The 57671-nt window shown below is 32.4% G+C and carries 39 protein-coding genes and 2 pseudogenes (1 of these 41 running past the window's edge); 11 read left to right on the top strand and 30 right to left on the bottom strand.

The window, feature by feature from the left end; genetic code table 11:
- Together H3T96_RS15080 and H3T96_RS10385 are read right to left on the bottom strand one after the other, a co-directional pair.
- Positions 1-891, bottom strand: a pseudogene (locus H3T96_RS15080) (DNA cytosine methyltransferase) (it extends 1588 nt beyond the left edge of the window).
- 307 nt (positions 892-1198) lie between these two features.
- Positions 1199-2431, bottom strand: a complete 1233-nt coding sequence (locus H3T96_RS10385; RefSeq protein ID WP_370545732.1) for an RtcB family protein — start codon at positions 2429-2431, stop codon at positions 1199-1201.
- A 398-nt stretch (positions 2432-2829) separates the two neighbouring features.
- Here H3T96_RS10385 and rtcR point away from each other — a divergent pair, with 398 nt between their 5' ends.
- Positions 2830-4449: an RNA repair transcriptional activator RtcR gene (gene rtcR / locus H3T96_RS10380; RefSeq protein ID WP_144092505.1), complete on the top strand. Its 1620-nt coding sequence runs from the start codon at positions 2830-2832 to the stop codon at positions 4447-4449.
- Positions 4450-4595: 146 nt separating this feature from the next.
- Positions 4596-5993 (top strand): RtcB family protein, encoded by a 1398-nt coding sequence (locus H3T96_RS10375; RefSeq protein ID WP_144092507.1) that lies wholly within the window; start codon positions 4596-4598, stop codon positions 5991-5993.
- A gap of 132 nt (positions 5994-6125) precedes the next feature.
- Here the strand turns inward: H3T96_RS10375 and ggt are convergent, their stop codons facing one another.
- A complete protein-coding gene (gene ggt, locus H3T96_RS10370) occupies positions 6126-7871 on the bottom strand; it encodes a gamma-glutamyltransferase (protein WP_186279263.1) in 1746 nt (581 codons plus the stop codon).
- Positions 7872-8309: 438 nt separating this feature from the next.
- On the opposite strand from ggt, the gene H3T96_RS10365 reads away from it, so the two are divergent.
- From H3T96_RS10365 to H3T96_RS10355, 3 genes are all read left to right on the top strand, one after another.
- On the top strand, positions 8310-10334 hold the full coding sequence (locus H3T96_RS10365) for a DEAD/DEAH box helicase (protein ID WP_144092510.1): 2025 nt from the start codon (positions 8310-8312) through the stop codon (positions 10332-10334).
- A gap of 2 nt (positions 10335-10336) precedes the next feature.
- On the top strand, positions 10337-10942 hold the full coding sequence (locus H3T96_RS10360) for a hypothetical protein (RefSeq protein WP_144092512.1): 606 nt from the start codon (positions 10337-10339) through the stop codon (positions 10940-10942).
- An 815-nt stretch (positions 10943-11757) separates the two neighbouring features.
- On the top strand, positions 11758-15780 hold the full coding sequence (locus tag H3T96_RS10355; RefSeq protein WP_144092514.1) for a hypothetical protein: 4023 nt from the start codon (positions 11758-11760) through the stop codon (positions 15778-15780).
- 349 nt (positions 15781-16129) lie between these two features.
- On the opposite strand, the gene H3T96_RS10350 is transcribed toward H3T96_RS10355, so the two are convergent.
- Positions 16130-16969 carry a helix-turn-helix domain-containing protein gene (locus H3T96_RS10350; protein WP_086326721.1) on the bottom strand — a complete coding sequence of 280 codons (840 nt, stop codon included), beginning with the start codon at positions 16967-16969 and terminating at the stop codon, positions 16130-16132.
- Between the two features lie 482 nt (positions 16970-17451).
- Complete coding sequence (locus H3T96_RS10345; RefSeq protein WP_143422812.1) at positions 17452-18228, bottom strand: hypothetical protein; 777 nt, start codon at positions 18226-18228, stop codon at positions 17452-17454.
- A gap of 1362 nt (positions 18229-19590) precedes the next feature.
- On the opposite strand from H3T96_RS10345, the gene H3T96_RS10340 reads away from it, so the two are divergent.
- Positions 19591-20049: a hypothetical protein gene (locus tag H3T96_RS10340; RefSeq protein WP_144092516.1), complete on the top strand. Its 459-nt coding sequence runs from the start codon at positions 19591-19593 to the stop codon at positions 20047-20049.
- A gap of 219 nt (positions 20050-20268) precedes the next feature.
- Here H3T96_RS10340 and H3T96_RS10335 read toward each other — a convergent pair whose 3' ends face one another.
- The 13 genes and pseudogenes from H3T96_RS10335 to H3T96_RS10275 form a co-directional block, all read right to left on the bottom strand.
- On the bottom strand, positions 20269-20736 hold the full coding sequence (locus tag H3T96_RS10335; protein WP_144092518.1) for an STY0301 family protein: 468 nt from the start codon (positions 20734-20736) through the stop codon (positions 20269-20271).
- A 95-nt stretch (positions 20737-20831) separates the two neighbouring features.
- Positions 20832-21692, bottom strand: coding sequence for a pyridoxal kinase PdxY (gene pdxY, locus H3T96_RS10330; protein ID WP_025316694.1), 861 nt, complete (start codon positions 21690-21692; stop codon positions 20832-20834).
- A 13-nt stretch (positions 21693-21705) separates the two neighbouring features.
- The gene (locus tag H3T96_RS10325; protein ID WP_144092522.1) at positions 21706-22986 is read right to left on the bottom strand and encodes an MFS transporter; all 1281 of its coding nucleotides are present in this window, start codon (positions 22984-22986) and stop codon (positions 21706-21708) included.
- 312 nt (positions 22987-23298) lie between these two features.
- Complete coding sequence (locus tag H3T96_RS10320; RefSeq protein WP_144092525.1) at positions 23299-23979, bottom strand: hypothetical protein; 681 nt, start codon at positions 23977-23979, stop codon at positions 23299-23301.
- Between the two features lie 15 nt (positions 23980-23994).
- Positions 23995-24702 carry a hypothetical protein gene (locus H3T96_RS10315; RefSeq protein ID WP_144092527.1) on the bottom strand — a complete coding sequence of 236 codons (708 nt, stop codon included), beginning with the start codon at positions 24700-24702 and terminating at the stop codon, positions 23995-23997.
- A gap of 450 nt (positions 24703-25152) precedes the next feature.
- On the bottom strand, positions 25153-25989 hold the full coding sequence (locus H3T96_RS10310; protein ID WP_144092529.1) for a PRD domain-containing protein: 837 nt from the start codon (positions 25987-25989) through the stop codon (positions 25153-25155).
- A gap of 17 nt (positions 25990-26006) precedes the next feature.
- Positions 26007-27470: a glycoside hydrolase family 1 protein gene (locus H3T96_RS10305; RefSeq protein WP_144092531.1), complete on the bottom strand. Its 1464-nt coding sequence runs from the start codon at positions 27468-27470 to the stop codon at positions 26007-26009.
- A gap of 3 nt (positions 27471-27473) precedes the next feature.
- A complete protein-coding gene (locus H3T96_RS10300) occupies positions 27474-29345 on the bottom strand; it encodes a beta-glucoside-specific PTS transporter subunit IIABC (protein WP_144092533.1) in 1872 nt (623 codons plus the stop codon).
- Positions 29346-29712: 367 nt separating this feature from the next.
- Positions 29713-30438, bottom strand: a complete 726-nt coding sequence (locus tag H3T96_RS10295) for a hypothetical protein (RefSeq protein ID WP_144092535.1) — start codon at positions 30436-30438, stop codon at positions 29713-29715.
- A gap of 43 nt (positions 30439-30481) precedes the next feature.
- Complete coding sequence (locus tag H3T96_RS10290; RefSeq protein ID WP_144092537.1) at positions 30482-31471, bottom strand: hypothetical protein; 990 nt, start codon at positions 31469-31471, stop codon at positions 30482-30484.
- A gap of 122 nt (positions 31472-31593) precedes the next feature.
- Positions 31594-31980 (bottom strand): (deoxy)nucleoside triphosphate pyrophosphohydrolase, encoded by a 387-nt coding sequence (locus H3T96_RS10285; RefSeq protein ID WP_144092539.1) that lies wholly within the window; start codon positions 31978-31980, stop codon positions 31594-31596.
- Positions 31981-32004: 24 nt separating this feature from the next.
- Positions 32005-32112: pseudogene (locus H3T96_RS15075) on the bottom strand (HNH endonuclease); the annotation flags it as partial.
- Between the two features lie 76 nt (positions 32113-32188).
- On the bottom strand, positions 32189-33061 hold the full coding sequence (locus H3T96_RS10275; RefSeq protein WP_144092541.1) for a phosphorothioated DNA-binding restriction endonuclease: 873 nt from the start codon (positions 33059-33061) through the stop codon (positions 32189-32191).
- A gap of 270 nt (positions 33062-33331) precedes the next feature.
- On the opposite strand from H3T96_RS10275, the gene sat reads away from it, so the two are divergent.
- The 5 genes from sat to H3T96_RS10250 all read left to right on the top strand — a co-directional run bounded on the left by sat (position 33332) and on the right by H3T96_RS10250 (position 40239).
- The gene (gene sat, locus H3T96_RS10270; RefSeq protein WP_144092543.1) at positions 33332-34492 is read left to right on the top strand and encodes a sulfate adenylyltransferase; all 1161 of its coding nucleotides are present in this window, start codon (positions 33332-33334) and stop codon (positions 34490-34492) included.
- Between the two features lie 49 nt (positions 34493-34541).
- The gene (locus tag H3T96_RS10265; RefSeq protein ID WP_144092545.1) at positions 34542-35177 is read left to right on the top strand and encodes a phosphoadenosine phosphosulfate reductase family protein; all 636 of its coding nucleotides are present in this window, start codon (positions 34542-34544) and stop codon (positions 35175-35177) included.
- A gap of 139 nt (positions 35178-35316) precedes the next feature.
- On the top strand, positions 35317-37116 hold the full coding sequence (locus H3T96_RS10260) for an assimilatory sulfite reductase (NADPH) flavoprotein subunit (protein ID WP_144092547.1): 1800 nt from the start codon (positions 35317-35319) through the stop codon (positions 37114-37116).
- 38 nt (positions 37117-37154) lie between these two features.
- The gene (gene cysI / locus H3T96_RS10255; protein ID WP_144092549.1) at positions 37155-38921 is read left to right on the top strand and encodes an assimilatory sulfite reductase (NADPH) hemoprotein subunit; all 1767 of its coding nucleotides are present in this window, start codon (positions 37155-37157) and stop codon (positions 38919-38921) included.
- 364 nt (positions 38922-39285) lie between these two features.
- Positions 39286-40239, top strand: coding sequence for a LysR substrate-binding domain-containing protein (locus H3T96_RS10250; protein WP_144092551.1), 954 nt, complete (start codon positions 39286-39288; stop codon positions 40237-40239).
- Positions 40240-40263: 24 nt separating this feature from the next.
- On the opposite strand, the gene H3T96_RS10245 is transcribed toward H3T96_RS10250, so the two are convergent.
- The 12 genes from H3T96_RS10245 to H3T96_RS10190 form a co-directional block, all read right to left on the bottom strand.
- Entirely contained in the window at positions 40264-41343 is a 1080-nt protein-coding gene (locus tag H3T96_RS10245; protein ID WP_144092553.1) for a sulfate/molybdate ABC transporter ATP-binding protein, read from the bottom strand.
- Between the two features lie 9 nt (positions 41344-41352).
- On the bottom strand, positions 41353-42210 hold the full coding sequence (cysW, locus tag H3T96_RS10240; protein ID WP_039127886.1) for a sulfate ABC transporter permease subunit CysW: 858 nt from the start codon (positions 42208-42210) through the stop codon (positions 41353-41355).
- Between the two features lie 14 nt (positions 42211-42224).
- Positions 42225-43058, bottom strand: a complete 834-nt coding sequence (cysT, locus tag H3T96_RS10235) for a sulfate ABC transporter permease subunit CysT (RefSeq protein WP_144092555.1) — start codon at positions 43056-43058, stop codon at positions 42225-42227.
- Positions 43059-43135: 77 nt separating this feature from the next.
- On the bottom strand, positions 43136-44173 hold the full coding sequence (locus H3T96_RS10230) for a sulfate ABC transporter substrate-binding protein (RefSeq protein ID WP_144092557.1): 1038 nt from the start codon (positions 44171-44173) through the stop codon (positions 43136-43138).
- Between the two features lie 649 nt (positions 44174-44822).
- Entirely contained in the window at positions 44823-45665 is an 843-nt protein-coding gene (locus H3T96_RS10225) for a DUF6708 domain-containing protein (protein ID WP_144092559.1), read from the bottom strand.
- Positions 45666-45698: 33 nt separating this feature from the next.
- Positions 45699-46544: a DUF6708 domain-containing protein gene (locus H3T96_RS10220; RefSeq protein ID WP_144092561.1), complete on the bottom strand. Its 846-nt coding sequence runs from the start codon at positions 46542-46544 to the stop codon at positions 45699-45701.
- A 13-nt stretch (positions 46545-46557) separates the two neighbouring features.
- The gene (locus H3T96_RS10215; RefSeq protein ID WP_144092563.1) at positions 46558-50199 is read right to left on the bottom strand and encodes a toxin VasX; all 3642 of its coding nucleotides are present in this window, start codon (positions 50197-50199) and stop codon (positions 46558-46560) included.
- A 35-nt stretch (positions 50200-50234) separates the two neighbouring features.
- Positions 50235-51152, bottom strand: a complete 918-nt coding sequence (locus tag H3T96_RS10210) for a hypothetical protein (RefSeq protein WP_144092565.1) — start codon at positions 51150-51152, stop codon at positions 50235-50237.
- A 792-nt stretch (positions 51153-51944) separates the two neighbouring features.
- Positions 51945-53783, bottom strand: a complete 1839-nt coding sequence (locus H3T96_RS10205; RefSeq protein WP_065738051.1) for a DUF262 domain-containing protein — start codon at positions 53781-53783, stop codon at positions 51945-51947.
- A gap of 457 nt (positions 53784-54240) precedes the next feature.
- The gene (locus H3T96_RS10200; protein ID WP_144092567.1) at positions 54241-54615 is read right to left on the bottom strand and encodes a hypothetical protein; all 375 of its coding nucleotides are present in this window, start codon (positions 54613-54615) and stop codon (positions 54241-54243) included.
- 69 nt (positions 54616-54684) lie between these two features.
- Positions 54685-54906: an Imm31 family immunity protein gene (locus H3T96_RS10195; RefSeq protein ID WP_065738053.1), complete on the bottom strand. Its 222-nt coding sequence runs from the start codon at positions 54904-54906 to the stop codon at positions 54685-54687.
- A gap of 7 nt (positions 54907-54913) precedes the next feature.
- On the bottom strand, positions 54914-57286 hold the full coding sequence (locus tag H3T96_RS10190) for a polymorphic toxin type 17 domain-containing protein (protein ID WP_198248644.1): 2373 nt from the start codon (positions 57284-57286) through the stop codon (positions 54914-54916).
- Between the last annotated feature and the right edge of the window lie 385 nt (positions 57287-57671).

Genomic DNA, 57671 nt, shown 5'->3' with positions numbered 1-57671 from the left:
GTTTCGGGTATGAATACATGGCGCTACTTTACTAAATATTTGTCGAGTATATTTATCCCCATTTTTAGATTTATTTATAATTAATTTGCCATCTATAATTTGATGCGGTTTTTTATAATCATCTTCATTATCAAAAGCACTTTCTCCCTCTTTTAAATCTTTGATCCACTCTCTCATGTGTTCAGAATAAATGCGGAAGCTGTGGAAATAATCATTGGCATCATACTCGCCCCAATTTAAAGGATTCATTTTTCCTATCACATCAAATAAGGGCTTTTCTTCTCTATAGTCAGGATAGAGAACCTTAGGATCTATGCCTATTTCTTTCTTAACGCCAATAACTAATGTTCTTGTTCTTGATGAATTAGAACCATAGTTTTTAAAGTTTAAAATCTTATGTTCTATTTTATAAAACTGAGACAATTCATTTAAAACCATTGTACCTATCGGCTCAATGCTATCATTATAAATACAGCCAGTTTTCCAAAAAGCAGGGACATTTTCTAGAATGAAAAAAGAGGGTTTTACTTTTTTAATAATATCAACACTCTCATTAACTAAACTGTTTCTTTCTATTTCATTTTCTTTTTTCTTATGATTTGCAACACTCATTCCTTGGCATGGAGGCGTTGCAATCACCACATCAACCTCTTGCCCATTCGCTTTCCATTTGTTTATCTCATCAAACAGTTTTTCTTTTATATTATGATCTTTTATGTCGCCTAGAATATATCCAGAATCAAATTTACATTTTTTATTTATTTTTTGGATATTTAATCTTCTTTCAATTAATTCATTGGTTGCAATACATTCGAAATTTTCCATTTTAAAACCATAACAACCAACTCCAGAAGATGAAAAAAGACTTATGTATGTGTGTTTTTTAATCATAATTACTTCGCTAAAATAAAAACCCATTCTAACTTATTCTGATGTTTATTAGAAAGTGTTATATCTTAACCGTTAACAAAAATTGCAGACAATCTTAGCTATGTTTAATAAATTATGTTCAAGCATCTGGCTTACTTTATTTCCTGCTTTTTTCAGCATTAAGAGTATCTAAGTGAAAACATTTCGATTGGCTATAAGTAACATTGAATTGAATTGAATTTATTAGAAACAAGGTAATGATTGATATAATCAATCATTACTCTACTATTTTTATCATGACTATCGAGGATAAACTCCTCGATCGGATTTACCCTTTCACACACACCACTTGTCGTAGTTGATGCATAATTTCAACCAGTTCACTTTGAGCGGTCATCACTGCATCAATATCTTTATAGGCCATTGGGATTTCGTCGATCACATCAGCATCTTTCCGACATTCAACGTGCGCAGTGGCTTTCATTTGGTCTTCAATAGTGAACATTCTTTTGGCTGCAGATCGGCTCATCACTCGCCCTGCCCCATGAGAACAAGAGCAAAAACTCTCTTCATTCCCTAATCCGCGAACAATGTAGCTTTTCGCACCCATCGATCCAGGAATAATCCCTAATTCCCCTTTGCGTGCCGAAACCGCCCCTTTACGCGTTACAAACACATTTTGTCCAAAATGATGCTCTTTTTGCACATAGTTATGATGACAATTTACCGCTTGTATATGACTGGTAAATTCAATATTTAATGTATTTCTAATAGCCATAACAGTGTTATGCATCATAATTTCACGATTTAAACGAGCAAACTCTTGCGCCCAATTTACCGCCATAAGGTAATCATCAAAATGTTCAGTCCCTTCAACAAAGTAAGCTAGATCATTATTTGGTAAATATTTATCGATAAAGTAAGTTTCCATATCTTTTTTGGCTAGTTTAATAAAAAATTCACCGATAGCATTACCGACCCCACGTGAACCACTATGTAACATAATCCACACTTGTTGATTTTCATCTAAACACACTTCGATAAAGTGATTACCCGTTCCTAGTGTCCCTAAATGACAGTAATTATTTGTTTTTAAAAAACACGGATATTTTTCGGTTAATTTCTCAAATCCTGGTAAAAGTTGTTGCCAATATTGATCGACAATTGCTGGCGCATCTTGCCAACTTCCCTGATCTTGACCCATATTTTTAGGCGTTGAACCATGTGGCACGTTTTTTTCAATCGCTAAACGTAAAGGCGCGAGATCATCAGGTAAATCAGACGCAGTTAGTGATGTTTGCACAGCCATCATTCCACAACCAATATCCACCCCAACGGCTGCTGGAATAACAGCGCCCAGAGTAGGAATAACACTCCCGATTGTTGATCCTTTACCCACATGAACATCAGGCATTACGGCAATGTGTTTAAATATAAATGGCAATTGTGCTGTTTTTAGTAATTGTTCTTTGGCTCCTTGCTCGACTGGCACGCCTTTAGTCCACATTTTTACTGGTCTTGAATTTTCATTTTTTATTACTTCATATTGAATCATTTTTATCTTCCTTTTAAATCTGGGTAAAATGCACTCCGCCAGTGGTAATATCTTTATATTGGTTAGATCACACTAAACCATGTAACCGTTTATCCGTTCGTTTATGACCAAAATTCTATTGCTACATTGCGCTATGAGCGCTTTAGTGCTGCTATCTTTTATCACCACAAAGTGACTTAATTATTAAATTTAAACCATCTCAACATATCTGAATATGCTTGCTTAGGTATGATTAATATTGCGAAAAGCGTGCCAATAAATGAAAAACCATAACAGTTATTTTTTAATTATCTGTTTTTAAACAAAATAAATAATTTTTTTAAATAAAGATAAAAATTATCATAGTATTTTTAATACACATTTTTTATAATTTTATATATTGATTTATAAAAATATATAAAACCATGAAAAAGAATGTCGTATTTGGATTTTTAGGGAATGTATTAGATCAACGTGGTAAAGGAAAACGGCGTTGGAAGAATTGGCGACCGACTATTGATTTATGTCATCAATCCGATATGCCTGTTACTCGATTAGAACTGCTCTATTATCCGAACGATTATGATCTACTTTGTACAATCGTTAAAGATATTAAGATTTTATCGCCTCATACTGAAGTAAACCCCATTGAGGTAAACATTAATGATCCATGGGATTTTGAACAAGTTTATACATTCCTTTTTGATATTTCGAAAAACTACACATTTAATTCAGAACAAGAAGAGTATTATTTGCATATTACAACAGGTACCCATGTTGCGCAGATTTGTTGGTTTTTACTGGCAGAATCCCGCTATTTTCCGGCTAAATTATTACAAATGTCTCCTCCGAAAAAAGAGCCACTGACCGAAAATAATGAAATTGAGCAAAACGATCTGATTGCGCTTACCCCTTGCGGGATAATAAGTATTATTGATTTAAATTTAAATCGTTACGATAAAATCCTAACCCGTTTTCAGCAATATGCTCAGCAAGCGACCGAGCTGTTAAAATCGGGCATCGCAACTCGTAACCGACAATTTAATCAGCTTATTGCCGAAATCGAACAAGTGGCGAGCCGTTCTCATGCGCCTATTTTATTATGTGGACCAACGGGCGCGGGTAAATCATTTTTGGCAAAACAGATTTATTTGCTCAAACAAACCAATCATCAAATCAAAGGACAATTTGTTGAAATCAATTGCGCTACTCTACGCGGTGATAGTGCAATGTCAACCTTGTTTGGTCATGTTAAAGGCTCCTTTACGGGAGCAAATCTTGCGCGCACTGGATTACTTAAAAATGCCGATGGTGGCTTACTGTTTTTAGATGAAATTGGCGAACTGGGACTTGATGAGCAAGCGATGTTATTAAAAGCCATTGAAGAAAAACAATTTTACCCGTTTGGTAGCGACAAACCGATACACAGTGATTTTCAATTAATCGCCGGTACCAATAAAGATCTTAAATCAGCGATTACCAATGGTGAATTTCGTGAAGATCTGTTTGCTCGAATCAATTTGTGGAGTTATCAACTGCCGGGCTTAGTGGATAGAAAAGAAGATATTGAACCCAATATTGATTTTGAATTGGCGCGCTATGCCAAAGAATATGGCATTATGCCACGCTTTAATCAACAGTCACGCCAAGCTTATCTTAAATTCGCTACCTCACCACAAGCCTTATGGCAAGGTAACTTTCGTGAATTAAACAGCTCAATTATTCGCATGGCAACCTTAGCGCCGCAAGCGAACATTACCGTTGAACAGGTCGAACAAGAAATTAAACGCCTAAGTCAAAATTGGACTTCTACACAAAATAGTTATGATGACCTGATACCTAATGAAATTGATGAATTTGACCGTTATCAACTGGAAAAAGTGATCGAAATCTGCCAAAAAAGTAGTAGTTTATCAGAAGCAGGCCGACAATTATTTGCCATATCCCGAACCAAAAAACAACGCAGTAACGATGCTGATCGCTTAAAAAAATATTTAGCTAAATTTGGTCTGAGTTGGGAAAGAATACACAGTAAGAACGGATAATCTAATAAAAAATAATTTATCAGTTTACATTTTAATAAACTTTGGTCTAGAATACGCCCACTTTCCTGAATAGTGCTGCTGCAGGAAACAGTAATTATCCTCTCAAATTGAGAGGACGGTATTTTATTGTTTTCTAGGTGGCTATTATGTCTACATTTACCCGTTTACAAAAACGTTTATCCCGATGTGGGATTGAAACTCATTTTAATAATGATATCTATACATTTAATAAACAAGATATTACAGCACAAGTACTGTTACCCAATCCGTTACCTTTAGAAGAAAAAGCGGTTGAACAGTTACTTGATTTTGCATCGGTAACAATGCCCAATAGTGACGGCAAAGTTTGCGCTGCAAGGGCTACACCGGACTTTCATCCCGGTGCGATTGCACCAGTTGGAAGTATCGTTGCCACTACCCCTAATTTAATTATTCCTGCGGCGATAGGCACGGATATTAATTGTGGTATGCGCCTGTTTACTACAGGTTTAAGCCTTAATGAGGTGACTGAACAAAAATCAAAACTCATTGAACAATTAAAACAGGTGTTATTGCATGATGAGCGCGATGTACCGGTTACACCCACATCTTTTCAAGCGCTCTTTGATGAAGGTCTTACCGCTTGGTTGGGAACTTTACCGCAACAAGGTTTATGGAAGAGTGTCAATTTTGATCGGCTAACGTATGAGATTAGTAAAATTTCTGGCAATGATCTTCTTTCAGCCGATAGCCAGTATGCTCCCGAAGCCTTTTTTGAAAAACGAGCGATTATTCGTCCGTCAAGTTTAGGCACAGTCGGTTCAGGTAACCATTTTGTTGAATTACAAATTGTTGATGAAATTATTGATCGCCATGTCGCTTATCAATTAGGTTTAAAGAAAAATGCTATTGTGGTTATGATCCATACCGGATCACGTGATGTCGGTTTTTATATTGGCAAGCGTTGGCAAGATAAAGCCAAAGCATTATGGCCTGCTGATCAAAAATATCCTAAATCAGGTTTATTTGCTTTGACTGACAATCATGCTCAAGAGTATTTGCAAGCGATGGGGGTTGCAGCTCGTTATGCTTGGATAAATCGCATTGTGATCACAGAGCTGGTGCGTAAAACCTTTAACACACTCTTTAAGCAGGATGCGAGTCAATTATTAGTCGATATATCACACAATGTTATTTTTCCTGAAAATGGTATGAATATTCATCGTAAAGGCGCAACACCCGCACACTTAGGTGAAATCGCTTTAATACCCGGATCTATGGGTGATTATTCTTATGTTGCAATCGGAAAAGGTCATCCTGATTGGTTATGGTCTTGCTCGCATGGCGCAGGACGAGCAGAAAAAAGGCAAACGATGCGCAGTAAGAAATTGGCTTCAGATAACTCTTTATTGCCATGGCAATGCGTAACTTTAAAACAAGAGCGACTATTTGAGGAAGCGCCTGCTGCATATAAACCTATTACGCCCGTCATTCAAGCGCAAGAAAACGCTGGATTAATCCAAACCGCCGTTAAACTTAAACCTTGGATAACGTTTAAAGTATGATGTAAAAAAGATTTCAGTTTCTTTAAAAAATTGGAATCTCTATAGAGAGTAAATAAAGATAATGGCTGATGTCATTATCTTTATTATTTTAGTTCTAGCATTTCTGATTTGATCTATTATTTTAATCAATCATTAATAACCCGCAGCTAAACCATCACCACGAGGATCGGTTGCACCCATTAATCGATGATTATCGGCATCAATTAAAATTGCACCTGCATGCCCCATGGTATCGGTATAATCATCAACGACTTTCACATTATGTCCACGCGATTTAAGAGTATCAATAATATTCTTAGCGACTCGTCCTTCTATTTTAAGATCATTGGATGATGCTCCCCAAGTTCGCCCATGTAACCATCTTGGTGCATTAATGGCATCTTGAGGAGACAAATTAAAATCGACAATTCGCGTAACGATGGCAGCTTGAGTTTGTGGCTGCCCTTCTCCTCCCATAGTGCCATAGACCAGATACGGTGCACCCTCTTTAAATAACATGGCTGGATTTAAGGTATGAAAGGTTCGTTTATTCGGCTCTAAACGATTAATATGATTAGGATCGAGTGAAAAAAAGCTCCCTCTGTTTTGCAGTAAAATTCCGGTATCTTTGGCGACAATTCCTGAACCAAAATCATGATAAATACTTTGAATGATAGAAACCGCATTCCCTTGTGCATCAACAACGCCAAACCAAACCGTATCCCCTTTTGGATCTAATGGCTTAATATCGATACGTGCAGTTTGCATATCAATTTGTTTAGCTTGCTGTTGACCATGCTGAGAGGATAATAAAAACTCAAGTGGGATCGGGTTAAAATCAGGATCCGTCAAATATTTATCACGATCGACAAACGCTTGCTTGGTCGCCTCAATGATTAAATGATAATAATCAGCACTGCCTTCGCCTAATGATTTAATATCAAAATTATTTAATATATTAAGAATCTCTAAAGAAGCCATCCCTTGTGTATTAGGAGGCAAATTATAAGCCGTATACTGTCGATAATTAACATGAATAGGAGAAACCCATGTTGCTTTATGGTTAGCAAAATCCTCTAAGGTCAACACTCCGCCATGACGCTTTAAATCATCAACAATTTTGTGAGCAATATTGCCACGATAAAATACCGTTGCACCGTCATTGGCAATAGACTTTAATGAAGTTGCTAAATCAGGTTGTTTGAGAATTTCGCCGATTTGATAGACTTCACCACCTTTTTTTAGAAATACTCTTTTAAACTCATCAAAACGTTTAAGATCGCGAAACTCTTTATCTTTAGTATCAATATTGACTGTAGACCAATAATTTAAACTTGGTGAAACGGCAAATCCATGTTCAGCATAATTGATTGCCGAATCAAACAACTTATTCCACGGTAAAGAATTATTCATGCTTTTTGATGCATACTGATAGGCTTCATCCCAACCAGAAACCACGCCAGGGACGGTATTAGCAGCTAAATAACCACGCGACGGAATTTTATCTAACCCTTGTTGCTTATAAAATGCAATCGTCGCCATACTACCCGATCGCCCGCTGGCGTTTAATCCCTTAATTTCTTTGGTTTTTGAGTTATAAATTATCCAAAAATTATCACCGCCAATAGTATTCATTTGTGGATAAACAACTGCTAATGTCGATGCAACCGCAATAGCAGCATCAACCGCATTACCACCTTGATGTAACACATCAAGACCTGCTTGAGTTGCTAAATAATTTGGCGAAGTCACCATAACATGGGTAGTGATTGGATTAAGACATCGAGAAGGCGTCTCACAATATTTACCTGTTTCTGAAAAAGGCAACGGTTCCGCCTGACACAAACCACTCACGAGCAACATACTTAATAACAGCTTAACTTTATATTTCTTTTCCATTTTAACCATCCCTCATCTATTAATGATAACTAAGGAATGCATTTTTTATGCCAATTTGATATTTTATGGCCAATATTACTGATAATTGCTGCTATTTTTACTATTGAAATAATTAAAAGTTATTAGCGATAATCTATTTGATCAATGAAATGACAAAAATTATTTGGTAATTATATGAAATCAACAATATTTGATTCTGAAATATAATTTAAATTATATGAAGTGTTGTGTTTATATATAAAATATTTTATCAAATATAAATTTATTAATAACTTTAAAAAATCGTGATATAACTCACAAATACAATTGATATATATTTAATAATTCATTTATTTTTATAAGATGTTATTTTCTTATATTTAGTAAAAATATTTATTTATCAAGTTTAATCATTGTCTTTTTTTCGAAATTAAAACATGATAAAAAAAGGAATGTTATATGACTACAAGTTTTTTCTTTTTACAAATTGATAAAAACGATAGTAATGCGAATTTTCTAGATAAATTGGAAAAGTATTCTTTTGATAACAAAAAGCAAGTTTATATTATTAATAAACCATTGGGTGATACAAAGTATAATTACGAATATAAAGAAGCCTTTTTATTATTAGCACCAAATTATAAATTAATATTTGTGCAACTAGGTAAAAATAAATGTGATTTTGACAGATTTGTAGAAGATTTTATTGAAGATTTAGGCTCAATATCAGATAAATATAGGTATAAAGATATTATTGGTCGTCCACGAATATGGAGAAAAGATCTTATCGCTGAAGTTCATATAACAGATTATATAAATAACATTGAGAATCTATTTGATGAAAATAGATTATTGACTGGGGAACTGAAAAAAAAATGTGAACTGCTTATCTCTCTTCTAACTGGTAGTATAAATGATATAGATAAAGTAAAAGGAGATATTCCAGATAATATTTTAGATAAAATTAAACAAAAAATACAATTGTTTGATGGAGATCAAACAAGATTTGTTTATCAAAAAACAGATCAGAAAAGGATTACTATCCAAGGATTGTCAGGAACCGGGAAAACAGAACTTTTATTACATAAACTTAAAGATATCTACACTTCATCACAAGATGCTAAAGTCGCTTTTACTTGCCATAATAAAATATTAGCTGATAGTTTGAGAAAAAGGATACCTGAATTTTTTAATTTTATGAAAGTAGATGAACAGATAGAATGGAATGAACGTTTATTATGTGTTAATGCATGGGGATCCAAATACGATCCATTTTCTGGGATATATCGATATATTTGCGAAAAATACAATTTGAATTTTAATTCTTATAGTTTTCATACTTCATTTGATTTTGTTTGTAAAAAAGCTCTAGAAGAAATAAAAAAATTAGGTGAAGATAATTATATATTTGATTATATGTTAATTGATGAAAGTCAAGATTTTCAAGAATCATTTTTTGAATTAAGTGAATTAGTCACAAAGAACACGGTTTATATCGCTGGTGATATATTTCAAAGTATTTTTGATGATTCAATTATTTCGGAAATACAACCAGACTTTCTATTAAGCAAATGTTATCGAACAGATCCTAAAACTCTAATGTTCGCACATGCATTGGGGATGGGATTATTTGAATCTCCAAAATTAAGATGGCTTGAAGATAATGAATGGAAAGCATGTGGTTATGAATTAAAAAAATTAACAAATGGAGCAGAAAAGTACCAACTTTCAAGAGAACCGTTAAGGCGATTTGAAGATTTAAATCAATTAAATTTTAGTAGTATTGAGTTAGTTCAAACAAGCAAAGCGTTAGAGGAAAATGCCGAAAAAAAAATAGTTGAAATTATTAGAGATATTAAAAGAGAAAATCCTACAGTTATAGCCGATGACATTGGCATAATATTTATGGATGATAATAATAATTCCTATTTATCGATAGATAAACTAAGCGTTTCAATTCCAAGAGAATTTAGTTGGAAAGTTAATAAAGCTCATGAAAGTAAAGAAAAAATAAAAGATACGTTGTTTATAAGTAATAAAAATAATGTTAAAGGATTAGAATTCCCATTTGTTATATGTGTAACTAAAAAGATTCATAATAATCCAAGTTATCGGAACACACTTTATATGGTGCTTACTCGTTCATTTTTAAGATCTTATCTTTTAATATCTCAAGATTGTAATGAAGAATTAGCAAAAACTCTTCAACAAGAATTAAAAAACATTAATGAAACATCAACATTATTAATCACTCCACCTACAGAAGATGAAAAAAAAGCTATTGTTACAGCATTCAACTATGATGAGAAAAAAGTTTCGTTTTATGATTTTGTATATAATATTTTTGACGACCTTGAAGTTATGCCTATTTTCAGACCAGGTTTATTTAAAGTAATAATAACCCTTATAGGGGAAACATTTGATGATAAATTAATTATACAAATAATAAATAAAAATTATGACTTTATAAATAATAAGAAATAATCATGAAAAAGAAAGAATTTATTTTAGATCATTATCAAATAGATGATTTTTTCAAACCAATAAGATCTAAGCGGGATGTAATTATACTTTTAATGAAAAGTATCAAATTAATGCTTATTGGTGATATAACACCAATAAAGGAGCATTCGGGTCACATGTATTTGATTGTATCAAAAATGTCACGTCTTTTTTACGTAAAAAAAGATAAATACTTTACTATTGGTTTCCCATTTAAAGTTATTAATAATGAAAATAGGTTAGAATTCTATTCTAGCTTTAATGAACTAAAAATTGATAATCAAATTACTTCTAATGTATTAGCTCTGTTTCCAAATAAAATATTTGATTTAGAAATCTTTTTTGAAGACTTATATTGTCAATCAGAATCATTGAGAGTTTTAATAACTAGTCTAATTACTTATGAAGACGGTTATATTCGTTATGATTGTGATCCTGAAAGAAAAAATGGAAGATTACATCCTTTAAATCACTATGATTTATTTTATTCCTCTAACACAACTTTTAAACTGGGATTAAATAAATCATTAGATATAGAAAAAATGATAGATTGTTTATCTATAGAAACTGAATGTCATTTTATTGAATAAATTATTAATTAATATGTTTATATAAAAATATTTCATAATAGCTAGATAAAAGAATTTTAAAAAAGTAATTTAAATATGACATTATTAAATTGTATAACTTACTAATTATACCAAAACTCAAAGACGACCAATTGTTTATCTTTAATAATAAATTAACTTAGTCCAAAAAATATCATTTGATATTCTTTTTTAATTTATTATTGCTATAAATAACTTTGATATTTACTTTTTCATCATTACAAGGAATTACTACTCAACAATTTTAGTTTTAATGAAAGATATATTTTTCAATATGTTATTTTTTAAAATTATCTTTTCGAATGTTTATAATATTTCTAATAAACAATTCTAAACTAATGGCATTTTTGTATCACAAAAAACACCCAAGCTCCTCCAAAACTATTCCTCTAAAATTGCAGACAAGCCGATATTTCGAAAAACTTTAATTTTAAACTGTTTTAACAATTTAAAATAAAACGGTATAGACTCCTGAATAATTTTTACAAATTGTGGAGTTTAAATAGTAAAAGAGAGAAGAGTTGAGTTTAAAGATGAAAATTATACTAAACCAAACAAAAGGCTAAATGATTATTGCTAGAACTTATAATAACTAAAAGATGCGTAAATAAAAAATATCAGTAATATTATCGGTTTTGGTTAATCACTGCTCAGTATAAATAAAAATATGTTATATTACTTTTTAAATGATTTTATAAGATGTTAAAGCTAACATAATAAAATATTTCTAAATTAAAATAATAATACGTTTTATAAATGAAATGATTGAATGAAAAAATTATTGCAAGGAATGGAGAATGGTAGATAATCAAAATGGAGCAAAGCAATTAGCTCAAGCACAAGAAAATATCACCTTTGAAAAACTCACGCCAACGACTCTTTCGTCTGATGAAATGATAGGTTATAACGAAGCGCTCGATTTCATATTCAAAGAAGAGGATTTGCTGAACATTGCTATTAGTGGACCTTATGCTTCAGGAAAAAGCAGTGTAATTAAAACTTACGAAGAAAAGCATCATAAAAACCTTAAAGGTATTCATATTTCACTTTCTTATTTTTCACCTAATCTAAAGTCAAAAATAAAAAACAAAAACCCAGATAATGAATTCACTTTTAATGATGAATTAATGTTAGAAAGAAAGATTATTAACCAACTTATTCATCAAATCGAGCCAAAGCAAATTCCATACACAGATTTTAAAGTTAAAGCTGAGCCAAACAACTGGATTAATAAAGTTTGGGCTGGCATTATTGCTTTGTTTTTTTGTTGTTTTATTTTCAAGGGTACAACATTATTTAACAAAATTTTTGTTGAGCATACTTTGATACTTATCGGTTTGTCATTTACACTGTTTACATTTATTTCTTATAAAGCTCTCGATCTTCAAAATAGAAAAAATCTTATTAGAAAACTAAAAATTTTTGAGAGTGAGCTTGATATATCATCAGAATGTGATGTTTCTTACTTTGATAAATATTTGGATGAAATTATTTATATCTTACGTAAATCAAAATTAGATTTTATCGTTTTTGAAGATATCGACCGCTATGATGATAATTTAATACTCAGTAAATTAAGAGAATTAAATTATATTTATAATAAAAGACAAAAAAATAATAAGAAAAAACTATTTAAATTTATTTATAAATCATTTGAATTTATTTGCAAACCATTTAAATTTATTTGTAATAAAATACAGAAAAATCATAAGGAAAAGGAAAAACAAAAGAAAAAGGGGAAACAAATCAAATTTATCTATCTAATTAAAGATGAAATTTTTGATTCAAAGGAACGTACAAAGTTTTTTGATTACATTTTACCTATCGTCCCCGTTATGGATAACTCCAATTCATTAGGAAAAATGGAAGATCTATTTAAAAGTAAAAATATTTATAGTGATTTTTCAATATCTTTTTTAGATACTTTATCATTATATTTAGATGATATTAGGCTCATTAAAAATATTTGTAACGAATATATCATTTATAAGAAAAAATTACCCCATCAAGCCAGTTGGTTTAAAAAAGAAAACCTATTAGCCATTATTGTTTATAAAAATATTTTTCCAGAAGATTATTCTTTAACTCGCTTGGGGTTAGGGCAAGGTGTTGTTCATCGAATTATTGAATCACTAATAAAACAAAGAAATTCTATTTATCAAACTCAAATTGAACAATTAGATAAGGCAATTCAATCCAAAAAAGACATAATCAAAATGAAAGAAACGAATCATTTGGAAAATGTTGATGAGTTAAAGGCTTTATATATTAAATTTCCATCCGAAATTTATTCCGTTAACTATCAATTTGATGATGGGACAAAAATTTCTGTTTTAAATAGAATAGAATTGATTTCTAGTTTGATAAAAAATAACTATAAAATCAATAATTATTATAATGAAATTGATTGCAGACAATATTTTAATGATCTTGAGAAAAATAGTGAATATAAAAACAGGCGAGAAAAACTTGAAATTATTCTAGAAAATGAAAAATCAACACTTTTAGCAGAAATTAGAGAATTAGAAAAAGAAAAATTACAATTAAAATCACCTAATAAAATTTCTGAAGTTATTAAGATTAAGCAAGATAATAATACTACTATAGAAACTTTGTTTAAAGATCATATTTACGACCAGATAACCGATACAGAAGAGAAAATAGAGCATAAACAATATAAATCTGAATATGAAAAATTAGAATCTTCATGTTATTTCCAGCTTTTACGCACACTGATTATTCAAGGCTATATTGATGAAAATTATAATGATTATACGAGCTTCTATGATGAACAAGGGTTACCGCAAAATGATACGCTATTTTTGCGTAATATTAACGAGCGAATACTAAATGACTGGCAGCTTGAATTAAAAAAACCTGAGATAGTACTAAAAAGATTAAATTCCTATAATTCAAGTAAGTTTAACGAGCCGGCTGTGTTAAATTTCTCCTTACTTGATCATATTTTAGCGACTAACAAAACAAGGGATTTATTTCAATTTATCAATTTATTTAAATCAAATCGTGAAGTTGATTTTGTTAATGAATATTTAGCAAGATACTTTACTTTATTGATAAATAATAATATAAAATATAAAACAGAACATTTGTGTTTATTTATAAAAAAATTAAATATTCGATTTGGGAATATATGGTCACTTCTTAATATATTTGACCCAAGACTCTATGTTTATCTTTCGTTTATTCATAATCAACTAATAGAATTAGAAAAAATGCATGGATTGGTTGCTCTAAAAGAGTTTATTGAAGAGCGAAATGATTTTTTATGTATTGATGAAGAATGGAATACGATTTTTCAACTACTTGATGAAACAAAGGATTATTTAAGCAAAATAACCGATGCTCTCGCAATAATGGAAATTAAATTCAAACAAATTGAGCATTCAACCCCAGAACTCTTAGCATTAGTTGAAGCAAACAATCACTATGAATTAAACTATGTTAATGTAAAACATATATTAGAAAACAAATATAATCTAACCAATTTCGATTCTCAAATTATACAAACCCTATTGACATTAGGTGATAATGCGCCAGTTAATACTTATTTTCAAAATAATCCTGCACCACTAGTCTCATCCATTGCTAAATCAGATATCCCAATAATTGATGATAATGAGGATACCGTATTATTTATTCTGAATCATGATGCAATATCTTTATCTGTTAAAATAGCTTATATAGATAAAATTTCATTAACCATTAAATTATTGGAACAAGTAACCGATAAAGGTGTTTGGAATATACTACTTGAAAAGCAAAAAATAGAATATTCAGCAGAGAATATTGTCCACTATTTCTTTAATTATAAATTGGAAAAAGAAAATAATAAGGATAGAAAAATCAATGATCAATTAGCCAATTTTATTAATAGTAGTAATAAAAATATATCGTCACAACAGGCTGATTTAGAAAAATTAATATCAGATGAAGATGATCTAAATTTATTCTTTAGACAAATAATCCTTAATACTAAATTAAATCCTGATAAATACAGTATGTTAATTTCATGGTTTAATGGTAGATATTATCCAAACTTCGATTATAAAGAGCTTAGTAAAGAAAATATATCAATTCTGATTCAGCTTAAAACTATTGGTTTAGGCGAGGAACAAGATTTAGATTTTATAAGAGAAAATTATCCAGATAATATTCAAGAATTGATTATCCATAATTTTAACGACTATATTAACAAGCTAAATAAAGATTCTTCGTTAATAAATGATGAAGAAATCATAAGTCTTCTATCAGAAGAAATAAGCTTAAATAAGAAATTTTCATTATTAGCTTTAACAAAAGAATCAATTTCGATTAATAATAAAAATTATCCGACAAAATTACAAAACTATATTTTAGAAAATAACTTTGATGTTAGTGATCTCACTTATATAACCAATCATCAATTTTATGATTCTACTACTGATGAAATAAAACAAATAATCAAGCAGTTGTGCGTTGAATATCAGGAAGAAATTTTAGAATTTAGAAAAATTTCTTATAGTTTATTAATCGAATTACTAAAAATTACAGAGTTTTCACTAGACGATAAATATAGTTTGTTATGTAACCAAATAAATCAGTTAAATATTGAAGAAACCTATCAAGCATTTAAAATCTTAGAACAAGATCCCACAAATCAAAGTCTTTTTTCAAATCTATTTATATTTAAAAGACCAAGTTTTGATGATACCACCTTAAATCAAAAAATAATGGAAGAACTGAATCTAAAATGGAAATTAAAATATGAAATAAAAGAAGATAAAATTATGGGTTATGGACAGAAGTTAATTGAAATTTAAATTATTAGCAATCTAAATTTATACATAACATACTAACTAATTTAAATTTTTTTATTTATTATTATTTGGATAAATACACTTTGCAATAGCCCACCACTAATACCACAAGGTGGGAAACTTGTTTATTTATGGATTTAGATTAGTTAGTTATAAGATTATTAATAATAGTTAATCAAAAAAGCGGATGTTTGTTGAAACGTATTCTTAAAAAGCTTTCGTTTTAAATTCTTTTAACAATTTAAAATGAAACGGTATAGACTCCTGAATAATTTTTACAAGAATGTAGATTAAAAGATAGATATTTAATGTATGTAATTAGAATCTTATTCTTTTCATCTTAAATAAAGAGTTATCCTAATATTGGTATAATTTTAAACTCTTCTTGAAAGTGATCATTGTTAAAGCAATCTATTGAGGTTATCTCATTACTTTTGTCTTCAGGCATTAACGCCCGTTTAAGTTCTGATGGTCTTAATCCAAAACTTGATAAGCAAGTTCGGCTGAAATGTGCAACGTCGGCAAATCCCTTATCATTAGCCAATGTTGTTAGGTTTGATTTTGACTCAAGATTATTAGTGGCATCTCGTAGCCTTTTCCATAAAAGATAACCCCGAAAATTAATACCTAATTTAGCGCGAAATATGTGTAAAAAATGACTTTCGGAAAGATGAACTTTTGCAGCCAGTTCTTTTGAAGAAATAAGTTTAATCGGTAAGGTGGAAATTATCGATGTCGCCTTAACAATTCGATTATCTTGTTGATAACTGTACTCTGTTTTAGAGCCGTGCAACAAATTAGCAATATGCTGAATATCGAATAAGCACTTATTTTTGACAGAATGAATAAAATATTGTGCAAGAATTAAAGATTGTTTTTTAGATATCAGATAAACAGGGTTAACTTTAGTAAAGTCAGATAATAAATTAAAAAATGGTGCTTCAGGCTCAACTAAAAAATTGATAACGCAAGTTTTGTTGGTATTCAATTTATGAGGAATATTAGATCGAATAATAAAACCAAATCCATGATGATTTTCATCATCGGTTTCAAGGGTGATTAGAATATCATGTAATGATATGGTCAATTGTAAACAAGGATGGCTATGTTTATCAGTTATGGTGTTGTGAAAGAAATACAAATTTGCTGTACTTTGTTCATATAATTTAATCAATGAATTATCAGGTAACAAATTAAATACCCCCTTAAATAACTTGGCTTAAATACTGTTTATAAAAAATTCACTCGTTGTAAATTTGACGTATATTCATCAATATTCTGTATAAATTGCCAACACAATATCAGAAAAAACAGTTTAAGTTAATTTAATTATTTTTAATTGATGAACTTGCAAACCACACAAGCCTGATTAAACATACAAAGATGATACCGTATAACCAAATGCTCGTTGTCATAACTGTGGTTGAATAACTAGCGTGTCAATATGCAGTATAAAGGCCAAACTAATGCAAATTGAAAAAAACATTATAAATAATATAGAAGTGCAGAGATAATTACGGGATATATCTCAATTTTAGGGGATTTAGATTTTTAAATTTGAAAAAGTATTACAAAATATGAAACAAAAATTGCTTTAAATAAGTTATATCGTAGCTATAACCTAAATGCTCGAAAAACGAGTTATATCGATATCTATTTAAGAGTAACCTTTAATCATGTCATACTTAAAGCAATTTCCCTTGTCACCTTACCTTCACCAGCACAGAACTCGCAATCATTAGAGGTTATTCCGCCACATTTTCCGCAAGTAAAAATTTCAAATTCAGATAGGTCTATTTTTTGATTCTCAGGCGTGCTCCCCATATTATGGCATATAGGGCAATCTTGAAAGTTTAAACGTCCAATACCATTACAAAGTTGGCATGTCGTTAATGTTGGGATATCTTCAAGAGAATTAATATACGATAACGTTTTAGATTGAACTTCATCAATAATAGAAATTTTTCTATCAAAAAAACTAAAAATTGCTTTTTCTATTTCAATAAAAGATTCTGTCACAATATCTTTTGTTATCCGTAATAAATTAACATGCTCTTTAATTAATATTTGAATATCTCTTTTTCTATCAGAAAGTAGCCTATCTGGCGTGAAATGAGAAGGATGTCCATCATATTCAATTCCCAATGAGTCTATAAATATTTCCTTATTATTAATAATTCGGTGAATCGTTAATACAAAATCAATAGACCAATCTTGACTTTTAGGATTTATATTTTCAACTTTATAGTGAGGCCTTATATAAACAGCATGACCTTTATAAAAAGTTTTAAACCGAATATCATTCGTAGTGTTTCCTTTTTCCTCAACTAAGCTTATATAGTCAAAAATCGTCATTATACGAACTAAAAAATACACTTCTTCAAATGAAGCTCTCTTCGTTTTTTTTAAGTTAATTACCGCTTCTGTACATCGTCCAGGAATTTTTTTCATAAAAGTATTAAGATACTTTTGTTCGTTATTACTCAAATAGTGTTTAGTCATAAATATCAATCTAAAATTTAATTTATATTGATAATGAAATATACATCGAAAAATCTTAGTTATAAAATGTTAAAAATCAACAACATAAATTGCAGTAAATAATATATAGAAATTAATTATTAATTTCATCTTCTATTGCCATTAAATTTTCGTAAGCTGATTGATTTCTGTTATTTATTTTATTATCAATATAAACGCTAAGTTTTCAGAAAAATTGTAGTGAAGTATCTTATATCACCTATTTCAAGGACAAGGTCATTTTCTATTTGTTTTAATTCCAATTGTTGAAAATGATCCATGATATCTCGCATTTTATTTAATTAACGGATAAATGGTATATAGGTGTTTTTATTAATATCAACATACAATCCTAAGCTTTCAATCTGTTTTTTTATTTATAGATAGCTTGTTGAACGCTGGGTTGTTCAAGTAGTGGAGTTTCTATAAGCAATGCATTATTAATTGCCAATTTATTCTTAACAATATCTAAATCATTTGTTGTTGCAATGGCAACGTCTTACCGTGCATGGTCAATTTCTTCTTGTGAAATCATTTTGTGTGACCAAAGACCTTCTCTACGTTGCAAATCTTGTTTTAGCTAAACAATTATTTGTATAGCTAAAATTATTTTCCGCATCAACAGATTCCAAGTTAGCAATCACATCATTTTACAGAAAAATTTCCAATACCAAATAAATACACATGTTAAAAATAGTAATTTCTTTTGACGTATTGATTGAGAAAAAATCAAATCAAAGACCACAGTATAAAACAAAAAAATAAGAAAGTCTTGAATAAAGTAGCTAAATTAGTGCTAAATATTTTATTTAGCTAATAATATTTAAATAAGTAAAATTTATTAACATCTGTTCTAGGCTTGACGGGGTAAATTATTGAATAATAAGCAGTAAAATAGAATATAAAAATTTTTTGTTTTAAATTCTTTTAACGATTTAAGATGAAACGGCATAGACTCCTGAATAATTTTTACAAAAATCAGAGAAAATCCATCCACTTTAAATATAAGAAAAACATAGTACCCAAAAATCATATTATTTTTATTAATAGATAAATTTCTACTCAAAGAAAATAAAAGTATTAGACATTGTTTTGTAGATGATGACAGGATATATAACTTATATATTAATAAAAAAGTATATTATTTCATTATTCCTTTATGCTATTTTAAAGGATAGGAATTGAATCACTAAATTGTTATTAGATTAATCAATTAGATGACTTTTCCAATCAAACCTTTAAACAATTAGTGTTACAGCGGATTAATGTTTTACCAAAAGAAGATAAATTAATATGGGGCATCATAAAGAACTTATTGATGTAATACTAGGAATGGTAAATAGCTTTAACAGCCGAAATAATGATTTACAGGGATACTGGGCATTAGGTGTATTATATCGATTTGCAAAATATAACAATGTTCAATCATTAAAATTTGATTTATTAAATCAGATTATTGAACCTGAAGAAGCAAATTTTTATCAAATTATATCTGAATATCACTCAAAACTTGACCGCTTATTAAATAAGAAAAAAATGAATTTGAATTGTTTGCAAAGTGCAATAATTACAATTGATTTTGGTCTTTATACAAAGCATCACAAAAAGATTAAATATCCTATTGGTGATCCTTATGTGATTACAGGTAGACTAATTGATGATCGTGGAAAAATATTTGAATCAATAATATACGGAAAATGTAGGTCACATAATCCAACACAAGAACAACAAAGCGGGCGAATTGTTCAATAATAGATTAGAGTTTATGTTATTTATTCACTTAACACATAGATCTAATCGATCAGGTCAACCCAAATTATCGGCTTAATTAACTACAGCTAAATGTTATTAAAATATGCTAAATAATTTTCCGATTTTATAAAACGATAAGATAATTATCAAACTGACTAAGCATAACAAACACTATTGAAGATACTTAAATTCAAAGCATTTAAAATTAAAAAACCAGATTTATTTCACCTTTTGTAATTCACGCGTACTACAGATAAGTTTGGCTTTTATGGCTTGGTTTTTATCATTTGAATAATCCGCCCAGCAGCTTTTCATCGATGAATCGATTTTTTTGACCAATTGGACTTCATCGCCATTATAGCTACAACTAACGTAGTTGCCACCTTCATCATAGACCGAGTTGACTTGCCAAGTGATATCATGTTTTTTGCCATCAATAATTCCAATTTCAGGCTTTAACTGAAATAATTTAACGGGTTCATCAGAATAAACACCAAGACTACTGAGCGCAAGGCTACGATCTTTTTTATCCGAAACTTGCCAGCCCTCAGGAATATTTTCCAGCTCAGGATGATCAAATTTGATGTTGATTTTAGCTGGGCAATCAATTTCGTAGCCATTGGCGGTACTGGCCGCTCCTAACCAAGCGATTGCAATTAAACTTATACTGACTATTTTTCCTTTCATATTATCAACCATTCTTAAATCATAATTAATAAATTCTTTAATTTTCAATTAATTATATTGATAACTTAAATATAATTTTAATTGGAAGTTGTTTTTTATAACATTATTGCACGGTACTGTAAATCGGGCTGTTTAATCCACTCTTGAGCATCAATGATTGCCAGTTCTCGTGCATCTTTTTGTTTTGTCACAGCTAATACATGATTTGCAGCGTTAGCGGCCAATTCAAAGGCGTTTAGTTGTGATTTGCCATTAACTAAATGGGCTGTGAACAAACTGCAAATTAAATCCCCAACACCTAATGGACGATAAGGAAAATCATATAATGGTCGGGCAAGATGATAGCTTTGTGATGGTGTAGCTAAAATCATTTCAAACAATTCTGTAGTTTTGCCTGCATGGACTAAGTTTTTGACTAATATGGCCTGGATTGATTTGTTTTGTAGCTTTTTGATTGCCATTTGTACATCGTCAAACGTCTTAATTTCGATATTCGACAATAACTGCAATTCTAATAAATTGGGTGTGATATAGTCTGCGTGTTTGATAGCCTGCTTAGTAAAAAAATCAATTATATTTTGCGGTAGCGAACTGCCTTTATTAATGTCTCCTCCCATTACGGGATCGCACACATAGATGGCATTTGGGTTATAGTATTTTATTTTTTTTACCGCTTCAAGGATCTCTTCGCCCTGTTCGGCAAGGCCGATATATCCTGATATGATGGCATCAATTGAGTTTAGAACGCCGATTTTTTCTAAGCTGTTTACTATTCGAGTAATTTGCTGAGCACCCAGTACAATACCATCATAATCGGGATAAACCGTATTACTCGATAGTTGCACTGTGTGGATGGGCATGACTTCAACGCCTTGTAATTGCATGGCTAATGTAGCAACTTTGTTACCCGCATAACCATACACGACATTAGATTGAATTGATAAAACGGTTTTCATAGATAGTTGCCTTTTACTCATCATAATAGTGATATTTGCTTAAAAGATAGATACTTATAATCGATAGCAATGCTAAACCACAATAAAATAAGGCGAGTGGTAACCAATAAGTCTTGTAGGTATAAATAATGTATGCCCCTATCATTGGGATTAGACTACCAAATATGGCAGCGCAACCTTGATAGCTCATCGATAGACCAGTATAGCGAATTCTGGCAGGAAAAATTCGGCTTAAATAACCCGCTATCACACCATAAAAGCCACTGTAGCAAATCACATTTAACGAAATACCGACAATAAAGCTGATTTTAGTTCCTGACTGAATAATCGGAAATAACAAAAAGACTGACGCCATGGCCAAAATGGCTGAAACAATTAAAAAGCGCGTTGCTGAAAACTTTTCTGAAAAATAAGAGATAAACGGCTGAGCAATAAAGTGCACGACTGCTATCCAAAATAACGCATCAACGATAGTCTTTTTTTCAACGCCGAGAGCCATAGTTGTATAACCAATCATTAGTGTATTAGAAAATATGCCACTAAATGACAGCACATTGGCACAAATGGCTAATACCAATATTGGAGTTGCTTGTTTAAACACATCAATAATTGGCGCGGATTCTTTTTCTTTTAGGCTTGCTTGTTTTTTGCATGATTCGATAAATACCGGTGATTCCGTTAAGGTAACCCTAGCGATAAGACCAACAATTAACAAAATAAAACTGGCTAAAAACGGAATGCGCCAATAGCTATTATTAATTAGCTGATCAATCGGTAAACCAATAATATAAGAAAAAACCAATAATGCTAAAATATTACCCGCAGGGCTACCCCACTGGGCAAACGATGAAAAAAAGTTTTTTAGCCCTTTTGGCGCATGTTCATTCGCCATTAATACGGCTCCCCCCCATTCACCACCAACAGCAACACCTTGTAAAATTCGTAATGCAACTAACAGTATCGGCGCAATGATTCCCGCTTCTTGATAAGACGGTAATAAACCAACGCACGTTGTCGCAATTCCCATTAACAGTAAAGTAATAATTAACGATTTTTTGCGCCCTAAACGATCACCAATATGACCAAAAAGAATTGCACCTAAAGGGCGTGATAAAAAACCAACTGCAAAGGTGGCAAATGTCCCTAAAACTTGCACAAATTGATTATCAGACGGAAAAAAAAGCTGACCAAAAATTAATACTGATGCTAACGCATAGATATAAAAATCATACCACTCAATTGTGGTACCAATAAAAGCAGCAAAAGCGACTTTTTTAGCAGATGAATTGGGCATAAACAGACCTTGGATAAGTCAATAACTAAAGTAAGTAGGTAGTGACAAAGAAACTAACACAAAACCATCAATATCACAATTTGTTATCAGATAAAGGAGAAAACTTATCTAAAAAAGAGAAGTATTAAGACATAATATAAATCTTATAAAAATATTTCGGTAAAATAGTAATATTTTTTATTTTACTATTCCAAATACAAAAGGGTATTAAACTTTATTAATTACAACTTTTAAGCTAGTTATTAATAGCAATAGCTATGTTTTATTAATTAAAAATTAGCTCATTACTATTAATTTACTTGTTCATTATATTTATTCAATAATAAAGTCTTCTAAAGGTGGATATTTTATAATAACACCATCTAACGCCTTATTGTTACTTAGGATAAGTTGGTTGCTTTCCAATAATTCAATAGCTGGTTTAAATAATATATCTTCAATATTGTCGGAATTGATCCTCATAAGCTCAACACTATAAGTCCAACAATTGATATATTTAAGCTTATCGTAATGAGGAGATAAGACATATTTATTTTCATCATCAATAAAAATAAATTTACCAGAATAGTCTTCAAAATATTCTTTTTTACTTACTGGGTATCTAAAATATGACTCTTTATATACCATATCTTCCCAAAAAATAATATGAATTAATGGAAAAGGCTTTTCATTTATTGCTTTATGAAAAACTGTTTCGCCACTAAAACACAATTGAAAGCTCAAATAGCCATAAGGTTTTGTTCCTGTTTTGGCATTTATCTTTGAAATCGGAACACTTAAGCTAATCCACTCACAAAACCAATCGTTGTTAAACGTTGTAGTTGTGTATTTTGTCGAATCTATTTTGTATTGCTTAGCATTTTTATCAAAATAGGCTTTGATTTTATCTGAAATAGTACTTTTTAACACCTCGACTTCTTCAGTAAATTTTTTGTACTCATTTAATGCATTCGTAATTGCTATACCTTGTGTGCGTGTAATATTATTTTCCATTATTGACCACTCCAATTAAATGTTAGATGAAGATACATCAGTTCCAATATTTCGAAAATGATAATTAATTTTTAAGTCAGGATCTATTTTGAGGTTTAGATGAGTGAAAGAATTAAATGCTCTAAAATCTAAACAATCCAAAAAGCTGATTAAATCAGCTAAATAATGCTTTAATTTTGGATTATGACTTTGATGCTTATTTTCTTTTATTTTATGTAAAAAATTTAACCACGTTAAACTTTTCCAATTCTTATTTTTACTGGCTTTAATAGCATTAAACGTATCAACATAATTAGCTAAATAGATTAAATAAGATGTTCCATCCTCTTTTGTCGATTTAAAAAACTGCCACTCTCTTTCAATTTGATCTTCTGAAAAAGAATAAGCGCCCCATTTTAACTCAAATATATAAATTTCATTTTTGCCATTCACGTCGAAATTGAAGACAATATCAGGTTCACAACTTCTACGTTCATTATTAAAAGTAGCTATTTTAGATGGCCAAAAATCAATGTTAGCTTCAACCTGTAACTTATTATTATCATCTAAATTATTTTCAATGCCGGCGATAGACCTAATAAAGTAGTAAATATCTTGATCTTCAAAATAACGTAGCGGACCAAATATTGTGGAGGTAATGATGTCTTCTCGAGGTATTTTTCTAATATTATTTTGTTTTTTTAGCAGGTAATGGCTTTTTTTCTTAATAACTGCATGTAACACTTTCCAACTCCTTAATATTATCAAACTATCAATAATAGTCTTTCCTTAAATTAGTTAGTAACACCGTTAGATAAATTAATGTTAAATATCAGAGTATTAATAATATCAATTTTAATTAAAACGATTATACATTGTATTATGTAGAATAATAATATCAAAAGATTGATTTGTTTAATTTAGATTTATATAAATGATTTTACAGAGAATTTGAGCAAGGTTTGATCTAACTGTATCCATTACTAATAATGACTTTAGAGGAGTCAATGCATCTTAACTGTTTACATTTTTTAATAACGTTATTTCATAAAGATCACTATATTATTTAGATGGCAATTTATGAATATATCCTGTTTTAAAATCACCTATTCATATCGGTAAAGCTAATAATAGCAAAAGCAACTTTTTAGTAAAAAATTTAGATCTCAACTTTACGTGACTAAGTGATATATATTATTTGGTATTGCGTATTAGTCTGTTAATGTGAATCCCCAAATAGACCACCTCATCATCGGATATTGAGCTATGATAAGTTTGATCGATGTATTGTTTTACTTTCTGCGCAATATGCATCGCGTAAGGATAAAGTGAGGATATTTGTTCATAAAGATCGTTATTATCTTCTTGTAATTGATTATTGGCATAAAATCGTTCTACAAAAAATTTAATATGAGTAATAAAACGGGTATAGTGAATTGATGAGGTATCTATTGGCACACCAACGGAATATTTCACCAAATTCACTATTGAATTTATCATTTTGGCATATTGAAACGTATTAAGATTTTGTGCGGTCGTGGTTTGAGCGTTAATGAGATGAAATGCAATATTACTCGCTTCTTCTTCAGGAAAAGTGAGATTGTATCTTGCGTTGAGTAACTCAATAGCTTGCTTGGCGATATTAAACTCTTGCGGATAATAATTCTTTATTTCCCAATATAATTTATTAGGTATAAACAGACCTTGTTTAACTCGTTCAACCGCAAAGTAAATATGATCTGTCAGTGTTAAATAAATATTATTATTCAGTTTTCTGTTTAAGTTGTTTTCAGCTAATGTGATGATTTCTTTGGTTATCTGAAAAAATTGAAAAGGGACTTCTTTCGCTAAATCGGTGATATAGGAAAGTTTAATATTTTTTTCTAAAAATATTTTATCCACTCGCTCATCATCAATGGTATCTCCTGGTTTTTTACCAAAACCAATGCCTTTCCCTAATACGATTTTTTCGATACCCTCTTCTTCAACTAAAACGACACTAGAGTTTAATACTTTTACCACCAAAATCATTGTTTGTTCTCCAGCTATTAATCGTAAATAGCTTTACCATTGGTTTCAATCACTTTTTTATACCAATAAAATGACTCTTTTTTAAATCTGGCTAAAGTTCCATTCCCTTCATCATCTTGATCTACGTAGATAAAACCATAACGTTTGGACATCTGCGAAGTACTGGCGCTGACTAAATCTATTGGCGCCCAACTGGTATAAGCGATTAAATCCACGCCTTCATCAATGGCTTCTTTCATTTGTTTAAAATGTTCTTTAAAGTATTCAATTCGATAATGGTCATGAACGGTGTCACCCTCTAACTTATCAATTGCGCCAATCCCATTTTCGACAATCATCATTGGAATATTATAGCGGTCATAGAGTTCAATAAGTGAAATTTTTAGTCCTTTTGGATCGATTTGCCAGCCCCATTCAGTGGATTTTAAATAAGGATTTTTAACACCTATAATTGTATTACCGGGTATGCGGTCAGCATCCGGATTGGTAGATTCAGCCTTTGACATATAGTAACTAAAAGATAAGAAATCGACGGTATTTTGTTTAAGTATTTCTCGATCGCCCTCTTCAAACTTAATATCAATTCCTTTTTGTTGTAAATAGGTCAATATAAGTTTTGGATATTCGCCTTTAATTTGCACATCTGTATAAAAGTAATTGTCTAACGTTTTTTGTAACGTCAATTCCACATCCTCAGGCTTACATGTCAATGGATAAGTGGTTAATTTGGTGAGCATACAGCCTATTTTACAATCTGGGATTTTTTCATGGGCGATTTTGGTAACCAGTGCACTTGCTACAAATTGATGATGTAAAGCTTGATAGATATCTTGTTCAAGCTGTCCGTCTTTACATTTATCAGGAATAATTCCAGCCGTTGTAAAAGGATGCCGATAAATACTGTCTATTTCATTAAAGGTTAACCAATATTTTACATAATCCCCAAAATGGTCAAAACAAGCTGTTGAAAAACGGACAAAATCATCAATCACTGAACGTTTTACCCAACCATTATATTTAATACTTAATGCTATCGGCATTTCATAATGCGATAACGTAACGATTGGCTCTATTGAAAGTCGTTTCATCTCTTTAAAGACATTTTTATAAAATTCAACTCCTTTAGGATTAGGCGTAAGTTCCTCGCCAGTAGGAAACAGTCTTGTCCAAGCAATGGATAAGCGTAATGTCTTAAATCCCATTTCAGCAAAGAGCGCTAAATCTTCTTTATAGCGATGATAAAAATCAATGCCTCGTCGTTTGGGGTAATTTTTATCAGAAAGATCGTTTATCGCGGTCATTATACCCTCACTGGTTACCGCCACATGCGCAGCATAATCTTTGACATCAACATTTGGTTTATACGTTGCCATATCCGCAACAGAAAGTCCTTTGCCGTCAATATTCCATGCGCCTTCAATCTGATTAGCGGCAATCGCCCCGCCCCATAAAAAATTATCTGGGAATGCTAAATTTTTCATATGTTACTCTCCTTTGCTTAATATTTTCGGCTTTATTTTTAGAACAATATCATCGTTAGTTACTTGTTTGTTTTCATTAAAAGTAGAAATAGTATAGTCATCAGGATTGGTGACTAAAAAAATTACGGTAGGATCCAATTGATGATTTTTAATATTGTTGATATCGAATTTAATTAAATCATCACCAATATCGACAATATCGCCAACATTAACCAGTGTCTCAAATCCATCACCATCAAGTTTTACTGTATCGATTCCTATATGAAAAAGCAGATCTGCACCATTATTTAATTTAATACTTAGAGCATGTTTAGTATGGAATATCATAGAGATAATCCCTTTACAGGGTGATTTTAAAAATCCCTCGTTAGGAATAATACCTAAGCCTTGACCAACAATTCCTGTTGAAAAAACATTATCGTTAATGTCATGTATCGGTATAGCTTTGCCACTAATTGGGCTTCTAATCTCTAGAGCTTCATCGTTAATGGTATTTTTGGTATTGTTATTTGAGTTTTCATCATCTGCATCAATACTATCTGTGAAAAATATGGCAGAAAGGATAAATGCGACTAAAAAGGATATTCCAAAAGTGACAAAAGCCCAGACTATGTTCATCGCATTGTCTTTATCAATATACATGGTCATACTGGCTAAACCGGGACCAACAAGAACAAATGCTTTTAGTAAAATAATGCCAGCAAAAGCCCCACCAATTAATCCAGCAGTCATCACGCTATAAAGAATTTTTTTATTTACGATTGTCACACCATATAGTGCGGGTTCGGTAATACCAAAAAGAGCCGATATTCCAGCGGATAGAGCAACCGATTTTAATTTACTATTTTTAGTTTTAATACTTACGCCAAAACAAGCCCCTGACTCAGCAATATTGTGTGCCAAAGAAGCCGGCATATATAACATTTCACATCCTGTTTTACCCATTGCATCAATGGCATAAGGAAGCATTGCTTTATGCATGCCCGCCACAACCATAAAAGGAAGTACCGCAGCTAACAATCCTGTTGTAATCCATGAAAAATGGGTATAAAAAAATATAATAAATTTAGAAAATATCACACCTGCATTGTATCCAAGAGGACCAAGTAATAGTAAAGAGACAGGTACGGTAATGACTAAACTCATCATAGGGACAAAAAAGAGACGAATAACTTTAAATGAATATTTAGTAAAAAATTTTTCAACAACAGAATAAAAAAGGATCGTTAAAATCGCAGGAAATATTTGGAATGCATAATTAATATTCTCTAAAGGTAAAAAGAAGAGTGTGCTGTCATTTTTTAGTAGTACCACCATATCAGGGAGGATTAAAGTACTTACGGCAGAAGCTGCAACCAGCGGATTTACTTTTAATTTATTAGCGGTGGTAAATGCGACAAGAATGGGTAAAAAATATAAAGGTGCACTACCAATTAGTTGTAAAATTTTATAATTGGATCCATTCTCATCCATCAATCCAAGCATAGCAAACAATATTACAAAAGATTTCAACAGACCACCGCCAGCAATTGCTGGAATTAACGGTTGAAAAATAGAAACAAGAAAATCGAGTAAAATAGCACTTATTTTTTTCTTGCTATTAGGCTGATTATTAGCACTATTTACGTTAATGTTTCCGATTAATTTAATAATTTCGTTATAAACTTCAAATACATCATTACCAATAATAATTTGGCATTGAACGTTTTGCCGTACGCCTATAACACCCTCGATTTTTTCTAAAGCAGGAAGATTAATTAGATTATCATCTTTTAAGGTGAATCTTAGTCTTGTCGCACAATGCTCTAAATGCGCTATATTACTTTTACCACCGATATTATCTAGAATGGTTACGGCTATTTTTTGATAATCCATTACTATCTCCTATTGCTCTTGTTCGTGGTAAAAAAAAAGCAAGACCTAGATAAACGGTAAAATGCAGCTACGCATATACAATTTATTTAGGTCCTGCCTGCTTTACCAGTCACATGCCTGTTCAATTAACATACAAACATACAATAGATACTGAGTCAATTTTGATTTAGAAGAATTGTGAACTAGATCTCAATCACCATCACAGAATAACTGTTAAGTTAATTAATTGTTTTAATGTATTAAGATATGAAATAAATAAACTCTAAAATAATCAGTTATGAAGTTAAAAATAAAGGACAGAATATTCAAAATAGAATCTGTCCATTTTACGTTTTGATGGAAGTAGAGAATCTTGGTTACTTAGATATTAATATACTGGTTCGGGTAGAGGATATTCAACACCATTATAATGTAATGTATATTTTCTTTTTGCTGATTTAGTTATCTCTTCAATACATTCCCCTTCGCTATTTTTTTTACCAATTTCTTTTTGTTCATTATATGAGACAATCAGATCTTTATAATTATTGGTCGTATTTTTTCCTAATAGTAAAACAGCATTACGGCTATTGTATTCACCATCACAATCATTCCATTCACCACTAAAGTTTTTTAACACCAACTTATTAACAACACGATTCAATTTTTCCTTTTGTTGCACATAAAGATTAATTACTTGTTGAGAAATGGGAACATAAGGAGAACCATTTGCAGAATTGGCACGAACACCAAAAGCCCGAGATTCATTATTAAGTTGATAACGAGCCGTATCGATTTCAAAATTATTTAATTCAATAGCATCACTAACAAACGCATTCTGTTGCCAATTATGAGCAATTAATTCACCACTTTGCGTATCCACAAGCAACACATCAAGATCATAAAAAATTGTCCCTTCGATCTCATGAGGAAACGGTAAAACCACAATTGTTTTACTTTCATCAGCAGGCCAGATCTTACAAATTGCCTTATCACTCTCGCGAGAAGAATGGTATTTTTCAAGTAAATAATCAATCCATTTTTCACAGTCAGCACTACTCACCATAGGAAAGCTAAGCGTGATAAGTAGTAATAATTTTTGGGTGTTTTTCATTGGTGTTTTTACTGGGTTTTGTTTATGTTTTTTTGTATTAAAATCAATCTAACTTAAATAAATATCTTAGTTTTTCCCAAAAGCTCATTGATTCAATTATTTCTATTTTATTTTTTAGTTTGTTATTCGATTCTTCATTTTGTTTTAATAAATTATGTAAATTGTAATTTTCTCTACTTAAATCATTTATCTTAGTTGTAAATTCATTTAATAAACTTTGTTTTTTATCAAGCTCCAATTTATATGATTCATTCGATTCGTTCAATTCTGTGTTAATACTTATAATATTATTTAATTCTATTTGTTTTAATTTTAACTCTTCAACATAATAATTGGCAGGAATAGGATCTGAAAGAATATTGCCGTAAACGTGATCTTTAAATTTTGATTTTAAAAAATCATAGTATTTTTCTAAATCCTCACTATCATAACTTTTGTTTTGAAATTCTTTTAAAAAAATCATTTTTTTTGTGAGAGTAACTTCTATGATAGGGATGTTATGTGCAAAAAAATCTTTTATTTTTGTTTGTTCACATTTATGATTAACAGCAACTTCGATAGCAACTTTTCCATTCCATTTTTCAGCTAAATCACATTTAGAAGAAAAACAACCAATTAGATCCGGATAATAGACATTTCTATTTTCAAATTGTAAGCGAGGTTCTATAAGAAATTCCGTGAATTTTAATTGGTAGCTCTTTTTACCTATAACAAATGTAATCTCACTGAGTTCCGATAAAACTGATATTGCAGTTGAATGAGAAATTGACTCATTATCTCCATCTTCATTATTACCTCCTTTCATATTTTCAATATACCTAAAAAAACCATTTTTTACTGGTGTCATTCTAGCTCTATACTGCTTATCTGCTTGAGTGCTATAAAAAGTTAACTTTTCATACTCCTCTGGCGATTCTTGTTTCATTTTTAACACATTCCAAATATAAAATTTTTTAAGTTGAGATGGTTTATGCTGATTCAAAATATATTCGCCTTGTTTATTTTTAGCATATGCCGATATTTTTTTTGCCATGTATGATTGTCTTTCCTTTACTTATTAACAGATTTAATTCAACTAAAATAATTCAAATTACAGAAACTTATTATTTTTCTTCTATTCTTTGTAAAAATTAATTTATGTTACACATCGTGACACTATTTAGTCAAAAAATAAACAATCGGTAAGTCAGCCTGCACCCAATCTAGATCGTTTAATTCATTACTATCTAACCAACAAATCTTATTATGTTCTAAACATATTGGATCATTATCAATTAGCTGACAAAGAAAAGCGTTAATTTTAACTGTGCCAAAATCATAATGATGTTCTGTTGTTAATAAATATTTTTTGATCGAGATACTACAACCTAATTCTTCTTTTATTTCCCGAATGAGAGCATCTTCTAATTGTTCGCCAGATTCAGCTTTTCCACCAGGAAATTCCCATTTATACGCTAAATATTTAGTGTTACCCCGTTGAGTACAAAGAATTTTATTGTTTTTAATAATTACTGCAGCAACAACATTAATAATTTTATTCATCTTTTAAAGTGATTTCTCGCCCCCTTAAATTCGCATTTTTTTCAATTTATTAATATCATCTATATCTTTGACAATATGCATTTTTCGATGGCAATTAGGACATAGTGCTACTGTATTATCAATTGTATCCTCCACCTTCAGAATTGTTTATTATTTAGAATAACTCCAGACATTAGATTTTTTATTTTGTCCATTAGTGTTCTTTCCCTCAGTCCCTAAACACTTCTCTAACATGCCATTCAATAAATCTGTCATGTAAATAATCGCTTTTCATTCGAGGTAGTAAGATGTTTTTGCCGTCGAAATCCCAAAAGAGTTTTTCAACTATGTGGTTTCCATTTACCCCACTTGATACTTTGATTTTTAGATTACAATCAAGCCCGATAGCGCCCATATCGAAAGCGGAATGATGTAGTGAACAAAGTGCTAAACCATTATTTACAATGCATGGTCCGCCGTGTTGTTTCCATTTTACGTGAGCAGCTTCAAGGCCGATTGATACTGAGTCATGCCTTAAATCGTAACCACAGATGGCACATTGATAGTTGTATGCACGTAATACGATTTGTCTGAATTTAGGATCTCGGTATTTATTGGATTCCATTAAATTAAACCCAAATCGATTAATTAAGTTTTCTTGCACACTTTCAGTAAAATGCTGACTTAAAATTTGTCCTGCTAATTGATCAATAATGGTAGGGTTTGTTTTTATCAGTTTATACGTTTGTTCATCAAAGCCACCGAGTACTTGGTGTGAAGCAAGGGTTTTGCTGGTTGGTTCTTTACTTGGCAAAATTGGATTAGTACAGTTTTCAAAATTAATGAGTTGCCAAAAACCGTCATTTTTCAAACGCCAAAAAGGCATATTGGGATAATAGTGTTTACGTTGAGGACCAAACCGAGTGAGTAAATCATGTAAAGGTTTTTCAATTTCTTTTTCATAATCAAACAAGCGATCATGACCTTGCTTATATTGTGCTAATACATAAAGCAATAATAAAGGTTTATGTGGAGCCCGCTGATCGCCTTTTTTCCAGATAGTGATATTAGTAATTTTTTGTTGTAATTGTTTAATATCCATTAACACAGAAGAAATAAATGTAATAAGTGAGAAAATATTATAAATATCGTATTATTTTTGTGATCTGCCTCACAAAATTCTGAGTTAGTGTAAAAAAATGAATCAATATTTGATAGTTACATCTAAAAAATTATTTTTAACCATTACAAACCTAAACCAATTTATGAATATGCGTAAATCGCATAATGGTATGTAAAATTGATATTTCCTTATTTGTCGATAATCGTTTTTAATTAAGCTTAATAAAAACTAGATAGGTAAGGAAACATTATGGCCTTGATCCCTCCTCACGCCAGTGACCAGTTACAACCACTTCTTGTTAAAGACGATGATCGATTGGCATTACAGCATTATGCAAAAAATCTACCCGCAATTACGCTATCAAGTCGTGAAGCTGGGGATTTAGTGATGTTAGGAGTTGGTGGTTTTACGCCACTGTATGGTTTTATGCGGGAAGAAGATTGGCGCAGTGTTTGCGATAATATGCATTTAGCAAATGGTGTTTTTTGGCCAATTCCTATCACAGTATCCGTGACCGATGCTCAAGCTGATACCTTAAAATTGGGTGATGATATTACCCTTAAAACACCCGATGGGCAGATAATTGGTATTTTGAATGTTGATAGTATTTATCGACCAGATAAGCAATTTGAAGCGATGCAGGTGTTTACAACAACCGATCAAAGTCATCCTGGCGTTGCGATGCTTATGGCTCAGCCACCTGTTAATTTAGGCGGTAAAGTGCGTGTTTTCCATGATAATGGTTTTAAAACGCAATTTGGTCAATATGCATTAACACCACAAGAGACACGAGAACGTTTTAATCAATTAGGTTGGCATAAAATCGCGGCTTTTCAAACTCGTAACCCGATGCATCGTTCGCATGAATATTTAGTCAAAACAGTATTAGAGCTTTTTGATGGGGTACTTATTCACTCTCTATTTGGTAATTTGAAAGCAGGTGATGTGCCTGCAAATATTCGTCTTAAAGCTATTAATTCGCTAATTTATAATTACTTTGTGCCTGATTCCGTTGTTCATTCTGGGTATCCTTTAGATATGCGTTATGCAGGTCCAAAAGAAGCGTTACTGCATGCCCTTTTTAGACAAAACTATGGTTGTAGCCATCTTATTGTCGGTCGCGATCATGCCGGTGTCGGTAATTATTATTCGCCGTTTGCTGCACAAGATATTTTTACCCAATTACGGGATGAAGATTTACTCATTAAACCAATCAAAATTGACTGGACATTTTATTGCCATAAATGTGCAGGTATGGCATCAAGCAAAACTTGCCCACATGACAGTGATGATCGTGTTCTTATTTCAGGTACCGAGGTAAGACGGCGTTTGCAAACAAAAGAGCCCATACCTGAAACATTTAGTCGACCTGAAGTTGTTGCTGAATTATATCAATGGGCAAACCAGTAATATGCAAAATAAATAATTACTCATCGATAAGTTGATAAAGAGGAAAGCCATGCTAGATTTAACCAAAGTTAACCAGAAATTACAAAATCAGTCACCGTTAACCATTATTGAGTGGGCATTAAAGAAGCAACAAGATATTCCAGTCAAAAGTATTATTAGTACCCATTTTGGACCATATGAAGCTGTGTTACTTCATCTTGTTACCCAAGTTGACCCACATATTCAGGTTGTTTGGGTTGATAATGGTTATGCAACAAATGCGACCTATCGTGTTGCCAATAAAATTACAAAGCAACTTAATCTTAATCTACATATTTTTGTACCGCAACGAACGACAGCTTATTTAAATGTGCGATACGGTGGTTTACCTGAATTAGATACGCCAGAGCATACCGAGTTTACCCAAATTGTCAAAATTGAGCCGTTTAATCGTGCTTTAGCCACACTCAAACCAACGCTATGGTTTACTGCGCTACGTCGTGAACAATCTGCGTTAAGGCAGGAATTAAATATTGTGACAAAAGCGGGAGATAATTTATTTAAGATTGCCCCACTCCTCGACTGGACAAGTCAAGATATGCAGAACTACATCGAAAAACTTAATTTACCTAATGAGATGGATTATGTTGATCCAACTAAAGGACCGCAAGGCAGAGAGTGTGGTTTACATAAAATAACCTTTTGATTTTAGAAATAGAAACACATTGGACTTTTCTGATAGTTGTTGAGTAAAACAATATTATTAGGATTTAACAGAACATTTTAAGGTTGCTAGGCACTAGCAATTTACCGATAGCGCAAAAGCTATCAGATAAGGGAATCACATGAGCACACAACATTTTCCTTTTAATTGTGATGAATTAAAAAAAATTATTGAAAAGTCCAGTGATAAACAGCTCGCTTGGTTGTCTGGATATTTATGGGGACTTGCAGAAAAAAGTTCAAATGAACAAGCTTTACCGAATATCACAACTACCACCGACGTAACGCAAGCCGAGCAAGCAAAAAAAGTAACGATTTTATCAGCATCACAAACAGGTAATGCTCGTCGAGTTGCAAATGAGTTAACTCAAGATATTGAGCGTTTAGGTATTGAAGTTACTCATCTGCCTGCTGGCGAATACAAAGCCAAAAAATTGAGTCAGGAAGAAATTTTAATCTTAATTACCTCAACACAAGGCGAGGGCGAACCACCAGAAGAAGCATTACCACTCTATAAATACCTTTTTGCTGCCAAAGCCCCTAAATTGGCAAATCTACAATTTGCGGTAATGGGTTTAGGTGACTCTTCTTATCCAAAATTCTGTCAAGCTGCTAAAGATTTTGATCAACGATTAGCTGAATTAGATGCTCAGCGTATGTTATTACGCGTTGATGCTGATACGGATTTTCAAACTGTAAGTACCAATTGGCGACAAGCTGTAATTGATAAACTTAGCAGTCTACAACAATCGACTTCAAAATCACTAACAGAAAATAATACTTCAAGTAGCGTCGTTGTTAACAGTAGCCTTTATCACCGCGATAATCCCTTTATTGCACCTGTTAATGTCAATCAAAAAATTACTTCTCGCGATTCGGATCGCGATATCCGTCATATTGAATTTGACCTTACTGGTTCTGATATTAACTATCAACCGGGCGATGCGTTAGGGGTCTGGTATCAAAATAGTGATGAGCTTGTCGATGAAATTCTTAATATTACCCAGCTTACCGGTGATGAGCTGGTCGAACACAATGGTCAACAAATTACTTTAAAAACAGCTCTGATTGAGCATGTTGAATTGACTCAAAATACACCCGTCATTATTGAGAAATATGCCCAAGCAATTCAAAATCCTGAACTGCTTACCTTAAGCAAAGACAGAGAAGCTTTGATAGAAATGAGTCAAACATTACCACTGGTTGATATGCTTAATCGTTATCGAGGCAACCTTACCGCACAAACATTAATTGGATTGCTTCGACCTCTTACACCTCGTTTTTACTCCATTGCATCAGCGCAAGATGAAGTTGGAGACGAAGTTCATCTTACCGTAAATGTGGTGCGTTATCAGATCGAAGATAAAACCCGTACTGGCGGTGCATCAAACTTTTTAGCCAATCAAATTGCTGACCAAGATCAGGTCAAAATTTTTGTTGAACATAATGATAACTTTAGATTACCTAATGATACCAATACGCCAATCATCATGATTGCTGCCGGTACTGGCATTGCACCATTTAGAGCTTTTTTACAACAACGTAGTGCTCAATGTGCTACGGGTAAAAATTGGTTATTTTTTGGCAACCCGCATTTTATTTCTGATTTTCTGTATCAAGTAGAGTGGCAAAATTATGTTAAAGAAGGTCTGTTAACGAATATCGATCTTGCGTGGTCACGAGATCAGGCCGAGAAAATATATGTACAAGATAAATTAATTGCTCAAGGCAGAGAGATTTGGCAATGGTTGCAACAAGGTGCCTATATCTATGTTTGTGGGGATGCGAAGCGCATGGCAAAAGCAGTCGATTTAGCATTACAACAAATTCTGATGACTCAAGCTCAATACAATCAAGAGCAGGCCATCAACTATCTGGATGAATTAAGAAGTCAAAAACGCTATCAACGAGATGTTTATTAATACATAACAACTAATTTTAATTTATTGAGTGATGTAATATGAGCAATGATAAACCTAAAACAGTTACCCTAACTCAAGTGGTAAATTTAACACCCCCGCAAAATGATGTCTCAGATCTACCATTATCAGATTCTGAACGATTTAAACGAGAGAGTAATTATTTACGAGGCACCATCGCTGACGATCTGAATAATGGTTTAACGGGAGGATTTAATAGTGATAATTCTCAGCTCATCCGTTTACATGGCATGTATCAACAAGATGATAGAGATATTCGTAAGGAACGCCAAGAACAAAAACTTGAGCCACTGATCAACATGATGCTACGTTGCCGCCTACCTGGTGGCATTATCACCCCCAAACAGTGGTTAACGATTGATAAATTTGCCACCGAGACAACAAAGTATGGCAGTATTCGGCTGACTACTCGACAAACATTTCAGTTTCATGGCTTGTTTAAACGCAGTCTTAAATCAGCTCATCAACTATTACACAATATAGGACTTGATTCGATTGCCACTGCTGGCGATGTTAATCGTAATGTCTTATGTACTTCAAATCCAGTAGAATCAAAAGTTCATCAACAAGCTTACTACTGGGCAAGCAAAATTTCAGAACATCTTTTACCAAAAACCCATGCTTATATTGAAATCTGGTTAGATGGTGAAAAACTACCGACACCCGACAGTGAACCCATTTTAAGTTCAACTTATTTACCGCGTAAATTCAAAACCACGGTGGTTATTCCACCTATTAATGATGTTGATGTTCATGCCAATGATCTTAGTTTTGTCGCTATCGCCGAAAAAGGTGAATTGATCGGTTTTAATGTATTAGTTGGCGGTGGTTTGGCAATGACTCATGGAGATAAAACAACCTATCCTCGCAAAGCAGATGATTTTGGTTTTATTCCTGTAGAAAAAGTGCTGACTTTTGCAGAAGCGGTTGTTACCACACAGCGCGATTGGGGCAATCGTCATAATCGTAAAAATGCCAAAACCAAATATACACTTGAACGTGTCGGTGTGGAAAACTTTAAAAAAGAGGTAGAGCTACGCGCAGGCAGTACCTTTTTGACCAGTAAACCTTATAAATTCACTCAAAGGGGGGACCAATTTGGTTGGTATAAAGGTATTGATGATAACTGGCATTTAACGCTATTTATCGAAAATGGACGATTGCTTGATTATCCTAACAAACCATTAAAAACGGGTATTGCTGAGATCGCTAAAATTCATCAAGGTGATTTGCGCATTACCGCTAATCAAAATCTGATTATTGCTAATGTTCCAGAACAACAAAAAGAAGCCATTGAAAAAATTGCCAGAGAGTATGGATTGCTTGACGATACAGTCACATTACAACGTAAATATTCCATGGCATGTGTTTCTTACCCAACTTGTCCTCTTGCTATGGCCGAAGCCGAACGTTTTTTGCCGACGTTTGTCACTCAAATCGAGCAGATGTTAACTCAGCATCACTTATCCGAAGATTATATTATTTTACGAGTGACAGGTTGTCCTAATGGGTGTGCAAGAGCGATGTTGGCCGAAGTAGGCATGGTGGGTAAGGCGCCCGGTCGCTATAATTTATATCTTGGTGGTAATCGAGAAGGGACACGAATTCCACGTTTATATAAAGAAAACGTAAGTGTTGATGAAATTTTATTAGCGCTTGAACCATTAATTGAAGCTTGGTCAATTCATCGCAATAAAGACGAAGGTTTTGGCGATTTTGTTATCCGTCATGAAATTGTCAAACCAGTAATAAATTCAGCAATTGATTTTTATCAGGTCGTTAATTAAAGATCATATACAGGTTTGTAGAACCTTATGACGTGCTTATTTGCTGATAAAAAACATATATAGCAATAAGGCATATGGTTATTACTTAATCATATTTGTCTTTTTTATATGTTCTTTTATACTTAAGTGAGTTATTAAACTATCTAATTTTATCAATAAAATTAATAACAACCATAATTTATAAATTAGATAACCTGCCTATAACCAGTTTGATAACAGTGTTTATGCTGGGTGGCGATCCGTTGTTTTAAATAATTCACTTTTTAGTACATGTTATTAATTATATACAGCAAATTATTTTAAATTAATGCAATACAATTATATCGATGGGAATAAAGTAATTTTTTCTTGGAAGATCGCTATCATGAACATACAACAATTAAGAATTATTCGAGAAGCAGCGCGTTGTAATTATAATCTAACCGAAGTAGCAAATACTTTATACACCTCCCAATCTGGAGTAAGTCGACATATTAAAGAGTTAGAAGAAGAACTCAATATTGATCTTTTTATCCGCCAAGGAAAACGCCTAATTAACATGACTGAACCAGGATTAGAACTGGTTGTGATTGCAGAACGAATTTTAAATGAAATTAATAATATACACCGTTTATCGACCATTTTTTCAAATGCGGATGAAGGATCTTTAGTAATCGCAACAACCCATTCACAGGCTCGTTATATCCTCCCTAACATTATAAAATCATTTAGAGTACTTTTTCCGAAAGTCCATATTATTATCAATCAAGGCTCATCAAGTGAGATTATTGCCCAGCTTCTTTCTGGCGAGGCTGATATAGGTATTGATAATGAAAGAGTTGATAACAGCTCTCTTGCTACCTACCCTTTTTATCGTTGGCATTACTCGATTGTAACACCGAAAGATCATCCTTTAACCAAAGCCGACAAAGTAACATTAGATATGTTGCAACCCTTACCCATAATTACTTATCGACAAGGGATCTTTCCTCGCAAAAGCATCGATAAAGCATTTTCAGCGATAGGATTAGCACCCAATATATCATTGAACGTTCAAGAGCCTGATGTTATAAAAACCTACGTTGAATTAGGTTTAGGAATTGGTATTTTAGGCAATAAAATGTATAACCCTGAATATGATGTAAACTTGGTACAACTTGATGCAAAACATCTGTTTGAATCACATGTAACTTGGCTTGGCTTAAAACGTCATAAATTACAACGTAATTATATTTGGCGTTTTATTCAATTATGCAATCAAGAGCTTTCATTGGAAGATATTAAAAATCATGCTCTGTTTGATCATACTCATTCCAAAATGCCTGATTATCAAATTTAATTTATATTAATAAAACGATACGCATTAAATCATAAACTCAAACAATTCATCTTGTACAAAGATATTTACAAGTATCGGTTGCCAATAGATATTATCGCCCAATTCAACTTGCTGTTGTTCATATTGACGATAACTTACCGAGACATCAATATGCTTGGGTTGTCCTGCTACCGCAATTTCTAAAAAAACCGTTGGCCCAGCGGTGTGGATGCGCACGACTTGTCCTTGGATATCATTCTTTCTGGCCGTTTTAGCAATACTGATTTCATGAGGTCGAACATAAGCGATAGCTGACTGATCAGCCCAGTTCCCTTGCTCTTTCATATCTTTTCGGAAATCACCAATAATTAAGGTATTATTTTCAATGTAGCCATGTAATAGATTGACGTCCCCTAAAAAATGCGCAACAAATGCTGTTTTTGGTTGTTTATAGACTTCTGCTGGTGTGCCTATTTGCTCTATTTGGCCTTGGTTCATTAAAATTATTTTATCGGCAACTTCTAACGCCTCTTCTTGATCATGCGTAACAAAGAGACTAGTGACATTCAGTTCATGATGAAAATCACGCAACCAGCGTCTTAAATCTTTACGAACTTTAGCATCTAAGGCGCTAAAAGGTTCATCAAGCAACAAAACATTAGGTTTTGATGCCAACGCTCGTGCTAAAGCAACTCGCTGTCGTTGTCCTCCAGATAGCTGGTCAGGATAACGTTTAGCAAAATTTTCTAGCTGAACTAATCCAAGTAACTGATTAACCCGCTCATTAATTGCGGTTTTGCTCAGTCGTATTGATCTTGGTTTCATTTTTAATCCAAATGCCACATTTTCTGCCACATTCATATGGCGAAAAAGTGCGTAATTTTGAAACACAAATCCAATATCTCGTTGTTTAGCGCTCAGCTGTGTTACATCAGTATCGGCAAAATAGATTTTACCTGAGCTAGCTGTTTCTAAACCCGCTATAATGCGTAGTAATGTGGTTTTGCCACAACCTGAAGGACCTAAGAGTGCAACTAATTCACCTTGTTTTATACTAAAGTTAATATTTTTTAAGGCATCGAAGTTTTTAAAACTTTTATTAATATTCTGTAGTGTAATACCCATAGCTACCCCTTAGTGACCTATATAAAGTTCATTAACTAAGCGTCGTTCAATCCATTGACGAATCAATAGTAATGTAAGCGACATAATTAATAGCAAAATCGCAACACTAAATGCGGCAACAATATTGTACTCATTGTATAAAATCTCTACATGTAAGGGTAACGTATTGGTATAACCACGAATATGTCCAGAAACAACGGATACCGCGCCAAACTCACCGAGTGAGCGAGCAGTGCAAAGAACAACACCATGCATCAATGCCCATTTTATATTTGGTAATGTGATATGGAAAAAAATTTGCCAACCATTTGCGCCAAGAACACTGGCGGCCTCTTCTTCATGGGCTCCTTGCGCCATCATTATTGGAATCAATTCCCTTGCGACAAAAGGAACAGAAACAAAAATGGTTGCTAAGATAATACCGGGAATGGCATAGATTATTTGGATATTCCATGCCTGTAAAAAGGGATAAAATGCACTTTGTGCACCAAATAGCAATACATAGATTAAACCCGCAACAATGGGAGAGATAGAGAACGGTAAATCAATTAAGGTCATTAATATCTGTTTACCTTTAAACTGATATTTAGTGATGACCCAAGCAGCACACACACCAAATATGACATTTAAAGGCACCGCCACTCCAACAGCAATAAGTGTCAATTTAAAAGCTGCTAAGGTATCTGATTCAGTGATCACCTGCCAAAAAGCCGTTATCCCATTGGCAAGCCCCTGTGCCAACACTACCAAGAGCGGTAAAAATAACAAAATTAAAAACAATAATATCGCTAGTAGTATTAAGAATAACTGTACACTGGTCAGTGCTTGTTTTTTATCGGTTATTGGGTTTGTTGGCAATATTGGCATAAATTTACCTATAGTCAGTTATTTTTATTAATATTACGGTTAAGTCTTCGCTGTAATGTGTTCATTAAAAATAATAGTATGAAAGCGATCAATAACATGGTTATGCCTATGGCGGCGGCAGCATCATAAGCATATTGATCAAGCTTCGAGACAATCAATAATGGCAAGATTTCTGTTTTAAATGGAATATTTCCAGCAATAAAGACTACCGAACCATACTCACCAATAGCACGAGCAAAAGCGAGCGTAAATCCAGTTAACCAAGCAGGTAAAATAGCGGGTAAAATAACATGCATAAAAATTTGCCGAGGTGATGCGCCAAGCAGGCTGGCAGCCTCTTCCTGTTCGCGTGGCAAGTCAGCCATTACAGGTTGTAAAGTGCGGACAACAAACGGCAGCGTGACAAATAAGAGTGCTAAGGTAATACCAATTGGCGTATAAGCGATCTTAAAACTAAACCAATAGCCAATAGGGCCGTTTTGAGCATAAATTGTGGTTAAAGCAATACCTGCTACCGCAGTTGGCAAAGCAAATGGGATATCGATACAGATATCCATTATTTTGCGTCCTGGAAAACGATAACGCACCAGCACCCAAGCTAACAATAAACCAATAAAGCTGTTTAAACCGGCACTTATCAATGCGGTACTTAATGAAAGCATTAGCGCTAATAAAAATTGTTTACTGATTAATAACTTTTCCCATTCATGAAAAGATAATTTAGTTGAATAGATAAACAAGCCTAATAGCGGAATAAGAACAATCAAACTAAGAAAGGTTAAAGTATAACCCAACGTTAAGTTAAATCCGGGTATATTCCGTTGTTGTTTAAAGCTTGCCACTTTCATAACTTATACCTTTAAAACTTATACCTTTATAGGATAGGGTTAAGTGATAGCAACACATAACCATAATAAGCAATGCCCTAGTTTATCTCAGCATAAATTGCATCAAAGATTGCACCATCACTAAAAAAGGCTTTTTGTACTTTCTGCCAACCACCAAAGAAATCATTAACGGTTACTAATTTAATTTCAGGAAATTGCTTAGCATATTGTTTAAGGATTTCAGGATTGACTGGTCGATAAAAATGCTGAGCAATAATATGTTGTGCAGGTTCACTATATAAGTACTCTAAATAGGCTTGCGCTTGCTTACGTGTGCCTTTGCTGTCTACGACTTTATCCACTAAGGCGACGGTTGGCTCAGCTAAAATCGATAATGACGGCATGATGATTTCTAACTGATCACCACCTTGCTCTTTTAACGCTAAATAAGCTTCATTTTCCCAAGCAATCAATACATCACCTAAACCTCGCTGCACAAAACTGATGGTTGCCCCTCTAGCGCCAGTGTCTAATACCGGTACATGTTGATATAATTTGGTTACAAATGTTCGCGCTTGTTCATCATTACCGTAAGTACTTCGAGCATAAGCCCAAGCAGCTAAAAAATTCCAACGCGCCCCGCCTGACGTTTTGGGATTGGGTGTTATTACTTCAATATCATCTTTAATTAAATCACTCCAATCATGAATCTGTTTTGGGTTACCTTTGCGGACTAGAAATACAATCGTTGAATTATAAGGCGCACTATTATTTGGCAATCTACTTTGCCATTCAGGTGATATATTAGTCTGATAACGATTTAACGCATCAATATCACTCGCTAAAGCAAGTGTCACAACATCCGCTTGCAAACCATCAATCACTGAACGCGCTTGCTTACCAGAGCCTCCGTGCGAATTTTTTATAGTCAGCGTTTCACCTGTCTGCTGTTGCCAATACTCAATAAAGGTCTGATTATAGGTTTTATAAAACTCACGAGTTGGATCATACGATACATTAAGCAATTCAACACTATAGGCTTGCCCCATAAAAGTACATATTGCAAATAAAATTAAGCTAATACTCAACCAATATTGTTTGCGAACGATAGGTGATTTTTTCACTTGATACCTCATACTATTAAAGACATTAGCTTTTTTAACAGGAATACCAAGATTAGACCAAATTATCGAAAGATGCGAAAACGATTATTTTGCATTAGGTTATAACAAAAATAGATATACTAAGTAGAAGGATTAAAATTTAGAGTGAGTCTTATTCAAGATTATATAATATGTGGATTTTATGGATGAGTGGTTTTATCTTTGCATTACATCAATAATTTATTTTAATAAAAGAAACCACGGATGGAATTTACTGATGGCTAAAAATTAGTTGTGTTTGTTTTTTTAACATTTTAAGTACGAATGGTAGTTTTAATACAGAAAACCCATTAAAATGTAATCCCCCCAACGATGGCATAACCTCTTTTATCCTCAGTTATTTTAATAGCTTTATTTATATGTTTCTTTTTTGACCTATACAAAATAATGTCATAACTATTAATTTTATTTTAAAAAATTATATTAAAATGTGATCTATATTGCTTAAGATCAAGCTCAATACCACCATATTTTGTTTTTGGTAAGAAAGTATTATTACCATCTAAATCGCAATACAGTCAGTCAATTATTTGATTACTATTTTCTCCATTTAAAGTAATGTTTATACCCTAATTTAAATTCTGCCATTATTTGTCCACTTTGATATCAATATTATTTTTTCCTAGGGTTGTTCGTAAGGGAAAGATTTGCCGACTAAGTCATACTCCTGCTCTATTTTGGCAAGCTCTTCAAGTGATTCTGCCCGTGAGGCTTTATCAATACCCTCTGGCCAGTTAAACTCAGGTGCAAAGCAGTTAAATAATCGCCCCAGCCAAAAGCGCCCCCTGATTTTGCCTTTGTAATTCATCCCCTCCATACCATTCATATAACACAATAACCAGCGCCATTCGCTTTTATCGATATAATTGGCGTTATCCCATAAGCTAAAGTAATCCATCAGGGTATCGGTTTGTCGGTCGATCACTGCCGCAAAAATCTCCTGCTGAAAGAAGCCATGACGTGAAACCATTCCGTCAATTGATTGCCAGTCATAAACTTTTATAACGGGTTTATAAAGCTTTCTTATTTCCCTTAAAGGAAAATAATAAAGTCGTTTACTTAACATTGGCTCGTACACATAGACTTTGCCGGTTTTACGGTTAAAACGTACCGGGTAGTCGGCTGGCCAAATAATAACTTTTGCTAATTGCATTAGACATAAAAATAATGCAAGTAAAGAAACAATAATTACACCCAAGGAAAAGGCTCCATCACTATATATATAATAAGGATTAATATCGAGAAAAAGCTGTATTCCAGCATAAAGGGCGAAAATAAACACCCCACATCCACTTAGTTTTACAATCATCTCTAAAGTACGACCAAATTGGTCATCAGTGCGTCCTATTTCGATAAAGGTATTATTACCAAAACGAAGATTGGTTAAGTCATCGTCTTTATCTATTGGTTTAAATTTTGCTAAGTCTTTAGGATAATGTTTATACCCTAATTTAAATTCTGCCATTATCTGTCCACTTTGATATCAATATTATTTTTCCTAGGGTTGTTCGTAAGGGAAAGATTTGCCGACTAAATCATACTCCTGCTCTATTTTGGCAAGCTCTTCAAGTGATTCAGCTCGTGAGGCTTTATCAATACCCTCTGGCCAGTTAAACTCAGGTGCAAAGCAGTTAAATAATCGACCCAGCCAAAAGCGCCCCCTAATTTTACCTTTATAATTCATCCCCTCCATACCATTCATATAACACAATAACCAGCGCCATTCGCTTTTATGGACGTAATTGGCGTTATCCCATAAGCTAAAGTAATCTATCAGGGTATCGGTTTGTCGGTCGATCACTGCCGCAAAAATCTCCTGCTGAAAAAAGAAGCCGTGACGCGAAACCATTCCGTCAATTGATTGCCAGTCATAAACTTTTATAACGGGTTTATAAAGCTTTCTTATTTCCCTTAAGGGAAAATAATAAAGTCGTTTACTTAACATTGGCTCGTACACATAAACTTTGCCGGTTTTACGGTTAAAACGTACTGGGTAGTCGGCAGGCCAAATAATGACTTTTGTTAGTTGTGATAAGAATAACCAGAATGTGAGTAGAGAAAGAATAATCAATCCTAAAGAACATGAAATACCACTATATATACGATAAGGATTAATATTTTGAAATAACGATAGTCCAGAATAAAAAATTAATCCCCCTCCCACACATCCAACTAACTTTACTACCATATCTAAAGTACGATCAAATTGGTCATCAGTACGCCCTATTTCGATAAGGGTATCATTACCAAAACGAAGATTGGTTAAGTCATCGTCTTTATCTATTGGTTTAAATTTTGCTAAGTCTTTCGGATAATATTTATACCCCAATTTAAATTCTGCCATTATTTGTTCCTACTCAAATGTCAATGTAATCTTCTAATTCAATGGTAAATGATGTTTCGCTGCCATTTTGCTCTTCAATAAAGCCTAGCACACTTATTTTTGTATCAATATTGTCATCAGCCACATAGACCACTGGACAGATGATCAATGAGCCTTGTTCATCAAGCTCATAGGTCACCAGTTGATTTTTTGCTGATAATTGATTTGTGTGTTGACTTTCTTGGTTTGTAAAATCAACTTTCATCTCTAACGTTGAGAGCGAGCCAGCAGAGCTATCACGAGAGGTCGTTGATTTAAAAGTCGTTCCTGTCAAGTTATGGCCAATTAGCTCGTTTTGACTGCTCTCTTTTTTTTCAACAATCAATGATCCGTAATAGCGGATGCTGTCCGGTTTATAATTAGGTAAAATTACATTCAGATAAATATCCTGTTTATCACCATAATCAAAAACGAAACTTTTTTGCGATTTTTTGGTTAGAAAAAGTTCGTAACCACGAGAAGCACCATAAAAGCCATGAATAAGCTTTTTAACACCGTCTTCGGTTAAAGGATAGGGAGATAAATTGCCCGTTAGCTCATTTAAACCAAAGTAGCAGCGGTCAAACCAACGCTCCATGGACGTTAATGAGGTCAATTCGCTCATAAACGCACAAAATACCGATAATACAATACAGACAACCGATAACGCGATACCAACTCCAGAACCACTGAAGCCCATTGATACAAGCAAAAAAGCTCCAGATGCAGTTTGCCATAGTCCTGAAGTTTTAAGTCCTGCATTACTTTTTCGGATACCAAAAACTATTTCTTTTATTCCTTCCAAGGCTCCCAAAACTTTTACCATATTATCCAGTTTTTCGATATAGTGAATTAGTACTTTCATTACGGTTTTTTGGGACAGTACAGCTGCTTTATTAGTAAGCGGTATCATTAGTTTATTACCAACATTACCCGCCATCTTTGCAAGCTTATCGGTCGAGTTAACAATAAACTGTAAAGTATTGAGCAAAATGGAAGCAAAACCTAATGCCAATCCACACGTTATTTCAAACTGCTGTTCTTTTGTTAAATTAGTTTTTTGTAGATTTTTAGTATTATCTCGATATAATCTCACTTGCCATGCTAATAAAAGGAATTCAAATAGAATTGAGGTGCTACTTGCTGCATAAGCCACCCGTAATTTAGGATTGGAAGGATGATTAACCGGTGCATTACTTAGATGGGGTGAAGGTTCGTTAGCGGTAATAGAGGGTACGCTTTCTTTAATCACATTTCCCATCTCTTGGGCGCCTTCGGTCATAGTATTAGCATGAATTGAAATATCAATATGGTTATTGGTGATTTTATTTATTAGTGTTTTTACGGATGCAAATTGATTTTTTGTGGTATCTGAGGCATATCTTTGCAGGTAGGCTTTTAATTCATTAATACCCTCTTGTGTTCCTCGACCTTTAAATGTTGCGGTTATCAGTCCATCTTTACTGTCAATAATCTCAAAACCACTAAAATTAGAACCATGTTTGGTTTTGAGCTGAGCCTCAAGTTGATTATATCGCTCTTCCGGTAAGGTTAGACGAAACTCATCGGTAATTAAATCAGGATTGACTGTTTTTGAGTCAGTATTATTTATGACAACATTATTATCAATTACCGTTGCCAGCTTATTCACATCATTGACAGCACGATTGCCTCTGTTAGTCCGTTTCACATAATCTTCAATATTTTTAAAACCATCATCATCACAAAATACTGTTAAGGTGATAGTGGTTTTTTTGGTGTCTTCAATGGTGGTTTGCGAAGTAATTGAAACATTTTTATTACTCTCCAAAGCACTTATTTTGCCAGTGTTGATATTAAATGTAATAGTTCTACTTTTAGCATTCGTGTGCCCTGCTTCTGATAACGCTTTTTTTACACCTTGTGCATTAGTGATTTTTTCCAATTGTTTACCAGAACTCTCAGGTTGAATTGCCTGTGATTGTGCTAAAGCCATAATCGGATTAATAAGGCAATGTTCAATTAAAAAATTGTTGAGCTCGTTGCCTTTATCCACTAGTGATTTGATATCACCCTCTTTCCAAAAAGAAGGATTTTTTCCTGCAATGACTTTATGAAAATAAGTCTCATCACTGGATAGGAGTTCATCCCATAATCCCATATCATAATAACTGTTACCTTGCGTTCTAAATATCTGAATTGAATCATTTAATATATCATTATGGATATCTTGGTTATCATAATTGAACTCCTGCTCCCAAAATTTAACAGTATTAAAACTGGATATTTTTTGCTCAGGAAAGGTTATCTCTTCCTTATTTTCAAATTGATGTTTTCTACCTGAAAAAAAATCAGAGGCAGACAACTTATCACAAAATAACCAGCGACAATAAAGGGTGTAATCTCGACCATTATTCTTTTTAATTTTCTCGTACTGTTTTACTTTATCAGCAAAGCGATTGTACTCTTCAAGTTTTAATTGATTATTAAACTTTGCCCAATATTGGTCGAAATCATAATGTGCTTTTTCTGCTTGGGATAAGTTGTAGCGCAAATTACCTGTTTCATCGACAATTTCCGGCGAGCCACCATATTGCCATTTATCACTACTAAAAAGATTTTCTAAACTAGAGACAAAAACGGTACCAGCTGTACTATTTTCATCAAAATATTTTCTCATAGAAATTTTATATTGCTCAATTAAGTCATAATTTAATTTTTTATATTGACCCTCTGGGGTATGAAGCTCATGATATTCATAAGGAATATCGCTTTTATCATCAATTTTATTATGTAAGTTAGCGTCCCCTGTATAATTGACTTCGGCTAGGCGTTGAAAATTTAAGTCCTCAACCATACCTAGGGGATCTTCTAAAATAACCGCCCCAACTGGTTTTTTATATTGAGACTTTCGGGCATTGATAAAATTAATAAACGGATCACGTTGTTCACTTTTATCTAGATAATTCGGTAAATAACTCAATTTATCAGTCATATAGGGTATAAATTCTAAGATTTTACCAAAAATATGTTGGCCTGCTAAATCTATGCCTCTTGGGTGGTTATCTGGCGCTTGAATAAATGAAGTTAAATCAATTTTAGTAAACCGAGCTAAATCTTGGCTATTTTTATAATAATCACGAGTTTGTTTATTCCAAGGGTAACGGCTATAGGCAATCCATAAAAAAGGTTTGTCGCTTAATTCGTCATTGCTAATATCAACCGAGATAAATGAAGCTGGGACATAATGATTGTCAGCTAGACATCGTGTTGGAAAGGGATCCTTGTTATCGATTTCAAGATCTTCTGGTGCTTTTTCCCTTAATATACCGCCCTCTAAAACTTCATAATACCGAATATAGTCTTTTTTATTATCGGTTCCTGCAAGGACATAAACATACCCTTCTCGTAACACTCTTAATACTTCATTATGATCTTGTAACGGTTCTTGTGGCTCTCGGTCATCAAGAGAGTATTGTGATGAATCGAAGAATGAAAAGAGCTGCGAATATGGTGAAGACCAAACCTTATTTACCGCAGACTTTCTTAAGAGTAAAATCGGATATCCTTCCCTTACACATGCATGCCCATTGTCTGTTAATGATACAATTGCCGATAAGCTAGAAGTATCAACGTTTTGTGAATTTTCACTAACCATAGTTTTTCCTATCCAAATCTATCTATCGAGTAATATTATTTATTATTTTGATTTATACTTGCTTTAATATCATTTTCCAATTGTTCTAAGCGTTTCTTTAATGAGCCTGGTGCTAAAATCGCTGCTAAAATATGCGGTGAAATCGTTTCGATAGTAATTAAATCAACCTGATAAATCAGGCAATACAGTGCGTAAACTAATCTATCTTCAAGGTTGGTAAACCCAATATTTTTTGCATCAAGCAATTTTTTAGCTGATAAAAATAGCGCATTAGGTGGCAATGTTTGAATATTATCTTGCCACATTTTGACCAACCCAAAAGTGGCTTTGGGTTCATTTTGATACTGTAATGCATTTTGTAAAAATATCTGACTGGATAAGAGAAAGTCTTTCGTCAGTAAATTATCGGCTGCTTTAATTTGAATTAATTGGCCATAATAATTCATATAAGTATAGCGATGAATAAAATTAAATAATCCTGATAATAAACTTTCAACCGAGAGGCTTTCTTTTAATAATTGCAATCGAATATGTTCATAGAAAGGTAAGAAAGTAGGTTGTTTAGGCGAGAGTAAACGACCTAGCTGTAGACCTAAATCAATCATCTTTTCGGCTAAATTCTGTATATCAAGTTCACTACTTATCCACGCACAAATGTAATGTTTGTAATGGGAGCGCTCTTTTTCGATTCGAGTTATCGTTAAATCCAATAATTCAGGCTCTAACACTTCGCCTGGTTTCGCCAGCAAAATAAGATGAGGACAAATGGTAGGTTCATAGGATAAATCAGGGCGTAAGATAGCTTTAAACTCATCGCTAGAGAAGACATCTTTAATATTTTCCAGCGCGAGTGGCTCAACAATTTTAACTGGTTTTAATGGATCTACAAGTAAATAACGGTAACAGTTAGCTTGATCTTCGTTTAAAGCATTTGATAATTGATGTACTAACAAAACTAAAACCTCAACAAACAAATCAATAACAATTATTTATGTGGTTTAGTTTATCTGTTTGAATATTATAATGCAAAGAACATTATCAACTTTTCTGATAATAAAGATGTCTTCAAAAACGTGTTGTTGTCTTTCTAATTTAAGTATGAAGCACCTGACATACGCATTGTAAATGAATAAATAATAAACTCATATATAACCAAAATTATATTATTAATCATTGCGTCATAGTTTAGACACTTTTATCCTAATATGGATTGATTTCAGTTGAAGCCAGTTGATAAAAAATAGGAAAAGTAATTCTAATAATTGCTTTGGACATAAAAAACCAGCTTTGGGCTGGTGTATTTTTTGTAATTGGTGTGGATGCCGAATCGAAAAGATCTTTCAATTTTAGTTAGCTTTAGATTTTTAGGTAACATCATATAACATATACTGTTATAGTCAAAACCACTATTTATCAACTCAGACATTCTGTGCCACTAAATATTGCATTAGAACAGGGTGATGCCTTAGTTCTTGTGGTTATATTTATGATACTGGTAAGAGTTTTTTGAAGATTATGTTGGAAGATCTATACTTAATCAATACAGTATGTTAAGTATTTTATAAACCTTGAATAATTGTTAATAACCCTACAAAGTTTTAATATAAGCTTTGTAGGGGAGAATTTATTGATAAGTTTATTTTATTACTATTTTACAATAGTGATTAACTTAAGTTAACAGTTAATACACTTACCTATATTTGAAAAAGGATTTCATAATGTGCAAACACTTCCTTATTATTTTCCTAAAATTGACTATTCCAAATACGCTCACAAATAGTTTGGTATAGTTTTTGGCGAGCATCTATATCAGCTTTTTTAAATTGATCATGTGGTTTAAATGGTAAATGGTGTTCTGTTACCAATTTAGTAAAGTTAGGGTTATTTTCATACGTTTTTTCACATAAAGATTTTGCTAATAAATTTTCTTTTAAATAGTGAGGCATTTTCTTTTCAAATGTCATATCACTATAGGATTGATTTGTTCCTTTAGGCAATAAAATTAAATCACCTAACTTATTGCGATAGTTTTCAAATTCATATTCTTGCGCAAACTCATCTTGATGTTGTGTAAATTGTTTAGCCCAAATATGCTCAATTTCAAAAGGTTTACCTTGTTCTGGAAAACAATATGTTTCCAAAGTTGTGTTTATCCCAGCGAGATTATCTATATACGCAGTAATACGAGATAGCAAAAATTTAATAAAGTTTCTATTATTATAAAGGCCTACATTATGAAAATTTTCAAATTTTTCTGGAATTTCTTTTGCTTTTTGACTTAAAATGAACCTAAGTTCCGATAATGATTTTCCTCTGATCTCTTTCACCAAAGTATACATTGTGTAGCGAATCGAGCTAGCTGCAAATCGACGATTATTTAAAGTACGTAGTACAGTAAACTGTTCGATATAACGAGCAACTAAATCTATTTTTTGTCGTACAACATCGGAAGAATCATCTAGTTGTAAAGGAGCTAACATTAAAGGATAGCTTAATGTTGGTGCAATACCCCAGCAATCAATATAATAAACATGCTGTAGTGCTGGAGTAAAAGTACATTCGGCAGCTAAAATTTCTAGGTAAGCCCGTAAGTAAAACTGAAATTCTTGCTCAATAAAGCGTTCAAAAGTGGTATGATCTTTATTGTTTAAATTCATAATCGCTAGATTATCGCGAACCCAACTATGAAACCGAGTGCCAATTTTTTCAAAGTCCTCATTTTGAGCGCCTACCTGTCCTTGACGGATTGTCCGAGCGTATCGAGCTCTAAGTAATGCCTGAAAGAAACGTAAATCTTCATCTTTTTCGTATTCATGCAAACGTAACATCGATTTACGCCAAAGATCATCCGCTTTTTTTCGTTTATCTGTATTTTTATAATGAGATAGCAAGAAACCTTTAAGCATATCTGATGGCGTTAAATTTAGTCCTCTATCATTCATAGTTTCAAAAATGGTATAAGCATTTTCATCAGAATAAGCAATAATTTCGACCATAATGACGTTGTATTTGAGCCAGTCAATAAAAAAAGAGAATGATTCATTTTTTAATTCATCAGGGAATATTTCAACAATATTTTGATAACGCTGAGCCATATTACAGACTGAAGCATCATCATTATCTTGTATCGTATACATTCCTGTAGTGAAGAGGTTATTAAGACAAGTGATACGCTCATCAACCGTAATATTAAAAGACTTGTCCCCACGGTGCTCAGAAAAAATCATAGGCTCTATTTTTTCTTCTATAGCTAACTCTTTTTGTAAATTATTCAGATAAATCAGTAATAGTGTCAGTGAGGTGAGTCGTTGTTGTCCATCAATAATACTACGCTTACCGCCCTCTTTAATGCTGACCACAAAAGGGCCTAAATAATAATTATTATAATTGTTACCATCAGATCGACTATCACCTTGAGTATATTCATTTAAAAATGATGTGGTTAAGTCGGTCACCAGTTGCTCAATATGCTTTTGTTCCCAGCTATATTCACGCTGAAAATAATCAACAGTATATTTTTGGGCATTCAGTACATCAAATAAACAGCGATGTTGTGCTTCTATTTTGTTTTCCAGCTTACTCATAACGATTTCCTTACATATTTTATTCCGATTAAAGCTTATCATAAGAAAATCTGAAAAACATTTGTATTTAAATTATTTATTGTTCATTGAATCAGAGATTATTCCCTACATTAAAAAATCTAGCGATTGATGTAAATACACCAATTAAGCAATCGATTGTAAAAAGTGTTTATGAATTTACTATGATAGGGAATCTAAACAAAGATACTAATGATCAGCATGTTAGTTATGAGGATGCCGATGTACTACCAAAGATAATAATCATTATTTACAAATAAAAACACGTATGAATAAATTAATGATTAACATTTATTATGATTTTGATACGGAACTCACTTTACTCCAAATGTATCATTGGATGTTGCGCAGTATATATAGAATATGAACGCATGGAGTTAATTGTCAATGGAAATAACTCAGACACTGATATGGACTCTAACAGTAAAACCCGCTTTGCTTACGTTCCTAATAAAATGTCGACTCTTTTGCTATAGTTTTCGTCTTCATCAAGCGTATATTTATTTTTTAATAATACATTTAATTCTTCTTTATCTTTTGTATATTCTAATATCTCATTATTGTTTAGCTCTGTATTAATTTTTAAATCAGATAATCTATTTAACAGGTAATCAGGAATAAAATTATGTTTTAAGCTTATTAGTGATAAATTTTGAATAACAGCGACTAAAATCTTATTATTTTTTTTCATGCTAATAACTAAATCTTCAAATACAGCCGGAATAGCTTGTTCAACGCTAAATCCTTCATCTATAAATTCATGATAAGATTCTATTGTTAATTTCTTTACTTCTATATAATTAATATTATGCATAAATATGTTCCTTTACTATGTAAATATATTTAATTTAATATTTGGAACTATAATATCTTTTAAATAATATTAATAAAAATCTTCGCGTTTAAATTGCTTTCCTGTTGGTTTTAAGTCATCTTTATCAAAATAACTGACAGTTTCTTTCCCTTTAATAACAACGCCATAACCATAAATCACACCATCTTCTTCACTAATACCAACAACAATTCCTTTACAACCGATATATTCTTTGTGTGTACATGATGTTTGAATCTCTACTTCCGAATCAAAATCTATTTTATTTTTCATACATTACCTATTTATGTGTTATTTTTCCATCTAATGAAACATTTATATGTTTACCATCTCTAGAAGCCCAACCAAGCTGCTTAGAGCCTAGTTCTGATAATTGAACATCCCATTCAAATTCTTGTCCTGCTGTTCTTGAGGGACCTTTAACCCATTCATTTTCAAATTTATCTATATATCCATGATTTTTACCTTTAAGTAATGGGACATTTGGTGTATATCCATCAGGAGGAACAAACCTAATTTTACCTGTAGTAGGTAATTTAGCATATTTCAGTCGTTGAGCAATAGTCCAAGGTTTAGCAGATCCTAGTGAACCATGTGGATTAAATGTTAGCTCCTTCAATTCGATCTTATTTTCTTGATTTAGATGTATTTTTTCAATTGAAATTGTAACTTCGGTTGGTTTAAGCGCTTTGCCTTCTTTAACTGTGTTGATGGGTTTAAATTTAATAATATTTGTGGTCTGACTAACTGTTTTAAGCAAGGCACTTGCTTTACCGACTAATCCTATATCCACCAAGGAATAAGCTATTTCACCATAACCTTTTGGCAATAACCCTGACCATTCTATTAACTCTCCACCATAAGTCGTTTTGTATTGATTAGTATACATTGACTGCATACCCGCCTGTATATTATCAAGTGCGACAAAACCAATTACTGCCGCTAATGGAGCTCCAATACCTGTTGCACTGACAACACCAGCCACATATAGACTAGCTACACCACCAGCAACTTGCAATGCACCCGTAATACGCGGTAAGTTTTCAATCATTGTTTCTTTGATCTGGTCACCATAAAGGTAGCCCGTTACTCCCCCCATAATTCCACCAGTATTTATTCCAATTAATGTATTGTTAATATCTTGTTTTGTAAAAGTTGGATTGACTAGTTTAGGGAATAATTTGGCAACAAAATCCTCTTCAACTGGCTCTGCATTTAAATGCCAATATTCTGTTGCTGACCATTTAGCTGGAATTTTAACATTTACTTTACCATTGGAATTAAAACGGCCAATAAAACGATAAGCATTGTTATCGGATATAATTTCATAACGATAGTTACTATGAAGCTCAAGCTGAATATAGTCTAAAGATTTTAATTCAACATAACTATATTTTAGCTTAGTGACTTTTAGTTGATATTCACGCCGAGTTTCAACATGTCGAATCAAGCCCGGTTCACGTAACTGCTTTAAGAGTTTTATCGCCTTGAAATACAATGATTCAATTTCACTTAACTGATCTAATTGTGTATAGTATTTAACCTCTTTTTTAAGTAAGCTTTCGTAATCATTTTCATGGCCCGTCCCATCAAGTACTAATGGTTTATTAAGATATCCATTCGCGGTGAGTGTCAATTTATTGTTATGGTAAGCATAATCTGTTTGGTCTTGACCTTCACTATGACGGATATTATGTAGTGCTTTTAATGCCTGTTTTATTAATTTTATATCTGGAAGTGCACCTTCGCTTTCATCGGCACTACAATCCCCTATACGCTGTTTTGCGGTGATAAAATCCGTTTTATGAAGTAACACTAACATTTGGTAAAAGAATACGCCAATAGTTTCATCCGGCCGAAAAGCGGACTTATCATCAATTTTTTTAGTTTGATTATAATGCTCTGATGAAAAACTATAATTAATCAGGCTTGCAAGTGCTTCATCTTGTTCAATAGTAAAGGGTGAATTGCCTGAGCGGAGTAATTTGCTCAATTCATCAAGCCAGTTTTGTGCTAATGATTTGACTCGAAGTGATTTATCACCACGCAGAGTTAGGTCATAATTTCCTTGTAAGCCACCTAATAAAATATGCACTTTAGGTAACACCTGATTTGATGAAAATGCATCACCATGTTTTAAAAAGATTTCCTTTGTGCTGGTTTGAGCATTGGTGACTAATTGGTTGCTACTAGCATCAAGAATTTGTATTTGTTCAGAATGATGATTTTGTAAATTAACAATCAACCAACTATCATCTGATTCATAATAAGACTCTTTCTTGATCACTGGTATTGAGCGATATTCATTACCAAATAAAGACGAATTATCATTATAACTATTAATCTGTGGTTGATGAATTAAGATAACGTGTTCTTTATATAGTGCGTTGGTTAATACTTTAGCAACTATATCTGCGGATTTATGATAATAAGTTTGATAAGGTAAACCGACTTCTTGTAATACTGCATAAAAATTCTTACAACTTTCTGGTTCATTAACGAGCTGTTTTACAATGTCACCATACTCATGGTCATAAAAATATTTAATTCGTTTAAGTTTATAAGAATAACAACCTAACTGTTGGTTGAATAATTGATGATTATCCTCAAACTGCTGCCAATCTCTGGCAAGTATAAGTTGATATAAATACATATTATTACTTATAATTTTTTATTTTTACACAAAACGGCGTAAATTTTAACATAACAATATTAGAAAAAAAGAGATAAAAATTTTTAAAATAAACTATCTATTTTTATATACTTTTGAGCGTTAGTACGAAATTATTATTTTAATAAAATATGTTTAATAATGTTAAAAGCGAATATATAGATACTGTTAATTGTTTATTCAAAATTACGGAAAGCTTTAAAGTCATTTTATGAATACACGTCATTATTGAACTGAATGTATTCTTTTTTCTCTTGATTTAGGGTGATTTTAGTTGAACTAGTGATCCTCGCCAAAAAAGTGGACAAAAGTCGCCTCTATGATATAAACAAAAATCATAGGAGACAAATATCATGGTCAAAAAATT

This window comes from Gilliamella sp. W8136 (genome assembly GCF_016101285.1).
GTDB classification, from domain to species: Bacteria; Pseudomonadota; Gammaproteobacteria; order Enterobacterales; family Orbaceae; genus Gilliamella; species Gilliamella apicola_N.
This window is presented reverse-complemented; position numbering and strand designations above follow the sequence as displayed.

Bases quoted from the DNA above. Each gene is read 5' to 3' on its own strand.
- H3T96_RS10245 (WP_144092553.1), bottom strand. From the start codon at position 41,343: ATGGGTATTACACTACAGAATATTAATAAAAGTTTTAAAAACTTCGAT.
- H3T96_RS10205 (WP_065738051.1), bottom strand. From the start codon at position 53,783: ATGAGTAAGCTGGAAAACAAAATAGAAGCACAACATCGCTGTTTATTT.
- H3T96_RS10345 (WP_143422812.1), bottom strand. From the start codon at position 18,228: ATGAAAAAAATTCCTGGACGATGTACAGAAGCGGTAATTAACTTAAAA.
- H3T96_RS10295 (WP_144092535.1), bottom strand. From the start codon at position 30,438: ATGAAAAACACCCAAAAATTATTACTACTTATCACGCTTAGCTTTCCT.
- H3T96_RS10250 (WP_144092551.1), top strand. From the start codon at position 39,286: ATGAACATACAACAATTAAGAATTATTCGAGAAGCAGCGCGTTGTAAT.
- H3T96_RS10375 (WP_144092507.1), top strand. From the start codon at position 4,596: ATGTCTACATTTACCCGTTTACAAAAACGTTTATCCCGATGTGGGATT.
- H3T96_RS10325 (WP_144092522.1), bottom strand. From the start codon at position 22,986: ATGCCCAATTCATCTGCTAAAAAAGTCGCTTTTGCTGCTTTTATTGGT.
- H3T96_RS10340 (WP_144092516.1), top strand. From the start codon at position 19,591: ATGGGGCATCATAAAGAACTTATTGATGTAATACTAGGAATGGTAAAT.
- cysT (WP_144092555.1), bottom strand. From the start codon at position 43,058: ATGAAAGTGGCAAGCTTTAAACAACAACGGAATATACCCGGATTTAAC.
- H3T96_RS10200 (WP_144092567.1), bottom strand. From the start codon at position 54,615: ATGCATAATATTAATTATATAGAAGTAAAGAAATTAACAATAGAATCT.
- cysI (WP_144092549.1), top strand. From the start codon at position 37,155: ATGAGCAATGATAAACCTAAAACAGTTACCCTAACTCAAGTGGTAAAT.
- H3T96_RS10335 (WP_144092518.1), bottom strand. From the start codon at position 20,736: ATGAAAGGAAAAATAGTCAGTATAAGTTTAATTGCAATCGCTTGGTTA.
- H3T96_RS10305 (WP_144092531.1), bottom strand. From the start codon at position 27,470: ATGAAAAATTTAGCATTCCCAGATAATTTTTTATGGGGCGGGGCGATT.
- H3T96_RS10265 (WP_144092545.1), top strand. From the start codon at position 34,542: ATGCTAGATTTAACCAAAGTTAACCAGAAATTACAAAATCAGTCACCG.
- H3T96_RS10260 (WP_144092547.1), top strand. From the start codon at position 35,317: ATGAGCACACAACATTTTCCTTTTAATTGTGATGAATTAAAAAAAATT.
- H3T96_RS10300 (WP_144092533.1), bottom strand. From the start codon at position 29,345: ATGGATTATCAAAAAATAGCCGTAACCATTCTAGATAATATCGGTGGT.
- ggt (WP_186279263.1), bottom strand. From the start codon at position 7,871: ATGGAAAAGAAATATAAAGTTAAGCTGTTATTAAGTATGTTGCTCGTG.
- H3T96_RS10320 (WP_144092525.1), bottom strand. From the start codon at position 23,979: ATGGAAAATAATATTACACGCACACAAGGTATAGCAATTACGAATGCA.
- H3T96_RS10230 (WP_144092557.1), bottom strand. From the start codon at position 44,173: ATGAGGTATCAAGTGAAAAAATCACCTATCGTTCGCAAACAATATTGG.
- rtcR (WP_144092505.1), top strand. From the start codon at position 2,830: ATGAAAAAGAATGTCGTATTTGGATTTTTAGGGAATGTATTAGATCAA.
- H3T96_RS10275 (WP_144092541.1), bottom strand. From the start codon at position 33,061: ATGGATATTAAACAATTACAACAAAAAATTACTAATATCACTATCTGG.
- H3T96_RS10355 (WP_144092514.1), top strand. From the start codon at position 11,758: ATGGTAGATAATCAAAATGGAGCAAAGCAATTAGCTCAAGCACAAGAA.
- H3T96_RS10285 (WP_144092539.1), bottom strand. From the start codon at position 31,980: ATGAATAAAATTATTAATGTTGTTGCTGCAGTAATTATTAAAAACAAT.
- H3T96_RS10310 (WP_144092529.1), bottom strand. From the start codon at position 25,989: ATGATTTTGGTGGTAAAAGTATTAAACTCTAGTGTCGTTTTAGTTGAA.
- pdxY (WP_025316694.1), bottom strand. From the start codon at position 21,692: ATGAAAACCGTTTTATCAATTCAATCTAATGTCGTGTATGGTTATGCG.
- H3T96_RS10365 (WP_144092510.1), top strand. From the start codon at position 8,310: ATGACTACAAGTTTTTTCTTTTTACAAATTGATAAAAACGATAGTAAT.
- H3T96_RS10290 (WP_144092537.1), bottom strand. From the start codon at position 31,471: ATGGCAAAAAAAATATCGGCATATGCTAAAAATAAACAAGGCGAATAT.
- cysW (WP_039127886.1), bottom strand. From the start codon at position 42,210: ATGCCAATATTGCCAACAAACCCAATAACCGATAAAAAACAAGCACTG.
- H3T96_RS10195 (WP_065738053.1), bottom strand. From the start codon at position 54,906: ATGAAAAATAAAATAGATTTTGATTCGGAAGTAGAGATTCAAACATCA.
- sat (WP_144092543.1), top strand. From the start codon at position 33,332: ATGGCCTTGATCCCTCCTCACGCCAGTGACCAGTTACAACCACTTCTT.
- H3T96_RS10360 (WP_144092512.1), top strand. From the start codon at position 10,337: ATGAAAAAGAAAGAATTTATTTTAGATCATTATCAAATAGATGATTTT.
- H3T96_RS10225 (WP_144092559.1), bottom strand. From the start codon at position 45,665: ATGGCAGAATTTAAATTAGGGTATAAACATTATCCTAAAGACTTAGCA.
- H3T96_RS10220 (WP_144092561.1), bottom strand. From the start codon at position 46,544: ATGGCAGAATTTAAATTGGGGTATAAATATTATCCGAAAGACTTAGCA.
- H3T96_RS10190 (WP_198248644.1), bottom strand. From the start codon at position 57,286: ATGTATTTATATCAACTTATACTTGCCAGAGATTGGCAGCAGTTTGAG.
- H3T96_RS10215 (WP_144092563.1), bottom strand. From the start codon at position 50,199: ATGGTTAGTGAAAATTCACAAAACGTTGATACTTCTAGCTTATCGGCA.